We start from the raw sequence: 51,419 nt of genomic DNA, 5'->3' as shown, positions 1-51,419 counted from the left end.
TCGGTCAAGACACAGTTATTCAGGGTCGCCCCGCTCGGATTCGCCGGGTTCGTCGCGGTCACCGTGTAGATGAAGTCACCGGTGTCGGGATCCAGCTCCGCCGTGCACTCCTTGCTCACCTCCAGCGCCGGGGCCTGGCATTCGATGTCGGCCTCGTCAGTCCTCTGGATCGGGATGTTCTGCCCCACGTCGGCCGGGCAGATGCAGTCCAGCGTCGCCGTGTTCGGCTCGTTGAGCTCCAACGCCGCGTTGCACTCCAGCAGCTCGGTCTCGAATGAGAAGTCCACACCGCTGACCAACGTGCCGATGTCGATCGGTGCTCCGAGAACCGCCGGATTGCTATCAGAGAGACTGCACGACGTCAGGTCATTGCCTGATTCGAAATTGTTGGTGGAGAGATTCCGAGCAAAGTAACGAACCCTGACCTCGGGAGGACTATTCGGGTCGTCCCAGCCGATACAGCCCTCGGCCACACCGTCTGGGATTTCGTCGCCCAGGTTGGGATCGACATCGTGCCAGGTAAGGCCGCCATCGCACGAAACCTGCTTGTCCACCGAGGCGCCGCAAAACGGCAGGCCGAAGGTCGTCCCCGCCGTATCCTTGGACTGCGAGCCCAGCGGGCTGTCGACACAGGACCCGGCCTGTCCAGCAATTTGACGGACGATGAAATCGGCCGGGAAGTCCTCCGGAAAATTTGCGACCTCGAGCTGGAAGACGATCTGGCAGCTGCTTTGCGGACCCAGGGTCAGAACCCCTCCCGGCTGGCTCGGAAACGTGAATTCGATGCTCGCCGGTCCGGGTATCCCGCCCACCGCAAAGTCGGTCAACACGACCCCGGGGCAGGTGGTTTCTGGACGCAGTGATGAAGCGGTCACGTTGAACGGACGCTGGACGCCCCCGAAGCCATCCTCCAAGGGGTCGCAAGAGAGCGGGTCGTCCGGATCCTTGCTCGCATCCACCATCTCGCAGTTCGGCCGGTAGAAGACGGTCTCGAACTCCTGGGCAAGCTGGGGAGACTGGTTATCCACAATCAGCGTAACGGTCTCGACCTCGCCCACGATCAAGCCGATGTTGTTGCTCAGCACCAGCGTCAGATCCGAGTTGCACTGGGCCCACACGGCCGGAGCGCTGCCCAGCAAGAGCACGCCCAGCACCAGCCCCATGGCCGCCGTCCTGCCGGTCGTTTGCTCCGCGCGCATCGCTCGACTCAGAGGTCGGGAACTACAGCAACCTTTGCTTCTAGACATCACAGCCCTCACTGACTCCGGTTCACGGAAATATCCTTGTCTCCAAAGACTTCTACAGGAAGTCAATCCAATCACAACGACCGTCAGGAGACCGTCAGCAACCCATCGAAGAGCGTCTATATTGGAGAATGGCCCGCTTGCGGGAGGGCACTCGCTGACCCGGCGCCACGGGGGGTCTCCCTCGAGCCTGTTCCGCCCCACCGAACTCCTCTCCACCGCCGGGAGCCTCCATCCCCGACGGCTTACTTACAATACAAAACACCTTACGCCAAGTCCCTGGAGGGAGTCAAACAGCCGCCGATCGACGGATCGAGGGCTATACTTCCGGCTCGCAGCGGGAGAGGGCACACCCGCTCGAACGTCCCGGAGTCGAGCAAGAATGGGAGAATCAGCGTCCGGCGACTCGCGCACATCCGGGCCACTTCTCGGTCGGAACTCAGGCGTCGCGTTCGTATTCAGGGCTTCGCTCTGGGTGCTGGCACTCTTTGCGGTCGTCCGGATTCCCTGGGTTCAGGTCAACGTTCTGCTCCCTTTTTCCGGGCTTCAGGGCCGCATCGCGTGCACACTGGCCGGCACCGAGCCAAGCTCGGTGTTCGTCGGGCTCAGCTGCACGGGGGCGGATCCGATGGCGCTGGTCCTGGGCGCGATACTGGCCTTTCCGGTGCGTTGGCGAAGAAGGATCCTGGGCTGCGCGTTGGGCCTGGGGATCATTCTCCTCCTCAACCTGGTTCGAATCGGCTCGCTCTCGATGGTCGCCGATCAGGGCGATGTCTTCTCTTTCCTCCACATTTACCTTTGGCCGGCGCTCTTGATCGCAGTCGCCGCCGGATATGTGTTCATCTGGATGGGCTCTTCGCTCCGGTCGCAGGAGGGAACGTCGATTCCCCCGGAGGAGAGAAGCTCGTTTCCGCCGCAGAATACCTTGCAGTTCCTGGGCGTGCTTTGCCTCTTCGTACTTCTGTTCTTCCTCCTGGCTCCCTGGTTGATGAGGAGCACTGTGGTTCTGGAGATCGCTCGCTGGTCGACGCTTGTCGCCGCGGCGTTCATGAAGACCCTGGGAGTTGAGGTCGAGGTCGCAGACAATTTGCTGACGACCCCCCACGGAGCGTGGCTCGTGACTCCGGCCTGTGTCGTGACGCCGCTCCTGCCGGTCTACCTGGCCGCGGCTCTCTTCCTGCCAGTCTCCTCCGGCCAGAAAGCCCTAGCAAGTCTGGCAGCGCTACCGCTCTTTGTCTTCCTGGGAAGCGCCCGTTTGCTGATACTGGCGATCCCCGCCACGATCGTCGGTTCCTACGCAATCGCCATTCACGCCTTCTACCAGGTGCTTACGGCCGCCGCGATCGTCATCTGGACGGCCTACCGCCTTCCGGCTGAGCAGGGCTCGAGCTCAAAGAGCCTGCTCGCGATTCGAGCCCTTGTGACCGGCACGACCGCCGGAGTTGTTGTCGGTGTATTGGGGCGGGTTTGGCTCTGGCCCGCGGCCCAGCGGCTGGAGTCTTTCCACCTGGGGCATACTTACACCGATGTTCAAGGGGTTGTCTCTTTGATGCCGGCGTTTCAGTTCGCACTCTTCGCGGCAATGTGGGTTGCGTTGGTTCGGCCGTTTCGCGACCACCGTCTCGCGCTGGGAGTGGGCATACTCGCGCTGCTACAAGGAGGTGAAGTCATTCTTCTCGGCGAGTTGGCTATTCATACTGGCGTAGAACTTCCCATCGCGGCCATTCGCGCCATGTCGATCGCAGTGCCACTGCTGCTGATTTGGTTCACGGCCCGTCCCCGAATCGGCCGAGCGGTAGACAGCGCCGCCGAATCCGTCGCGGTACGCCAACAGGCTTCCGGAGAGAGCTCTTCGAAGTCCTCGTGATGTAGGGTAGGCGCCGCGTGGGTAACGTACGTATGCAAATGCCGAGACGCGTACCGCCCCCCTGGAATAGTCTGAGATGATCGCGCGTCAGCTGCCAGGAATTGGAATCGCGCTCCTCTTGGCAGGGGCGTGCCTGATCTCAGAGGCGGCTCTCTCGGCTTCGGTCGCACCGCAAGGAGAACCGATCGACCTGGTGATCTCGTTGGACACCAGCGGCACCATGAGGGGGTTGATCGACTCCACTCGGATCAAAATCTGGGAGATCATCAATGATCTGGCGGAGGCCGAGCCGACACCGAACTTGCGGGTCGCGATCCTCACCTACGGCAATCAGACGGGCAGCCCGGCCGACGGATGGGGACGTATCGAAACCGGCCTGACCGCCGACTTGGATCTGGTTTCGGAGCGGCTGTTCGCTCTCGAGAGCCGAGGCGCCAACGAATACGTCGGAAGGGCCATTCAGACCGCGCTGGAGCGGCTGGAATGGTCCGAATCCGAGAACGCTCTCAAGCTCCTCTTTGTTGCTGGCAACGAGTCGGCGGATCAAGAGCTCGACGTCGACTTCCGCGAGATGAGCGAGGCGGCCCGAGAGCGAAACATCCTGCTCAGCGCGATCTTCTGCGGACAGCCCGACCACGCCGACGCCGCCAGCTGGCGCGAGATGGCGCAGCTGGCCGATGGACAGTTCACCGCGATCGATCACACGACTCCGACGGTCGTGGTGCCGACCAGGTTCGACAACAGCCTGAGCGAGCTCGGAGCCCTGATGAACAAAACCTACATCCCCGTCGGCAAGGAGGGCAAGGCCTGGCGCAGGAGCCTCGCCAAGGAGGACGAAAACGCCTCCAGCCTCGGCGCCGCGGTGGCCGCGACCCGGGCCATGACCAAAGCGAGTCCGCTCTACTCGCCCGATTGGGACCTGGTCAACTCCGTGGATCAAGGCCGCGTCGACCTGGCCTCGATTGCGGTTCGCGAGCTCCCTCGAGAGATGAGCGGAATGACGACCGAGGAGCGTTTTCTCTACGTAGATGAGATGCGAGAGGCCCGGCTGGAGCTGCGGCAACGTATCGCCGAGCTGGGAATCGAGCGGCGGCGCGCGGTCGCGAACCGAACGGCCGCCTTCGGAGCCCGCAATCCGAGATCGTTCGACGAGGTGGTGCGCGGGACGATTCGCGAACAGGCCCGCGAGAATGGCTTCGACTTTCCCGAGGAGTGACTGGCAATGGCCAAGAACAAACCACAAACACCTAGACCGGCACCACCTCCCGCACCGCAATCCGGCGTTGACGCCATCGGTCTGGCGACGCTGGCGGGGATCGTGGTCGTACTCATGATCTCGTTTACGAACATGCGCTCTCTCGATGCGCTCCAGAACGAGCTCGGAGAGATCGACGATCGAGTCGCCGCGCTCAAGAGTTCGGGCCCGATACAGGCTCCGGCACAGGCGGCGCCGGCGGCACAACCCGCGCGACGAGGGCCCGATCCGAACCGGGTCTATCCGATCAAAACCTCGGGCTCCCCGGTAAAGGGGCCGTCCAGCGCACCCATCACGATTGCCGAGTTCTCGGATTTTCAGTGCCCGTTCTGCTCGCGCGTGAATCCGACGCTCGAACGAATCCAAGAGGTCTACGGCGGCAACGTACGAGTAGTCTGGAAGCATTTCCCGCTGCCGTCACTCCACCCGGCAGCGCCGGCGGCCCATGTGGCGTCGGAAGCCGCGCACAAGCAGAACAAGTTCTGGGAATACCACGACAAGCTCTTCGCCGACCAAAAGAACGTGAAGTACGACCAGCTGGTTCAACATGCTCGAGACCTCGGCCTCGACGTCGCCAAGTTCGAACAGGACTTCAAGGATCTCAGCAACAAGAAGACCGTGGACGAGGACACGGCAGAGGCTCGGTCGATGCAGCTGACCGGGACACCGGCCTTCTTCGTCAACGGCCGCTACCTGCGAGGGGCCCAGCCCTTCAGCGGTTTCGCCAAGCTCATTAACGAGGAGTTGACGCGTCTCAACCTGCCGATCCCCGAAGAGGCCAGGAGCTAGTATTCCGTTACGGTGGCCCGAGTGGCTGCGCGGAGCCGGTGGCATCTTCGTTGTCGCGACCGGTCTCACCCTGCTCATGGCCGCGCCGGTGTTGCGCGACCCTGGCTCGCGACTCTTCGGATCGGAGATCGTCGGACGGCACGCCGACCCTTTCATCGTCGCCTACCAGTTCGAGAATCCACGCGGGTGGAGCCTCTTCACCCAGCCGGCGACCGACTATCTGGGCGCCGCCGTTGCCGGGGTCACCGGAGACGGCATCCGAGCGCTCAACATCGTGGTGCTCGCGAGCTTTCCCCTGGCCGCTCTTCTTGCCTACCTGCTGGCGTTTCGTCTCGCCGCCTCCCGGCCGGCGGCCTGGCTGGCCGGTCTCCTATACGGCTTCGCTCCTTTTCACGTCGCCCAATCCGCTTACCACGCGCACGGTTCCCAGACCCAATGGCTGCCCCTCTATCTGCTGGCACTGTGGCTGTGCTTTGAACGGTGGAGCCTGCCGCGGGCGCTGCTGCTGGCCTTGGCGACAGCTCTCGTCGTGCTGTCCAGCTACTACTACGGCCTGATCGCGGCCGTGGTGACGCCATTCGTGCTCCTCGGGCTCTGCCTGGGACGCGCGCTTGAGCGGCGGCCGTGGGCTCGCAATCTCGCGACGACGCTAGCAACGCTGGCGGCGCTCGGTATTGCAGCAGTGACGCACCTCGCACTCACCGCGCCGACGGTGCTCGTGAACCCGAGTGCCCTCGGGTTTCCCCGTGAAGATCTCCTGCTCTACGGTGCACGCTGGTGGAGTTACCTGGTGCCGCCGGTCGAGCATCCGCTTTTCGGCTCCTGGACCCGCGACCTCTGGGCCGGGCAGGCGCTCGACGGACTGCTCGAGCAGCAGGTCACGGTCGGCGCCGGTCTTCTACTGCTCAGCACCGTGGCCTTGGTGGAGTACCTTCGAGGCAGCCGCGCTACTGGCCTCGCCGCCGCCCCGGCTCTGGTTCTCGCGGCGGGAGGCGCCTTCTGGTTCTCGCTGGCGCCATCGGCAAACGAGGGTTGGTCATCGTTGCTGGCACCCTCGGCTCTGATCTACGAGGTCTTGCCCATGTTCCGGGCCTACGCGCGGTTCGGGTTGGTGGTATTTCTAGCGCTGGCGATCCTGGGGGCGATTGGAGCCGCACGGCTGGCCCGCAGCCGTTCGCCCGCCGCCAGGCTCTCGGCGACCGCGCTGGTCGCGTTCACGCTGCTCGAGCTGACGCCGCTGCCGCCATTCCGCTGGCGAGAGGTACTGCCGACATCCGCCCACCGCTGGCTGGCGCACCAGACCGAGCCCGTGCGAGCCCTGGACTGCGTGCCGTCCGGAAGTGGCGCGGAGCTTACGTTCTTCCTTCGCTTCGCGCCCGATATCTCGACGCCCACGGGCATCGAAGACTGCGCCGATCCCGGATTCATCGCGGGGCTCGCGCAGCGGGGCTTCAGCCATCTGCTGGTGCGACGACCGAGTCCCTTCGGTCACTGGCTTTCGGGTCACGCTTCGCCCGAGGGGCTTACAGCGGTCGGTACCTTTGACGATGCCTTCCTGTTCGCGGTCGACGACCGGCCTGGGCTGCGGCTCTTGACAAGTCTTTCGGACGGTTTCCATTGGCGCGAGTACAAGGGGGACCGTACCTATCGCTGGATGAGCCAACACGGATCGCTGACCGTGACCAATACCACCACCGAAACTCTGAGCGTGGAGCTCGAGTTGGAGCTGCACGGCTTTGCCGAGCCCCGTACGCTGGACGTGAGCCTGGACAGAAACCCGATCGCGGTCATCGAAGTCGGTACCGCGCTCGGCACGCACTCGATAGGGCCGTTCGAGCTCGCTCCCGCCGCTCACGTCATCGAGCTCAGTGCGCGACAACCGGCGACCGTGGCCGATGAGGTGCTCGGCAACCTCGACCGGCGGGCACTAACCGTCGCCCTCTGGGACTTGCACTGGTCGTTCGACACCGACCGGGAGTAAGATGCGGCTTCGATGACATCACACCACTTCGTCGGCAAAGGGCCGGTCTCCCGAGGCTTCATCGAGGCGGTCGGTGACTCGAGCGGCTTGATAGGCGCGGTTGCGGCGCTGGTCCGTCGCGCCGAGCTCGAGGTTGTGGGACACCGACTGGTCGAGTTCGAAAACGGCGGCCTGACCGCCGTCTGGGTGCTGGCGGAGTCGCATCTGGTGCTCCACCACTGGGCTCAAGAGGGCTACGCCACGATCGACCTGCACGTTTGCGACTATCGGGACTCGAACGCCGCCAAGGCGGCGAAGCTGGTCGAGAGTCTCACCGCGTTCTGCTTTGCCGACGACTCTGCGACCTGGCGAGAGCTCCACCTGGAAGATCCGGTCTCGGCGGCAATCCGGTCCGCGTGAGTGCCCGCTAGTCATTTCCGGCCTCGACCTTCGTAGTGATCATCACGAGCAGGTAGCCATGCCGCCGCAGAGCCCTGAAGCGGCGATACAGCCACCTGAACGGCTTGACCAGTACCGCGGTGAGCCGTGAAAAGGATCGCAGCCAAGTGTGAACGGCGAGATCCAACATCCGTAGCCAGCCGGGAATGAGCAGGATCCCGGTTGTCGCGATCACCGTGAAGCCGACGCGCTCGAGCATCTGCCGTAGCCCGCGCGGCGAGTAGGACTTCTCGAAGCCGTAGCCGTAGAGCCCGAGGCGATACAGAACCGCAACCAACAACGGTCGTAGAAACGGATCCCATCGGTTGGGCACTCCGATGATCGCGCGGCCGCCGGGTTTGAGAACGCGGTAGATCTCGCCCAGGGCTTCTTCGGTCTCGGCAAAGTGCTCGACCGTGCCCATCGAATAGACGGCGTCGAAGCAGGCATCGCGAAACGGGATCGCTCGAACATCCGCGGTCGCGGCTGCAAGCCGGAGCCCGTGTCTATCGAACTCCCGCCGAGCCTGCTCGACGACGGGTGTGGACAGATCGATACCGAAGGCGTGGGCGCCTTCGGTGACGGCCCAGCGCAGGATCCTCGTGTTCTTGGCCTCGTCCCAAAGGTCTGTTTTGAAGACCGTCTTACCCTCGAGCTCGGGCAGATTCTCCTCGAAGAGGCGGATCTCGTTCTCCAGGTAGTACGCCGTGCTCTCGGCGCCACCGAGGTCCGGAAAGTTGGAACCGATATCGGACCAGAACCGATGGTAGTCGGCGCGATGCTGCGCGCGGCTCTCCTCCGCGCATGCTGCTGGTGACTCCGTTCGAGCGTCGCGCACGTTTCCAGTCGACTTCTCACCAACGCCGCCCGAGAAGGCTGAGCGTGTCGCTCCGACGACGCAGTAGCCTAGCATTGGAAAGATCAGACGCGTCGGGCCACCTATTCGGGTGGCGCCCGGGCGATTCGTCTAGCGCTAGGCTTGTCGCTGGTCGTCCGAGCCCAGAGAACATCTTCCGGGAATGAAACCCAGCGGCTCCGGGTTTAAGAATATGAGGGCTTCAGACTAAGATCTGGGGCCCTATCGGGCACAATAGGCCTCAAAACGGTCGCGGCTCGGCTGCGTCGGGCTGACCGGGGGAACTTCGCTTGAACTACCACGACTACTACAAGACCTTGGGAGTCGGAAAGAAGGCTTCGCAGGACGAGATCCAGAAGTCGTACCGGAAGCTCGCGCGCAAGTACCACCCGGACATCAACAAGGATCCCGAGACCGAGGCGAAGTTCAAGGAGATCAACGAGGCCTACGAAGTCCTGAAGGATCCCGAAAAGCGGCAGAAGTACGACCAGTTCGGCTCGGCCTGGAAGCAGGCCCAGCGAACCGGCTCGCCGCCACCCGGTTTCGAAGACATCTTCTCCCAGTTCGGCTTCGGCGGCGCGGGCTTTGGCGGCCCCGGAGGGCAGGGCCGAAGCGTCCGCTTCGACTTCGGCGATCTCGGGGGCCGAGGAGCCGGAGACGGCGGCTTCAGCTCGTTCTTCGAGACCCTGTTCGGCGGAGGGGCTCCGGGCGGCGCGGGAGCTGCCTGGAACGCCCGGCCCCAGGCGTCCCAAGGAAGCCGCGACTACGAGACCAAGATCTCGTTGTCGATCGAAGAAGCCGGGCGCGGCGGCAAGCGACAGATCAGGGTCACCGACCCGGCGACCGGCAAGCAGCGGACTCTGCGAGTTTCCATACCGAAGGGGATTCGCCCGGGGCAGAAGATCCGACTCGCCGGGCAGGGGGGCACCGGCGGCAGTGGCGCCGGCGGCGGGCGCGGCGATCTCTACCTGACCGTCGAGATCCTGCCCCATCCCGACTTTCGGCTCGACGACTCGAACCTGCACACGATCATCCCGATCACGCCCTGGGAGGCGGCGCTCGGCGGCCAGGCCAAGATCAGGACGCTCGACGGCGAAGTCACCGTCAAGATCCCCGCCGGCTCCTCCTCGGGGCGCAAGGTGCGACTGAAAGGCAAGGGCTTCCCGAAAAAGAACGGCGTCAATGGCGATCTCTTCGGCGAGATCAAGATCATGGTGCCCACCGAGCTCACCGATCGCGATCGCGAGCTCTTCGAGCAACTGGCGAAGGACTCCGAGTTCAACCCCAGAGGTCAAAGCTAGAGGTCTAGGCCATGGATATGAACAAGCTGACACTCAAGACTCAAGAAGCCATTCAGGATGGCCATGAGCTGGCAACCCGCTTCGGCCACCAGCAGGTCGACGGCGAGCACGTGCTGCTCGGGCTCTTGCGCCAGGACGGAGGCCTGGTGCCGCGGCTGCTCCAGAAAATGGACGTCGATCCCGCCAACCTGGCCGAGGAGCTCGAGCGAGAGCTCGCGCGGGGACCCAGCGTTGCGGGCGGTGGCGCCGAGGCCGGTAAGGTCTACGTCACTCCCCGCCTGCAACAGCTCCTGCTCAAGGCCGGTGATGAAGCCAAGCGCCTCAAGGACGAGTACGTCTCGGTCGAGCACGTCGTGCTCGCGCTGATCAAGGAGGGCAAGAGCACCCCGGCGGGCAAGATCCTCGTCAGCCATGGCGTTGAGCGCGACCGCTTTCTTTCAACGCTCCGAGAGGTGCGCGGCAATCAGCGCGTCACCAGCGCCACTCCCGAACAGGCCTACGAAGCGCTCGACAAATACGGTGTCGACTTGGTGGACGAGGCCCGGCGGGGCAAGCTCGATCCGGTCATCGGCCGCGACTCGGAGATTCGCAGAGCGATCCGTATCCTGTCGCGAAGGACCAAGAACAACCCGGTGCTGATCGGCGAGCCCGGCGTCGGCAAGACCGCGATCGTCGAGGGTTTGGCGCAGCGCATCGTCCGGGGCGACGTTCCCGAATGGCTCAAGGACCGGGCGATCTTTTCCCTGGACATGGGCTCCCTGCTGGCCGGCGCCAAGTATCGCGGCGAGTTCGAGGAGCGCTTGAAGGCGGTACTCAACGAGGTCAAGGAAAGCGACGGCAAGATCCTGCTGTTCATCGACGAGGTGCACAACATCGTCGGTGCCGGACGCACCGAAGGCTCGACCGACGCCGGCAACCTCTTGAAGCCCATGCTGGCCCGCGGAGAGCTTCACTGTCTGGGCGCGACCACTCTCGACGAGTACCGCAAGTACATCGAGAAGGACGCCGCCTTGGAGCGCCGCTTCCAACCGGTGTTGGTGGATCCACCGTCGGTCGAGGACACGATCTCGATTCTGCGCGGCCTGCGCGAGCGCTTCGAGGTGCACCACGGCGTCAAGATCCAGGACAACGCCCTGGTCGGAGCTGCCACGCTCTCGCACCGCTACATCACCGATCGCTTTCTCCCCGACAAGGCGATCGATCTCATCGACGAAGCCTCGGCGATGATTCGCACCGAGATCGACTCCCTGCCGGCCGATCTCGACGAAGCCACTCGGCGCGTGATGCAGCTCGAAATCGAAGAGGCCGCCCTCAAGAAGGAGAAGGACAAAGCCAGCAAGGAGCGATTGGCGGTCCTGCACGAGGAGCTGGCCAACCTGCGCGAGCAGACCGACACCATGAAGGCCCAGTGGCAAGCCGAGAAAGAGGCCATCGAGGACGTGCGCAGACTTCGCGAGGAGATCGAGCAGGTTCGCCACGAGATCGAGCAAGCCGAGCGCGACTACGATCTCAACCGCGCCGCCGAGCTCAAGCACGGCAGGTTGCCGCAGCTCGAGGAGGCCCTTCAAGCCAAAGAGCAGGGTCAAGCCGACGGCCACGGCGCCCGGCTCTTGCGCGAAGAGGTGACCGAAGACGAAGTCGCCGAGATCGTCTCGAGATGGACCGGCATCCCCGTGACCCGCCTCGTGGAAGGCGAGCGCGAGAAGCTCCTGCGGCTGGACGAGATTCTCCACCGGCGGGTTATCGGGCAGACCGAGGCCGTCCAGCTGGTCGCGGACGCGGTGATCCGGGCGCGCTCCGGCATCAAAGACCCCCGGCGACCGATCGGGTCGTTCGTGTTCCTGGGGCCCACCGGTGTGGGCAAGACCGAGCTCGCCAAGACCCTGGCGGAAGCGCTCTTCGATAGCGAGGACAATCTCATCCGCATCGACATGTCCGAGTACATGGAAAAGCACAACGTTTCTCGCCTGATCGGAGCGCCACCCGGTTACGTCGGCTACGAAGAGGGTGGACAGCTCACCGAGTCCGTCCGCCGCAAGCCCTATTCGGTGATCCTCTTCGACGAGATCGAAAAGGCGCATCACGACGTGTTCAACGTCCTGCTTCAGATACTCGATGACGGCCGGGTCACAGATGCGCAGGGTCACACGGTCGACTTCAAGAACACGGTCATCATCATGACTTCGAACATCGGGTCACCCCATCTGCTCGAGGGCATGGACGAGAGCGGCCGGATTCGAGACAGCGCGCGCGACGCGGTCCTCGCCGAGATGCGCTCGCATTTCAGACCCGAGTTCCTGAACCGAATCGATGACATCGTGCTGTTCAAGGCGCTGCAGCTCGAGGAGATCAAACAGATCGTGGGACTCCAGGTCGCCGAGCTGAGCCGAAGGCTGGCGGACCACGGTGCCCACCTCGAGCTCAGCGAGGCCGCCCAGGAATTCATCGCCCGAGCCGGATACGACCCGGTCTACGGCGCCCGTCCCCTCAAGCGCTACCTGCAGCACGAGCTCGAGACCAAGATCGGCCGGGCCATCGTGACCGGAGAGTTGGTCGACGGCACGCTCATCCAGGTCGACGTTCGCGACGGCGCCCTGGCGGTGGACCTGCGCGCGACCGGCCTGAGCGCGAGCGCGTAGCATCGGGGAAACTGCTCTGGAGGAGAGCCGGTTTCGGCCTTGCCGGCAAGGCCGAGACCGGCTCTTCTTATCGAGGGTCACTGGAGACGCGCTGAGGCCAGCCGATTCGGCGGGCAGCCGCCCAGGGGGCTCGCCGCAAGCGCTCGGCAATCCGGCACGAAGGCCACCATCGGCATGCGCGTAGCGGCGCGCAGCCGAGGGCCTGGCGCATGCAGGCTGAGAAGCCCGAGGCGGCCCCTGGCCGGCTGCTCTGCCGATCGGCGCCGAAGCGCGACCCGAGATACATCTTCCGATTTCCCTCAACGTAGTCCGCGGCGACCGGTTGAGGGCGCTGAGCATTTGCATCAAAGGACCATAATCTTAGTCCTAACGACTCAAATTGATGTGCTTTCCGGGAATAACCCTCAGAACCTTAGCGTTAAACACTAAGGAAAGCGCGGCAATCCGCGCCTGAAGAGCCCCAATCAACCCAAGGGAGGTATCAGAATGACCAAAGCCTATTTGACCCGCCGACCCACCGACTTCTTCGCCGACCCGTTCTTCCGTAGTCTGGATCAGTTCTTCGGCGACGAGCCCTTCCGGCGCAGCCTGCTGACCGGCCTCGGTGGTGCGCGCGACGGCTGGGTCCCCGCGGTCGACGTCCGCGAGACCGACGAGAGCTTCGTCTTCACGGCCGAGCTGCCGGGTCTCACCAAGGACGACGTATCGATCACCCTCGAAGACAACGTGCTCACTCTCACCGGCGAGCGCCGCTTCGAGAACGAGGAGAACAAGGCCGAGTTCCGCCGGATCGAGCGCTCCTACGGTCGCTTCACCCGCAGCTTTACGCTGCCTCACGAGGTCGACAACGACAAAGTCGGAGCGAAGTACGGTGATGGCGTCTTGACAGTCACGGTTCCGAAGACCGAAAAGACCAAGCCGCGCAAGATCGAGATCAGCTGAGTATCGACTGGTTTTCGAAGCCGGAGCCCGCCCAACATGGGCGGGCTTTTCTTAGCTTCGAGCGGACAGTCGCCAGCGCGGTTTCTGATCGATCAGCAGCTGCGCCTGCTCGCCGTCGAGCGGCCGCGAGAAGTAGTAGCCCTGGCCGTACTCGCACTCCAGCTGCCTGAGTTTGCGGAACTGGTGCGGTGTTTCGAGCCCTTCCGCCGCGACGTGCATGCCCAGACCTCGCGCCAGCGACACGATCGTCTCGATAATCTCGTCGCGACCTTCGGCTCCGCTCATGCGCTTCACGAAGGACCGGTCGATCTTGACCGTATGCGTCGGCAGCTTATGGAGATAGCTGAGCGATGAATAGCCGGTGCCAAAGTCATCGAGATGGAGCTGAAGACCGAGATCCCTCAGCTTTCCGAGCTTCGCGATCGCGCTCTCGGCGTCGTCCATGATCAGGCTCTCGATGATCTCGAGACGCAACTTCGAGGGGTCCATTCCGGTCTCTTGAAGAACCTCGAGCAACCGGTCGATCAGATCCGGCTGAGCGAACTGACGCGGCGACAGGTTGACGCTCAAAGCGAGGTCCTGCTCGGGCGCGCCCTCCCGCCACTTCGACATCTGCTTGCAGGCCTCGCGGATCACCGACCAGCCCAGCGGCACGATCATGCCGGTCTCCTCCGCCACCGAAATGAATTCCTTCGGATAGACCAGCCCGCGTTCAGGGTGGCGCCAACGAACCAGAGCTTCGAACCCTTTGATGCGGCCCCCGTTGAGATCGACGATCGGCTGGTAATGGGTAACGAATTCGCCTCCGGCCACCGCGCGTCGCAAGTCCGTCTCCAACTGCAGAAGCTCGACCGCTCGCTGATGCATGCTCAGATCGAAGACAGCATGGTGTTTGCCACCGTGCGACTTCGCCCGATACATGGCGATATCCGCGTCACGCAGAACCTCCTGGGGACTCTTGTATCCGCTGGAGCTCATGGCAATCCCGATGCTGGCTCCGGTGAATACCTCGTGGCCCCCGAGATCGAACGGCCGGCTGAGCTCCTCCTGAATGCGCTCGGCGATCCGCGTGGCATCGCTCGGGTCGTCGATGTCGTTGGCGAGAATCGCGAACTCGTCTCCCCCCAGCCGCGCCACGGTGTCGCCCGGTCGTAGAAAGGAAAGCAACCGGCGCGCGATCGCTACCAGCAGACGGTCGCCGACGGAGTGGCCGAGACTGTCGTTGATGACCTTGAAGCGATCGAGATCGAAGAACAGCACGGCGAACAGGTAGTTGGGGCGCCGCTCCGCCTGCGCGATCGCCACCTGCAGGCGGTCCTGAAACAGCGCCGAATTGGGCAACTGAGTCAATCCGTCGTGCATCGCGTCGTGGAGCAGCTGCTCTTCGGTCATTTTGCGATCGTGGATGTCGGTGAGCGACCCCGCTACCCGGGTGACTCGGCCGGAATCGTCAGAAACCGCCAGCCCGCGCGCCAGAACCCAGCGGTAGGTGCCGCCCTTCTCCAAGATCCGGTGCTCGCTCTCGAAGTGGGGCGTAGCGCCCGACAGATGATCGGACAGCCGCTGCTTGAGCGCCGGGAGATCTCCGGGATGGACCCGCGAGAGCCAGGCATCGATCTCCTCGCCGATGTCTTCCGGGTCCCAGCCCAGCATGCTCTTCCAGCGGTCTGAGAAGTAGATCGACTCGGTCCGCAGATCCCAATCCCAGACCCCATCTTTGGCGCCGGTTACGGCGAGCGAGTATCTCTCTTCACTGATGCGGAGCTGTTCTTCGACGCGCTTGCGCTCGATGGCGTAGCGGATCGAGCGCACCAGGATGTCGGCGTCAACCCGGTCCTTGACCAGATAGTCCTGCGCCCCTTCACGAACCGCTCGCAGAGCCTGATCGCTGTCATTCTGCCCGGTCATCACGACTACCGGCACAGTGCCTGCATCCGACAGTACGGTCTCGTAGGTTTCGGCGCCGTCGCTATCGGGCAACGAAAGGTCGAGCAGCACGAGGTCATGACCGCCCTGTCTCAGTCGATTCCGCCCATCGGCGACGCGATTCGCCCACTCGACTCTGAACTCCGATTCCTGCGAGCTCTGGCCGAGGTAGCGTTCGACGAGCGTGGCGTCGGCCGGGTTGTCTTCGATGAGTAGGATCCTGATCGGATCCGGAGTCATGCCTTCTTCACCGTCGTCCGTTTCACGAGATTCGTCTGACCGGGCTCATCCGACCGATCTCCATTAATGGGGATCGCAAAAGAAAAAACCGCTCCTCCACCGGGACTAGATTCTACCCAGATTCGGCCTCCGTGTCTCTCCACGATTCTTCGGCACAGAGCCAGGCCGATTCCGGAGCCCGGGCGGTCGGGGTGCAAGCGGGAAAAAACCTTGAAAATCCTCTCGCCATCCCGGGGATCGATACCGATGCCGTTGTCCTGAACCGAGAAAACGTAACTCTCCTCTTCCCGGTTGACCGAGATCGAAATCTCCGGGGTTTTCTCGCTCCGGAACTTCAGGGCGTTCGACAGCAGGTTCTGGAAGACGTGCTCGAGCTCGTCGGCGTCGCCCAGAATGGTCGGCAGGCCCTGCCTGCGCACCATCGCGCCGCTCTCCTCGATCAAAGGCTGCAGAGAGCGGAGCGCACGGTTGACGAGGGTATTGCAGTCGCAGGCCTGGAAACCCCGCCACTCGGCGCTCACCCGCGAGAACTCGAGGAGTCCATCGACCAGGCGCTGCATGTTTCGAGCCCCCTCGTGCACGAACTCCAAAGACTCCTTTGCCTTCTGTGGAAGATCGCCCGCCAGATCGGCCTTCAGAAGCTCGGTGTACTTGCCGACCGTCCTCAGAGGCGCCTTCAGCTCGTGCGCCGCCATCGAGGCAAAGCTCGAGAGATCTTCGTTCGATCGCTCGAGCTCCTGGAGTCGGACCTGGAGCCCACCCGCACCTTGCTGCAGATGCGAAATGTCATGAATCAGAACGTCGACCACGATGTCTCCGTCGACGTCGAGGAGCAGTACTTCGGTCAGGTTCAGCCAAACCTTGGTTCCGTCGGGACGTTCGAGCTCGACCACCCGCGCCTGCAGCTCGCCCTCGCTGTTCAGGCGCTGCAGCAGGTCCGCCCGGCCGCCTTCGGTTCCGAGAAAGTGTGTCGGCAGATCGACTTCAAGGGCTTCCTTGAGCGAACCGACGCCAAGCAGGCGGAGCACGGCCGGGTTGGCCTCGATCAGGCGCTCGTCGAGCGTCGAGCGAAAGACTCCGACGTTGGCCCGGTCCAGAAGCGTCTGCAACCATGGCTCGCTGCGCGCGATCTGGTGCTCGGTCTCGACCCGTTCCAGCGCCTCCCGCACGGCACTACCGAGTATCAGGAAACCCTTCGACGACTTGACGATGTACTCGAAGACGCCCGCGCGCATGGCGCGCACCGCCGTCTCGACCTCGGGCGTCTTGGTGAACACCAGAATCGGCACGTCCGAGCGGCTTTCGCGGAGCGTCTCGATAACGTCGATGTCTTCCGACCAGCTGAGGCTCTGCTCGGTGACGACGACGTCGTAGGCGCCTCGGGAAACCGCTACGGTGAACTCGTTGGCCGTGCCCACCTCGACGATCGCGGGCTTTTCCAGATCGCGCGCAAGCACCAAAACGGCCAGCGCGCGATCCTGACTGTCCTCGTCGATGAGGAGAATTCTCGGGCGGCTCACGGGCGAATCTCGGAAGGACCAGCCCGATACACCTCGGGCATTGGTTCAGTGAAGCGCTTCTTCAACTCCCAGATATCGTTGCGCTTACACTGTCGTTCGTGTCGGCCAAAGGTCGCACAAACGGCCGTTTTTGACAAATGCCCATGCGTCAATAGATCGCCGATCCGCTTCTCTCCACTGCTTGCATCTGGCCTCGAGATCGGTAAACCTCTGCCATGCTCGTTCGGCGTGAAATAGGCACCCCGGGCAAAGGTCTGGTCGAAATCACCTCCGTGGTTCAAGAAGCGGTGACCGAATCCGGACTCGACGAGGGGTTGTGCACGGTATTCGTCCAGCACACCTCCGCCAGCCTGGTGATCCAGGAAAACGCCGATCCCGCCGTCACCCGGGACCTCCAGGCCTGGATCGAGCGAGCCGTTCCCGAGAACGACCGGCTCTACACCCATACCCAAGAAGGTCCCGATGACATGCCATCGCACATCAAGGGCGTCCTGACGGCATCGTCACTGGCCATACCGGTCTCCGACAGCAGGCTCGTGTTGGGCACCTGGCAGGGCGTCTTCCTGTGGGAACACCGAACCACTCCCAAGCGCCGTCGCCTGGTGATCCATCTGTCGACCTGACCCGACCGGAGCTTCTTCGACAATGCCCAAGGTCCCCGCTCAGTACCTCGAAGCGAGGCGCCGGGGCATTCTGGCCGCGGCCCAGCGCTGCGTAAGCCGCAACGGAATCCAGGGCACGACCATGCGCGATATCTGCCGCGCGGCGAACCTCAGCCCGGGAGCTATTTATCGCTATTTCGACAGCAAGGAACAGATCCTCGGCGCACTTGCCGAACAGCGACAGGCTCAGATTCGGACATTCTTCGGCCGACTGGAATCGGCATCGAGCCGGAAGGCGCTGGCCGACGCCGTCACCCGGCTCGCAGCCGACCTAGACTCCGAGGCGGCTTCCGACGGCCTGCGTCTCGATCTCCATCTCTGGAGCCGAGCCTTGAAGTCGCCAGAGGTGGCGACGTCGCTCGGACCCGGACTCGAGAGCGCCGTTCGGGCGGTCGACGAAGCGCTCGGGACCGGGCGCCCCGAGGGCAGCGGCCGCCTGATCGTGGCCTTGCTTCAGGGCCTCGCGCTCCACAAAGCGCTCGATCCCGAGCTCGACCTCGGCGAGTTGGGACCTGCGATCCAGGATCTGCTCGGCACGTAGCCGCGGCTCACCCCATCGGGGAAGACGCACTCTCTGGCGCGGCACCACAACATCTGGCCGCTCCCGATCGACGATCGCGTATTCACAGGTGAGAGGAGACCCGGAAATGCCCAAACGCAATATCCCGATCCTGGCAATCGCTATTGGAGCCTTCTGGCCGTTCTCGCTCGCCGGTTCGGAAATGCCGATTCCGAGCGCGCCCCGCGCAATTGACAAGAGTGTCGCCAGAATCGCCGATCCGTGTCCCGAGAGAGCTCCGACGCCGGTCGACCCTCGGCTCGAACATCGCCAACCTTCAGCCTTGACACCCGTAGCTGGTCGGATAGAATTTGAACAATGGTTCAAATTGCTGCCGAGAGCTCTCCCACGACGCTTCGCGCCGCCGACCGCAAGCGCGAGATCCTCGCCGCGGCGTCGACGGTGTTCCGCAGCAAGGGCCTCCATGCCACCGGCATGCGCGACATTGCTTCCGAGCTGGGGATGCACGTCGGCAACCTCTACTACTACTTCAAGAACAAGGAAGAGCTCCTGGCCTTTTGCCAGGAAGACGCTCTCGCGGGCCTGCGGACCCTGGTCAAGAAAACACGCACGCTCGACGTCGGCGCCGACCAGCGCTTGCGACATCTCATCGTCGGCCATGTCGAGCTCCTGAACGAGACCACGCCCGGCTCCCTCGCCCACCTCGAGGTGGAAGCTCTCTCCGAAGAATGGCACGGCAGGATCGTCGAGCTTCGGGACGACTACGAGCACGCGATTCGACAGATCATCGATGAGGGCGTGGCTTCTGGTGTCTTTCGCGACGTCGATTCCGACTCCGCGACTCTGGCCATTCTCGGAGCTCTGAATTGGACGGTGAAGTGGTTCCGACGGGACGGCAAGAAGAGCGCGGCCGAGATCGGCTCAGAGTTCGCCGACCTCCTGGTCGGTGGGCTGATGCTGCCGTGCTCCGCGGGCTCTCCTGGCCCTCCTGGCCCTGAAACTCAGAGGGACGAATGCCCGAGCCACTAGACGGCCACACATCGCTGGTTCTCGAAATCAACGGCGAGCGGCGAGCCGTGGCGTTTCCGACCCATCACACACTCCTCGAAGTGTTGCGGGAAGAGTGCGGCCTGACCGGGACCAAGCATGGCTGCGAGTTGGGCGAATGCGGCACCTGCGCGGTTCTCGTCGACGGTCGGCCGGTGCTTTCGTGTCTGGTCCTGACCGCCGAGATGGAGGGCAAATCCATCGAAACGGTCGAAGGGCTCGCCGATGGCAACGAGCTCCATCCACTGCAAACCGCTCTGGCCGATCTGAACGCCGCTCAATGCGGCTACTGCACACCGGGCATCCTGATGGCCGCGAAGGCGCTCCTCGCCGAGCGACCGCACGCCGGGCGCCAGGACATCGAGCAGGCACTGGCCGGCAATCTCTGCCGATGCACTGGGTACCACAAGATCGTCGAAGGCGTCGAGTGGGCGGCCTCCAGAATGCGCGGCGAAGACGCCGTAGCGCCGCAACATGTGCTCTACGGGGAGCCGGAGCCGGGTTCGGCAGCGAAGAAAAGGTCGCACGGGTCGCCGCCCTCCCCGAAACCGAACCTCCCGCTTCGAGCTCGGGAGACCCACGATGGCTAGCGAGCCGGCGCGCACAGCGCCGCCTCCTCCGAGACCGAAACCGGATTTGAAACCGAGCTCGGAGCGCGACTCCAGCTACATCGGCCGGCCCTTCCGCCGGGTCGATGGCCGCGCCAAGGTCACCGGCGCAACGAGGTTCGCCGACGATCTGGCATTTCCGCGGATGTGTTTCATGAAGCTCGTGCGCTCGACCGTTCCGCACGCCTTCATTCGCGGCATCGACTTCACGAAAGCCCGCGAGGTCGAGGGCTTTCTCGGATCAATCACCGGCGCCGACATGCCGGAGCCGTTCGGCATTCTGCCGGTATCCCAGGACGAGCACGCACTCTGCCCGGACAAGGTTCGAATGGTAGGCGATCCGGTGGCTGCGGTGGCCGCCACGACCGAGGACGCCGCCGCCGACGCCGCCCTGGCGGTCGAGATCGACTACGAAGAGCTCGCGACGATCACCACCTTGAACGAGGCCCTGTCGACGCCGGAGCCCAGGATCCACGAATACCCGAAAGAGGGCGGCAACATTCACAAAGCCGTCTCGATGGAGTTCGGCCCGGTGGCCGACGCGCTGGAGGGCGCCGACCTGGTGCTCGACGACACCTTCTTCTACGAAGGCAACACGCATCTGCCGATGGAGCAGCACGCCGCGGTTGCCGTACCGGAAGACGAAGACCGGATCACGCTCTACTCGTCGACCCAGACTCCGCACTACGTCCATCGCGCCCTGGCGCGTGTTCTCGATCTACCGGCTTCACGAATCCGCGTGGTCGCATGCTCGAACGGAGGCGGTTTCGGTGGCAAGAGCGATCCCTTCAACCACGAGATCGCAGCCGCCAAGATGGCTCTCCAGCTCGGGCGGCCGGTCAAGATCGCGCTCACTCGCGAAGAGGTCTTCTACTGTCACCGCGGGCGACATCCGGTCCTGATGTCGATGAGAACGGGCTTCTCCGAGGACGGCCGAATCCTCGGCCAGCATCTCAAGACCGCGCTCGACGGTGGTGCCTACGGCAGCTACGGAGTCGCGTCGACCTACTACACCGGAGCGTTGCAGACGGTCACCTACAAGCTGCCCGCCTACCGATTCGACGGTGTTCGGGTCTTCACCAACAAGTCGCCCTGCGGACCGAAGCGCGGGCACGGCACGCCCCAGCCCCGCTTCGGCTGGGAGGTGCAACTCGACAAGGCCGCCGAGCGTCTGCGACTCGATCCAGCCGAGCTGCGGCTTCGGAACCTCGAGGAGCCCGGCCACATCACCGCCAACTGGCTCAAACTCGGCACCATCGGTCTTCGTCGCTGCATCGAAGCCGTGGTCGAGGGCAGCGAGTGGAAGAAGCGCTACGGCAAGCTGCCGGAAGGTCGCGGCCTGGGCCTGGCCTGCGGCTCCTATCTCTGCGGGGCCGGGCTTCCGATCTACTGGAACCACATGCCGCAATCGGGCGTTCAGCTGCTGCTCGACCGCTCGGGAAGCGTCGCCGTCTATTGCGGCCAGGCCGAGATCGGCCAGGGCTCGGACTCGGTGCTGGCGGCGATAACGGCCGAGACGCTGGGCGTCGAGCTGGCCGACATCCGGCTGTGCGTCGCGGACACCGGCTTCACCCCGGTCGATCTCGGCAGCTATTCCTCACGGGTGACCTTGATGGCCGGCAACGCGGCCCTGGAAGCCGCCGAGCGCGCGCGGGCTCTGCTCGCCGAAGCGGTTGCCGAGCATCTGGAGATCGCCTCGGAGCGCCTGGTGTTCTCGGAGGGCCGGGTGTTCGACAGCGCCAATCCGGACACCGGGATGAGCTTCCCCGAGGCCTGTGTCGCCGCCGAGGCCAAGTTCGGCACGCTCTCGACGGTCGGTTCCTACATCCCCCCCCGCTCTCCCGGGAAATACCGGGGCGCCGGCGTCGGCCCGTCGCCGACCTACTCCTATAGCGCCTGCGCGATCGAGGTCGAAGTCGATGCTCAGACCGGGCTCTACCGTCCGCTACACGTCTGGATCGCTCACGATATCGGACGCTCCCTGAACCCGGTTCTGGTTCTGGGGCAGGTCGAGGGCTCGGTCTACATGGGCCTGGGCGAGGCCATGATGGAAGAACAGGCCTACCGCCGACTGCCACCCAAGTACTCCTCGGCCCTGGTTCACAAACATCCGTCGATGCTCGAGTACAAGAGTCCTACCTTTCTCGAGATGCCACCGGTGACCAGCTATTTGATCGAGGATCCGGATCCGGAGGGCCCCTACGGCGCCAAGGAGGTAGGCCAAGGACCCCTGCTGCCGGTGATGCCGGCGCTCGCCAACGCCGTCTTTGATGCCGTCGGCGTGCGTGTGGATCAGGTTCCGATCCAGCCGCACATGATCCTGCGCGCGCTAGCCGCCAAGGCCCGCGGCAGAGCGCCTCGCTTCGGTCCCTCCGGGTTTCCCGAGATCGATTTCGGCGCCACCCTACACGTTCCGACGCCGGAGCAGGGCGGCGACGGCCGGGCCATCGACGACGTCAAGCACAAGCTGCGCTCAGGCATGCGCTCGGCGTCCGGCACGATGACCGAGCGCGAAGAAGCTCTCAAGAAACACGGCAAGCTGACCACCGACTAGGCCAAGTGCCCCCGATCACTCATGCTTCGACTACCACCCTTCCGCTTCCACCAACCGCCGACCCTCGACGAGGCGCTGGCAATAATCTCGGGCGAGGGGCCCTCGGTTCGCCTGGTGGCGGGAGGAACCGACCTGTGGCCGAACATGAAGCGACGGCACCAGCACGCCTCGGCCGTAATCTCGCTGATGAAGATCGCCGAGCTGCGCGGGGTCTCGGGCCTCAACGGCAACGGCGCCGGCCTTTCGATCGGCGCCACCAGCCTGCTCGACGATTTGACTCGAGCGCGCCCCGTAACCGAGCTCTATCCCGCACTGGCTCGCGCAACGGCGTCGATCTCCTCGCCGCCCCTGCGCAACATGGCCACCCTGGGGGGTAACCTCTGCCTGGATACGCGCTGCACCTACTACAACCAGACCGAGGAATGGCGCAGATCGATTGACTACTGCCTGAAGGAGGCGGGGACGGTTTGCTGGGTGGCCCCGGGCTCGCCGACCTGCTGGGCCCACTCCGCCTCCGACACCGCTCCAATGCTGACCGCCCTCGAAGCCACGGTGGTCCTACGCTCGGAGAACGGCGGACGCGAGATCCCTTTGAACGAGCTCTATGAAAACGACGGCATTCACTATCTGACGATTCGCCCGGGCGAGATCCTGACCGAGATCAAGGTCCCGGCGAAGAGCAGTGCCGAGAGCCCGGGCAACTGCCGGACCGCCTTCTGGAAGCTCCGCCGCCGAGGCTCGATCGATTTCGCCGTCCTGTCGGTCGCCGTGGCCCTGTGGCTTGGTGATGAGGACGTCGTTGAGAAAGCCAGAGTCGTCCTCGGGTCGGTCGCTTCGCGACCGCTCGATGTCCCCCTCGCCGCCGAGGCGCTCACCGGGCACAAACTCGACCTCGATCTGATTCGCGCCGCGGCGCGCGCGGCCCGCAAAGCCGCGACGCCGATGGACAACACCGACTTCAAGACGCAGTGGCGCGGCATCATGGTCGAGCGCTACGCGGAGGCGGCGCTGTGCGAAGCGGCGGCGCTTCCGCACGATCGCCCACCGCCACCGCACCTCTAGGTCGGGCGTCTTCCATGCAGTAGACTTCTTTCTTGCGTTCCCGCGGGCAGGCCAGCTCATGCAATCAGAATCCGACCGACAAAAAGCGCTGATCACCGGTATTACCGGGCAAGACGGCTCCTACCTGGCGGAGTTGCTGCTCGCCAAGGGCTATGAGGTCTGGGGTCTCATCCGCCGCGCTTCGATCAGCACTACGACTCGAATCGATCACATCTCAGAAACCGCGGATCAAACCGGCGGTCGCTTTCATCTGGTCGACGGAGACCTCGGCGACGCCTCGTCGCTGTACCGAGCTCTCCGCAACATCCGTCCCGATGAGATCTACAACCTCGCGGCCCAATCCCACGTCAAGGTGTCGTTCGACGTTCCGGAGTACACCGGAGACGTCACCGGCCTGGGTGTCGTCCGTTTGCTCGAGGCGATCCGGGATCTGGGCTCGGGCACGCGCTTCTATCAGGCCTCTTCGTCCGAGATGTTCGGCAAGGTCTTCGAGACCCCCCAGACGGAATCGACACCCCTTCGACCGCAGAGCCCCTACGCCGCGGCCAAAGTGTTTGGCCACCACATCGTGCGCAATTATCGCCAATCCTATGGATTGTTCGCTGTCAGCGGCATCCTCTTCAACCACGAGTCTCCACGACGCGGTGACACTTTCGTCACTCGCAAGATCACGCTGGCGGCCGCCCGCATTCGCCACGGCCTCCAGGAGTCCGTGTCGCTGGGCAATCTCGACGCTCGGCGTGATTGGGGGTACGCCGAGGACTACGTCAAGGCCATGTGGATGATGCTCCAGGCCGATGAGCCCCTGGACTACGTGATAGCGACCGGCGAGACTCACTCGGTGCGCGAGTTCTGCGAACACGCGTTCGCGCACGTTGGTCTGCCGCTCTCCTGGCGAGGCGAAGGCCTGGCCGAGGAGGGCGTTGCCGCCGACGGCAGGACTCTAGTGCGTATCGATCCGCGCTACTTCCGGCCCTCGGAGGTGGACCTGCTCCTGGGTGACGCCAGCCTCGCCAAGAACAATCTCGGCTGGGAGCCCAAGGTCACGTTCGAAGAGCTCGTGCGACTGATGGCGGATGCCGATCTGCGCGCCGCCAGCAACCGGCTCTCCCCCAGCGCCGCGCCGGCCTAGGCGCGCGCCGGGAGTCACCTGGCGCGCACCTCGAGGGTGACCTTGTCTTTCCCGGCCTGGACCTCTTCGACCTCGAACCCGCCGAGGTCGAACTCCAGGCTCGAGTACACCGCGTCGCCGAACAGCCCGAGCCTCTCGGCAACATCATCGACCGGCAGGGTCAGGAAGCCGAGAGCGACCTCCAGGTCCTCGACCAATGTGATCTTGCCATCGGCGGCCCCCGGCACGCCGCGAAACCCGATGTAGAGGTTTCTGCCGCGCAGAATCGGCAAGATGTCGAGTACTCGCTCGAGCATCTCGGCCTCGAGAAGACCGCTCCGCTCGAGAGCGCTCACGTCGACCGAGACACCCAGCTCGAGCGAGTTCACCTCGATGTCGGTGCGCAACTCTCGCACGACCTGGATGATCTCCTTGCCCCGCGGGTGCTCGGCAATCGCCGAGGTGGCCAGAGCCGCGAGATCGGTCTCGCTCAGGACGATATGTGAGACGCCGTCTCGCTGGCGCGCTCGATTTACCCGGGTGACCAGCTCTTCACGAGTCTTCCTGGCCGCCGAGACATCGAGTACCGATACCGCATCACGGCCCCGCGCCCGCGCTCTCTCCCGCCAGGCCAAGAAGCCCAGCGTCGCGCCAACGCCGAGCAAGAACACCAGAGAATAGCCAATGAGCTTTTTCATACCCTGCGAGGCCCTTCCCTGCATAGAATTCGACCCATCGGACCCATCGTACTCTCAATGCCTATGACCGAACCAGCCAGGCTCCGCCATCTCGTAGCGTGTGTCTCTTGTCTGCGCCAGTTCGACGCCTCGGGGCACGAAGGCGGGAGCCGCTTCCACTGTGTCTGCGGCGAGGTCATCGAAGTCCGGGAGCCCCGACCCCACGAATCGGCGGTGGTGAGATGCTCCGCGTGCGGAGCGCCGCGACTGCACGAGGCGCGCTCGTGCCAGTTCTGCGGTTCGCATTTCACTCTCCGCGAGCAGGATCTCGACACCATCTGCCCGGGTTGCGCCGCGCGGATCAGCCGCGAGGCCCGTTACTGCCATGCCTGCGCCCTGCCGATCGCACCGCAGGGCACGGCCGGAGAAACCGTCGAGGCCGGCTGCCCGGCCTGTGGCTCTGAGCACCGACTCAGCAGCCGTGCCCTGGGAGAAGAACGCCTCACCATCCTTGAATGCCCGCGTTGTGCCGGCCTCTGGCTAGGCGGACCCGCGTTCCAGCATTTGGAAGAAAAGGCGCGCGAGCGCGCCCTCGACTGGACGCCCGAGCGAACCTCGACTTCAAGGGACAGAGTCGAGTTGGGCAACGCCCTGAAGCCGCTGTACCGTCCCTGCCCGGACTGCAATAAGCTGATGAACCGCCGCAACTATGGCCAACGCAGCGGAGTCATCGTGGACGTCTGCACGAAGCATGGGGTTTGGTTCGACATGGGCGAGCTGGCGCGCATTCTGAGCTGGATCCGAGACGGCGGCCTCGCACAGGCTCAGAAGCAGGAGCTCATTCGCAACCAGGCGGAAGCCCGGCGCCCCGCTCAGACTTCCTGGCCCGCCTCGTCGTCGCCCTTCGATACTCCTCAAGCCGGCCTGGGCGGTCTGCTGAAGAAGGTCCTGGACGCGCTATTGACCTGAAGGGACCGGGCTAGACCGACGGTTCTTTCCCTGACTCGTCCGAGGCCGGCTTCGCCGCCTTCTTGTCGGCCTCGGAGGACTCCGCTTTCTGCTTGGTCTTGGCGGCCGCCTCCCGCTTGTCCTGCGCCACCGGTGCGATCACCATCACCATTCGCCGGGATTCCAGCTTGGTGCGGGACTCGACCACGCCCAGTCCCTCGACGGTCTGGGTCAGGAAGTCGAGAATCTCGGCGCCCAGCTCCGGCCTGCGCAGTTGGCGATAGCGGAAGAAAACGGTCACTTTGACTTTCTTGCCCTTGCGCAGGAAGCCCATGACACGGTCCGTCTTGCGCTCCATGTCGTGCTTGTCGATATTGGGCCGGTACTTGACCTCTTTGACTTCGATCGTGTGGGTCTTCTTGCGTGCCTCGCGAGCTTGCTTCTCGCGCTCGTACTTGAGCTTGCCCCAGTCGAGAATCTTGACGACGGGCGGATCCGCGTTGGCTCCCACCTCTACGAGATCCAGGCCCACCGCTTCGGCTCGTTTCCTGGCCTCTTCGACCGGGACTACGCCGACCTGAGTTCCATCATGGTCAATCAACCGAACCGGGCTCTTCCGAATATGGTGATTGACCCGAGTTCGATCCACCGGAACCGGTGGCCTTCGAAATCGTTTTCCTCTAGGTATGATCCTGCTCCTTTCGATCCGTCAGATGCACGTCAGACACCGCGATCGCGCGCGTCTGCCACGATTGCCCTCCGCCGATTCCAGAATCGGCGTCCCGTCTCTCAGACGGCTGCAGCCTCACGACAAGTTCAAAGCCGGTTGCTTCATGCGGGAGCGTTCGCCGGCACGGCCGGGAACGCATCGGCAAGAGGATAGGTCGATACCGGCACAGGGTGCGGGCCGGTGGAGGCGATGAAAGGCTGCAAACGCACCGCCTGAAAGATTAACACACAACCAGACAGCCAAACGCAACCGGCAGCTTGTGCTAGCCTGCTGGCCGCTCGATGGCGACCGGAATAGAACTCGCTCCTCTCGGACCCTTGCGGTTTCGACCGGTGCTCAAGGACTATGTCTGGGGAGGTCGCGATCTCGAGCGGCTGCTCGGACGCAACCTCCCCGAGGGGACCATCGCCGAGAGCTGGGAAATCTCCGATCATCCCAACGGAGAGACCGCCGTAACCGGGGGCGCCTGGGAGGGAGCGACGATTCGTGAGCTGTTGCGCGCCTACGGGCCCCGGCTGGTCGGAAGCCGCAATCGGTCCGCCGTAGACCGAGATCGCTTTCCACTTCTGATCAAGCTTCTGGACGCCAACGAATGGCTCTCGGTACAGGTGCATCCCGGCGATGCCTACGCCCGCAAACACGAAGACGATCTCGGCAAGACCGAAATGTGGGTGGTGTTGCACGCTGCTCCGGACGCCGAGATCATCCTGGGATTCGATCGACCCACCAACATCGGGGCTCTGGCCGAGGCTCTAGAGCGGGACGAGCTCGAGACACTGCTCCAGCGCGTGCCCGCCCGGCAAGGTGACGTCTTCTTCGTTCCGGCGGGCACCGTTCACGCAATCGGGCCAGGGCTGGTGCTGGCCGAAATCCAGCAGACCAGCGACGTCACCTACCGCGTATACGACTGGGGCCGACAGGACTCCTCGGACCAAGGTCGATCGCTTCGTCTCGAGCGAGCCCTCGAAGTCACGAACTTCGAGTCGGTACGGCCGGGCACGGTCGAGCCGGAGCAACTGGAGGCCGGCGCCGCCACCCGGGAGCTTCTGGTGGACTGCCCCTACTTCCGCACCGAGAGGCTGCGCCTGGACACCGCCGGCTACCGAGCCGAGTGCGACGGCTCGACCTTCGAGATCTGGGGAGCGCTTTCGGGAACCGCCACGATCTCCTCCCGACGCGGCGCGGTGGATCTAGAGTCGGTCTCGTGGGCGCTTCTGCCGGCAGATCTCGGCGCCTTCGAGGTTCGGAGCGAGGCCCGGGCCGAGCTTCTACGCGTCTCGACACCTCCCCGCTAGCCTGACCTTCTCACGCATTCCTGCTATATTGCGGCTTCATCGGACCGCCTCGCGCGGACCAACACTCCTCAAAAACAACTCAGGTTGGAAAGAAAGATGACATCTGTCGCAACACATGAACTTCGCCCATTGCTCGTCGACGACGATCGCATTACCGAACTCAAGAAGGAAGCAGTTCGCCTTCCCTCGTGGGATCTGAACTTCCGCCAGATCTGGGACAGCGAGCTGCTGCTCAACGGCGCCTTCTCCCCCCTATCCGGCTATCTCTCCAAGGCCGATTACGAGAGTGTTTGCAGTGACCTTCGGCTTGCCAACGGCGCCCTGTGGCCGATGCCGATCATGCTCGATGTCACCGAGGACTTCGCCACAACCCTCTCACCGGGAGATCGGGTCGCGCTGCGCCATCCCGAGGGCATGGTGCTGGCGATCCTGACCATCGAGGACATCTGGACACCCGACCGGCGAGCCGAAGCGGTAGCCGTATTCGGAACCGACAACGAAGATCACCCCGGCGTGTTCCAGCTCATGCAGGAGACTCACCCGATCTACGTCGGCGGCAAGCTGGAAGGTCTGGAGCTGCCACCACACCACACCTATCGCCATCATCGCCACACGCCGGAGCAACTGCGCGCGGAGTTCGAGCGACGCGGCTGGGACCGGATCGTGGCCTTCCAGACCCGCAATCCGATGCACCGAGCTCACGTCGAGCTCACCCGTCGAGCGGCCCTCGACAAGGGCGCCAAGATTCTCATTCATCCCGTGGTGGGTCGCACCAGCCCGGGAGACGTGGACTATTTCTCCCGGGTTCGCTGTTACGAGGCCGTTGTTGCCCAGCTGCCGCCCCAGATGGCGGCGCTGAGCCTGCTGCCCCTGGCCATGCGTATGGGTGGACCTCGCGAGGCGCTCTGGCACGCGCTGATCCGGCGCAATTACGGCTGTACTCATTTCATCGTCGGACGAGACCACGCCGGGCCGCGCGACCGCGACGGCAATTCCTTCTACGGGCCCTACGACGCCCAGGAGCTGGTTGCAAAGCACTCGGAGGAGTCCGGGATCGAGCTGGTTCCCTTCCAGGAGGTCGTCTATTCCGAGAACCGTGGAGAGTACTTGCCGCGACCCGAGGTGAAAGAGGACGAGAAGATCCTCGATCTTTCGGGTACCGAGCTGCGCCGTCGGCTCCGCGAGGGCGCCGACATTCCGGAGTGGTTCTCCTATCCCGAGGTGATCGACGCCCTGAGGCGCCGATTCCCACCCAGATTGCGGCAGGGCTACACCGTGTTTTTCACCGGGCTCTCGGGCTCGGGCAAGTCGACCGTGGCCCAGATCCTGATCGCGAAGTTGATGGAAATGGACGACCGCCCCGTGACCCTTCTCGACGGCGACATCGTCCGCAAGAACCTCTCGAGCGAGCTGGGTTTCTCAAAAGAGCATCGCGACCTCAACATCCAGCGCATCGGGTTCGTGGCCAGCGAGATCACCAAGAATCGCGGCGCGGCGGTATGCGCACCGATCGCTCCCTACTCGAGCACGCGGCGACGCGTTCGCGAGTTGATAGAGCACCACGGTGGCTTCATCGAGGTTCACGTCTCCACGCCTCTCGAAGTCTGCGAAACTCGCGACCGCAAGGGTCTCTATGCCAAAGCGCGAGCGGGCCTGATCAAGGAGTTCACGGGCATCGACGACCCGTACGAGGTGCCGGAATCTGCCGAGGTAGTGATCGATACCGGCGAGCTCACCGCCGAGCGCGCGGCGCAGAAGATCGTCGACCACCTTCGTCAGGAGGGTTTCCTGGACGGTCCTCACGAGGACCACGCTTGAGCTCGGAGATCCTGAATCGCATCAGCAGCGCCCTCGATGAGGCCGCGGGCGTGCTCGAGAACTTCACCGCCGGTCAGATAGAGGCGACACTCAAGGCAGGAAACGACCCCGTCACCGAAGCCGATCTGGCGGTGAACGAGGCGCTGCTTCGAGTTCTGCCCCGTGCCGGCGAGGCCTGGCTCTCCGAGGAGACCAAGGACGATCCGGCGCGAGTAACGAGCCGTCGTCTGTGGGTGGTCGATCCGATCGACGGAACTCGCGAGTTCGTTCAAGGGATTCCGGAATGGTGCGTGTCGGTGGGTTTCGTCGTCGACGGCCAGGCAGTGGCCGGCGGAATCCTGAGTCCGTCGAGGAAGCAGAAGATCATCGGGTCGCTCGAAACCGGGGTCACCCTGAACGGAGACCCGGTCTCGCCTCGGGGAACGACCGCGCCGGAAGACACGGTGGTCCTGGCCAGCCGGAGTGAAATCAGGCGGGGCGAGTGGGCTCAGTACGAGCAGCGCAGCTGGGAGCTCCGGCCGATGGGATCGGTCGCTCTCAAGATGGGGCTGGTCGCCGCCGGTCTGGTCGACGCGACATGGACCCTCGTACCCAAGCACGAGTGGGACGTCGCGGCCGGCACGGCGCTGGTCAACGCGGCCGGGGGACGGGTTTTCATTCCCGGGCAGGGTGAACCGACGTTCAACCGCGCCGATCTCAAGCTACCGGGTCTGGCGGCACTCGGCGCTGGCACCGACGGTCTCTTCGAGGATGAAACGTTTACTCTCGCTTGAGATCGCCGAGATACGGCTTCAGATGATCGGCGACGATCGCGGCCGCCAACCGATGGCCGTCGGCGGTGAAGTGTGACTCGTCGCTGAAGAACTCCGGGCGGCCCTTGAAGTAGCTGTAGAGGTCGACGACCATCGCCGCCTGCTGAGCGGCGATCTCTACCGTCGCCGCGTTGTAGTCGAAGGCGAAGTTCTTCCATACCAGCGGATCGTTGATCGATCCTGTGAACGGCCTGGTCAGGAAGACCGGCTCCGCGCCGGTCGACCTGATCATGACGGACATCTGTGTCAGGTTCTGGCGGTACTTGTCGAGCGGCACTCGGGGATTGAGCTCCCCGGTCGGGGAATCGCCGCGCACGCTCACGGCCGCCAGCTGGCCGAGCCGGAAGTGCGTGAGCCAGCGCGTGATGCGACGAAGCCACTGTGAGGCCTCGGCGAATTCCCGGTCCGAGCGGCTGACCCTGTGGGCATCGTTCGCTCCGAAGCTGACCAGCACGAGGTCCGGCTGATACGGCAAGACCTCTTCGAGCCGCTCGAGGCCCTGCGCCGAGGAGTAGCCCCAGACACCGGCGTTGACCACCGTGACCCTTGTACCCATCGACGTCAACCTCTGGCCAAGTGCTTCGGGCCAATTGGCGCCGTTTTCGCCCGCCCATCCCAGTGTGTTGGAATCACCGACCGTGACGATCCGGAGTTCCCCCTCCGACCGACGGCGCGAGACTTCGGGGCCGCGGAAGCCCTGCGAATTGAACACTCCAAAGCTCGCCTTGGGTCGCCAAAGCAGCCGCGGATCGTAGACGAAGTGGTCGTCGTCGAACAAATGGAAACCACGGGCATCCTCTCGATCCCGCACATGGACGCTCAGGGGCTTGTACTCCCAGCCCATGAGCCTCAGTCCATGCTCGGCCACGATCAGCGCGAGGGCGACGCCGGCCAGAAGCAGCAGGAGTTTGAAAAGACGTGCTCTCACCGCTTGGGCCCCCGCCATTCGAGCATCTGGGCAAGCTCGCTCCGGCCGAGAGACTTCGCCCAACCGAATGCATTGCGGCCGCCATAGAGCGGCCGGCGATCGGCACCGAAGACAAGCAGCTGCCGGAGAACCTCGGGGTCGCCTCCATGAACCGCCCGGATCAGGGGCGTGCCCACCGTTGGCGTTTTGAGATTCGGACTCGCGCCCCGGGCCAACAACTCGTGAACCACCGCCGGGTTTGCCTGGGCACTGGCGAGAAGCAGCGGCGTCCAGCCCAGACGGTCGACGTGGTCCGGATCCGCGCCGCGCGCGAGCAGCAGACGCATGATATCGATCGCCTCCATCCGTACAGCCCAAGACAGAGCCGTCCATCCGTCTCGATCTTCGGCCTCGATGTCGGCACCTGATCTGAGCAGCGTCTTCACCTTCCGGGGCCACCCACTGACGACCGCCGCCATCAGCGCGGTCGTGCCGACGTTGGATGTGGCGTTGACGTCGGCCCCCGCGGATGCGATGGCCTGGACCCGAGAAACGGGCTCCTCCTCAAGCGCCAGAATCAGCAGCGTCCTTCCATAGGGATCCCTACCCTCGAGATTCGCCCCCGCTTCGGTCAAGATCCGGGCCGTTCGATCGAGGCCCTGGCGCCGAGCCCGCAGCAAGGCCCGCGAAGCTTGCAGCCCCTTGGGATCCGCTCCGAGTTGCAGGACCAAACGCAGAGCGTCCTCGGAGTCGTGGCGCACGGCGGCCATGAGGCCGGCCTCCGGTGGCAGTCCCTCGTGGATGGTCTGTTGGAGCTCGTCCAACCGTCCTTCGCCAACCAGCGTGGCCACCGAAGGAGCGCCACCGGAACCATCTGCCGAGGGCCCCGTGCCGGCGGCGCCAGCCAGAACCAGGACGCCGGTCAGAATGAACGGAATGAGTTGCACTGCGATTGGCGACGCGCTAGGCCTGATTCGCGGTCTCGAGCTCGGCGTGGATCTCTTCGGCCTCGTCCAGAGCCCGCTCGGTGATCTCCCAGTGGCTCGCGTGCCAAACCGGGCGGCCGCTTCGAATCGCCAGAACCTGGGGCGACTGGTGGCGAAGGCCGGTACGCGCTTCGACCTCTCTCGAGACCTCCCGGGCCCGTTGGATCTCGATCACTCCGATCGTGGTCCGGTCCGCCTGCCTGGCGGCAAACTTCTCGAACTCACGCCAGGCGCCGGCCGAAGTACCGCAGATGAGACTGTGCTTGAAAATCCAGACGAGTCGCTCAGAAGAGGCGGCCAGAAGATCGTCAAGTTGTGCAAGCGTGGTGATGCGGCTGAGCTCCTGGGCGTCGGCCATGGCGGCTATCCTTCTTTGTAGGTGGCTTGAGTCAAGCCGGCGGCTCGACTCGGAGGCGTAATCATACAAAGGCCGGCCCCTCGGAACAACGGCCGGCATACAATGTCAGGCCAGAAATGAAAGTCGGGCTTTTCTACTTCCGTCCGTCCTGACAGAGCTGCGAGCGCACCCGTGAGGTGCTGAGAGCCTCAGGCTGCGAGCCTCGAATCGAGCGCTCGTCTCGCGTCGATCCTCTCGGCGCAGCCGACGTCGACGTCATTCTGAGCTCGGCGGCACGGGTCATCGTCTGCCGGGGCCGCAAGATCGTCGAGATTGCCGGTGGCCAAGCTCGCCCCGACGATCTCAAGGGGCCCACGGGCAAGTTCCGTGCACCTCTGCTCCAGGTCGACGACACTCTCCTGGTGGGATTCAACCAGCAAGCCCTGGCCGATCTCCTGGGCCAGCGCCCTAGTGCAGCTCGAACTCGGCGATGATCGGTAGATGGTCGCTCGCGACTTTCGAGGCTCGGAGCCGACATCTCCGGGCCATCAATCTCCTGATCGATCCACGAAAGTAGAGACGGTCCAGTGCTCCCCGGGGCGAGAACGACGGATAGGTACGAATCGGGCTCCGGCCGCGACGGGTCAAACCCTCGGTGGCGCAGTCAAAATCGAGGACGTCGACGAAGAACGGCCTGAGCAACGATCGCCAATCATTGAAATCGCCGCCCACGATGCACGCCGTGTCGTGACCGAGGACAGCGAACTCTTTCGAGCTTGCCAGCAAGCCGATCTGTTGCTGCCTCTCTCTTGCCGAAAGACCGAGGTGCAGGTTGAAGACCTCGAGCCTGTGCGGATGCCCACGGATCTTCTCGACTCGAAGCGTGGTGTGCTGGCAGCCGCGACGCTTCTTACGCCTGATGGTCAGGTCGATGTTGCGCTCACGCTCGATCGGGTATCTCGACAGGGTTGCATTGCCGTACCGGCCCTTGCGCAAACTGACATTGTGACCAACCGCCCGATGCGGGTAGCCGAGCTCCTCGGCCAGCTCGCGAGCCAGATCCATATTCCGGGATCTCGGAACGCCGTCGTCGACTTCCTGCAAGAGCACCAGGTCGGCATCATGGTGAGCCAGAATCTCGGCGATTCTCTGAGGTCGGAACGAGCGATCGACGCCAATCGCCCGGTGGATGTTGTACGTGAGTATTCTGAGCTTCACGGTAATCGATATCCCATCTCGGACGTGAGTCGGTCACCGCTTCTGATAAAAGTTCCCTGGCCCACGGCAAGCAGGTTCCCCGACTCGTCGTGGAGCTCACCCCGAACGATCTGGGACGATCTGCCCGAGTGCAGCACCCGCCCGGCGGCGATCAAGCGGCCCTCGGAGATCGGTCGAACCAATTGGATATTGAACTGACTCGTGAGGACGAAAACGTCTTCGACCACCGAGTTGGCGGCGAAGAAGCAGGCATCGTCAAGCGCCTTGAAGTAGACCGAGCCATGGACGCCGCCGGCGGCGTGGTGAAACTCGGACCGGACGTCGATGGTGACTCGAGCCGCAGCCTGGCTGATCTCGATTCCCGGTTGGTAGTGAGCGTTGGTGGGAGCCGAAAGGTACATCTGCTCGAGTTTTCGGTAGTGCTCGAGCCGTGCCGTGCCGGCCGCCGGCTCGAGGATCTCGGCTCTAATGCGCCCCTCGAGGTCGAGACGGGCGGAGCGAAACGCAGCCAGTCTCTCCTCCTCGGAACCTTGGATCCCCGCCGGATCCGGAATCGACCAGTGGAATCGCTCCCTGGCATTCGGAAAGTCCGGACACGCAGCGTTTGCCTGATCGCAGACCGTGACCACGAGGTCGAATGGCTCGTATAGGAACCGATCCAGAGTTTTCGATTCTTGGCCCGAGAGATCGATCCCGATCTCGCTCATGACTGTCCTCGCCTCTGGACGAACCGTGGTCGCAATCGTTCCAGCGCTGTGAGTCTCGAAACGATCGCCCGCCTCGTGACGCAACAGCCCCTCCGCCATCTGAGAGCGCGCGCTGTTGTGAGTGCAGAGGAAAAGTAGTCTTCGGCGCATCGAACAGGGGCCCTCGAGACCCGAAGTCGGGCCCGCCGGGCCCTGCTAAACTCCGGCGATCATTATGGAAGAGCGCCGATGGCAGGCGCAACCGGTTTCCGCAGAGAGCCGCATCCGTTGACCAAGAATCAGCCGTGAGCGACCGGATACTAGACGTCTTCCTGGCTGTCGTTGCGCTCGCGGCGCTCGGCCTCGCCGCAGCCCTGTGGCTGCAGGCGACCCGGTCGCTTCGACGCGGGGGCGCCCTCGAGCGAACCCTCGACGGCGCACTGGTGATCTGCTGGCTGAGTGTGGTGTTCTTTTTCCTGCTCGCCGGTCTGGGAGCCTTTCGAGTCTGGATCGCCGCCGGTGGAATGCTGATTACCGGGCTGACCGCAGCCGCTCTGGCGCCGAAGAGCAGGACCCCGCGGCAGGTCCTGAACGGAGTCTCTCTTCGCGGGCCCGAGCTGCGCGACCCGTGGCTCTGGGCCGCCCTGCCGGTCGCCGGTATTGCCCTGGCTCGCCTGATCAAGGGCATGGCGGCGCCGCCGATGGCCTGGGACGCGATGACCATGCACCTGCCCAAGGCGGCGTTTTGGATTCAGTCCGGATCCCTCGCCCTGCCGGATTTCCCGGACGCCTGGACCTACTACCGCTGGTTTCCCGCCGGCGGCGAGATCCTGTTCGCTTGGGTGATGCTGCCCTTTCGCGGCGACTTGCTGCTCGGCGTTTTCGGTTTTGCCGTCTGGCTGGCGGTCGGGATCGCCGGTGCGCGGCTGGCCCGGCTTCTCGGAGCGCCGAACCGGACTGCCTGGCTCGGAGGAGCGGCCCTCGCCGCTCTGCCCACCGTGCTCGTTTTCATGACCGCGAACTATGTCGACAACCTCGTAGTTCTCTTTATCCTGCTCGCGATCACCCACGCGCTGATGTTCCTGAGAGATCCGGCACCCGCCAACGGCGTTCTCGGCCTCGCCGCCTTGGGATTGGCTATCGCGACCAAGACGAGCAGCGTCTTGCTTGCCGCTCCGGTGATGCTAGCGATCGCCGCGACCGCTTGGCGCCATCGCGGGCGACTGGCCAGGACCGTCTACCCATCTTTCGGCGCGGCCCTCTTGCTGCCCTGTGTCGGGTATGTCTGGACCTGGATCCGGACCGGATCGCCGTTCTACCCGATCAAGGCTCCCCTGCTTCGGCTCCCGTTTCACCAGGAGCTCGCGGAGCTGTTTTCCGGACAGGTGTTTTCACCCGCGGTTCTTACCGGCGCCGGGTGGCCGGGTTTCTTGCGGTTGTTCTGGTCGGGAGCCCCCGGCGAAGGGCATATGAACTTCGGCGTTGGGGGAGCCATTCTCGGCGCCGCCGCGCTCCTCGGCGTCGGCCTTTCCCTGAACCGGAGTGATCGGCGCCTGCCCGTTTTGCTCTGCCTCGCCGGTGCCGTCATCACGATCCCCTTCGTCCTGTCGGCTGGCAACCTCGCACTCCGAACGGTCTGGATCGGTGTCCTCGGACGGCATATCCTGCCGGCCTTCGCTCCGATCGCTCTGTGCGCCACGCTGCTGCCCGGATGGAGCGCTCGACTCGCTCTGAGCGCGTCACTGCTGGCCGCGACGTTTCACTTCTTCCCCATCGGCTGGTCTGAAGCGATGGTCGAGCCATCGCTTCAGATCGCCGGCGTGGTCGTGGTCTGCGCCCTGGCCACCTTTGCGCTTCAGACCTTCGCCGCTCGGACCCTGCGCGCGCGCACACGCGTGGGCCTGCTTGTCCTGACAGGTGTTTTGTCTCTGAGCGCCTGGGACACCATTCGCGGACGGGCTCGCTATCCGATCTACCGGGAAACGGCGCCGGGGCTCGGTGCCTTCGATGCCCATCCCATACACCCGACCTTCGCCACCGCCGCATCGCTCTGGCAGATGCTCGACACACCGGAGGAGAAACGCATCGGCGTGACCGTCGGCAGAGACCAGGTTGGACACAACCAGTTCTTCTACCCGCTCTTGGGCTCGCGACTTCAGAACCGACTGATGCACCTCCCGACATCGACCGTTCCCAACGAGCTCGAGCTGAGCGCCCGCGAGCGCTACGCCCGAGCCGAGCCGGAGGCCTGGCTCGCCCACCTCGAAGCGTCTTCGGTCAGCTTGGTCGTGGGACTCTGGCAGCCGACGCCCGAGAGTGACTGGCTCCTGCGCGAAGGCTCATTCGAGGTCGCCGCTCTGACCGATCTGGGAGTGCCGTGGATCGGCCGCCGTCGAGCTCAGCAGCCCTCGGTACCACTGCCATGACTCGGCCGCTCGAGCTGAAGCTGCTTCGCGGCCGCTATGCGATCGTTCGGCTCGAGCCCGAGGCGACGGTTCCGGACTGGGTCAAGGGCGAGATCACCTGCATCGCCCGGACTCCGAGCGAGCTTTCCGTACTGTGCGACGAAGACAGGGTCCCCGATTCGGTGCGCTCCAACGGCCCCTGGAAGTGTCTGGAAGTAGCGGGACCCCTCGATTTCGCCGAGGTCGGGGTTCTGAGCTCACTCACCGCGCCCCTTTGTAGAGCCGGTGTCAGCGTGTTCGTTTTCTCGACCTTCGACACCGACTACCTGCTCGTTCGTGAGGACAAGCTGGCCACGGCGGCGGCCGGTCTGGAAGCCGCCGGCCACCGCATCCGACGAGAGAACCGAGAGCGCAACGTGAACAGGCTGGGCTCGGGCGGTGATTGAGGCGCTCTCTTCGCTGTAGTTGAGACGGTCGACACTTTTCGCTTCGCTCAAGGGCAAGCGGAGGTCGGCCTCTGCAATGGCTCCGCCGATCCGCGGCTGAAGGGAGCGCCGCGTGGATCTCGCAGGGAGCCTCTCTTCGCTCCCGGAGAGATCTCACCGGCGCGACTCAATCGGAGCCAGCCATCCCAGAGTAGCCAACCCGCTACTTTCGAGGGATCGCGCTCAGGGCCGAGGAGCCTCGGCTTCCTCCCGTTCCTCGTCCTTTTCGGCAACGTGGTGCTCGAGCATGTGATTCCCGATCCACTGGGCCATGACGTGACGCGGTAGGGCAACCAGGTGCACGTCCACCTCCTTCTTCTGTCCGGCCCGCTCGATCGTAAGAGTGATGGTCTTGCCGGGCACCAGGGATTTCTTGGCTTCGGCCCACACGGCCTCTTCACCCGCCGAAGTGCTGACCCCGTTGAATGCCAGCACCGTGTCGCCACGGCTGAGCCCGGCCGCCTCCGCGGGACTGCCCGCGACGACTTGCGTCAGCACAGGGATCTCATCCTCATCATTCCATTCGATTCCGATCCAGCCCTTCTGGCTGAGCTTCTCCACCATTCCACGAACGCAGACGCCCGCATCGGCCGTACATCTTTTCTTCTCGTGGTCGGGATCATCGTCCCCGGCCCAGGCAGGCACCACAACGAGCGCGGCGAGAAGGAACGGAGTGATTTTTCGGGTCGTACGCATTGTGTCAGCCTCCAGCGGAACCCATCACAGGCAGGTTCCGTACTCGTCTTCGAACGGGTCGCAAGCCGAGCTATGAGTTTGAAATCCTAATCCCGAGAAAGCCGGACCGATCGCGGCGAACGGATCGTCGACCTCGCCGACTTCACCGAAGGCGCTCTCTGACGACGCTGCCGACGCGGCTTCCTCGGCAACCAACCCCTGCTCCGCATCCTCGGCCTCGCTCGACTCGACCACAGTCGCATCTACGAACGTCTGCTCGATCGTAGCGACACCCGCGGAGTCTGCCGGAGCGTCGCAGCCGATCGCCATCAGAACCAGCAGAATGCCTGCAATCATGGTCGAAACTCGCCTCTTGAACCTCATCAGCCTTCCGGCCTTCTATTCTACGTGGCAGAGGCGGGCGAGGTTGCAGCGTTCAGAAACCGCGCCGTCTCGGACCAGATCCAATCCATGCGATCGATCAGCCGGTGATCGCCGTCTTCGAGAAGCTCGAGCCGCGTCAGCTCGGGAGTGGCCTGCGCAAACGCCGCCACCTCTCGCCAAGAGACCCGGTCGTCGAGCTTGCCCTGGAAGATCAAAGCCGGGGTGGTGTGAAGCGACGCGAGCCTCGAGCTCGGATAGCGCTCCAGATCGGCGACGAACTCCCAATCCAGCTCGAAAGTGCCCAACTCGTTGGTCACCTCGAGAACGCCGCCTCGCTGCCAGTCCGCCATGCCTTTGGGCCCGAGCGCATCGGCGAGCGTCCTCTCGAGGCCCAGAGCGGGCGCGATGAGTGCGAGCGATCGCACCGCCGCCGAAGCCGGAGATCGCGCGAGCGCCGCGTGCCAGAGCGCCACGAGGGCGCCCATCGAAGATCCGATCAGCGACACCTCCTGGCGAAGTGACGGTAGCTCTCGGCGAGCTCGCTCGACGTCACGTAGACAACGACTCAACGTCAGGCCGCGCATGGAGCCTCCGGAAACCCCGTGGCCCTGAAGATCCAACGAGACGAATCCGAATCCGGCGCTTTCGGCTCGCTGGCGAAAGAACTCGGCCTTCTCACCGTTTTGACTGGAGCCGAAGCCGTGAAGATAGAGGATCGTCGTCGCACCCTCTGCGCCGGAACCGACGCGAGCCACCAGCTCGGCATCTTGTCCGTTCGCAGGAATCTGATGCAGCTTATCCATCTCGGTGGAACTCGGCCCTCGCTTGTCAACGCCGTTCGACGCGAACCATACCCCCATCTCGAACCTGCTCCAAATGTGCCAGGATCCGCCTCATGCACCGAGGACCGGCCTGGACTCGAGCCGCCTTCAGAAACGCTGCAGCCTCTTGGCACCTTGCCCTCACGGCTTTGCTTGCCGCTGTTGCCCTGGGTGCCTGTGCTTCACTGCCGGCCTACGATGACCTCGTCGAACGGCTGGGCAGCGGCAGTTTCGTCGAAGTCGAAGGAGCCCGCATCTACGTCGAGACCCTCGGTGAACCCGGCACGGGGAGCCCCGTCGTCCTGGTGCACGGCTACGGTGCTTCCAGCTACTCCTGGCGCCACGTTCTCCCGGCTCTCGCCGAGCGCCATCAGGTCGTTGCGCTCGACCTGGTCGGCTTCGGTCTCACCGAGAGGCCCAAGGGCAAGAATCATTACTCGCGCACCGGCCAGGTCGATGTGCTCTCGGCCGTGGTTGACCATTTCGGCTGGCCGTCGGCTCACTTCGTCGGGCACTCCTATGGCGGCGGTCTGGTCATGAGCCTGGCTCATCTCGAGCCGGACAAGGTTCGCTCGATGGTGCTGGTAGGGAGCACGGTACCCGTGTACAGCGACAAGCGCCGGCACATCTTCGGCAGGCGACCGTTTGCTCCGCCACTGGTACGCGCGTTCCTCCGACCTTCGTTCGTGCGCCGCTCGCTACGGCGTTCTTTCTACGACGACCGGGCCGTGACCGACGAGCTCATCGCCTCCTACTTGGAGCGCGTGCGAGTCGAAGGGGTGACACGGGCCTACGTCGGTCTCACCGCTCCGGCCCCTTCGGATGAGAGGTTCGACGATCTTCGCTACGAGACCCTCGGACAGCCCACGCTCGCGATCTGGGGCTCGCATGACGTGCTCATCCCATCCGAGGGTGCCCGCAAGGCCATCGGCAGGTTCCCCGACGCGCGCTTCATCGAGATCACCGAATGCGGGCATATTCCGATGGAGGAGAAGCCCGACGAACTGGTCGCCGAAGTTCTGCCGTTTTTCGCCGAGGTCGACTCCGCCGTTTCCGGAGTGGACCCGGCCCGAACCCGTTGAGCCGGCGTTCCGCTAGAATGCCCGCGATGTTCACGGGTGGATTACCTCAAGACAACGTTGTCACTGCCGACAAGTCCTTCTCCGATCTCGGCTTGAGCCTCCGGCTTACCGACGCCCTGCGCGAGATCGCCTTCTACAATCCCACGCCGATTCAAGCCGAAGTTCTGCCGCGTGCTCTCGAGGGCGCCGACCTGATCGGGCTGGCGCAGACGGGCTCCGGGAAGACCGCGGCGTTCTGTCTTCCCATGGTCGAGCGTCTCGCGCCAAACCGGGGCACGCGGGCTCTGGTGCTGTGCCCGACACGCGAGATCGCCATGCAGACCAAGTCCTTTCTCGACGTCCTGGAGCCGACCACCGGCTTCACCTCGGTGTGTCTGATCGGCGGTGTCCGGATGGACCCCCAGATCAGCAAGCTGAGGACCAAGCCGGACGTCATCGTGGCCACGCCGGGGCGTCTGCTCGATCACGTCGGGCGCCGCACCGCCTACATCGACCGGGTCGAGTACCTGGTGCTGGACGAAGCCGACCACATGCTGGATCTCGGGTTCTTGCCCCAGATCCTGAGAGTACTCGAACTCCTGCCGGCGCAGCGTCAGACCATGATGTTCTCCGCCACCATGCCGGCCCAGATCGACCGAATCGCCCGGCGCTTCATGCGCGAGCCGGAGCAGGTCGACTTCCGCCCCGACGGCCGCACCGCCGAAGGCATCGAGCATCGCCTCTATCTGGTGCAGCCCGAGAACATGCGGGCATGCCTGATGGGCCTCCTGGAGCAGGAGCAGGGCAGCACTCTCGTCTTCCTGCGCCGCAAGGTCGACGCCGAGTGGGCCTACAAGCAGCTCAAACAGGAAGGTCACAGAGTCGACCGCATGCACTCGGACCGCAGTCAAGGTCAGCGCGTCGAGGCCCTGGCCAGCCTGCGCTCGGGCAAGAACCGGATCCTGCTTGCCACCAACGTCGCAGCCCGTGGAATCGACATTCCGGTAATCGAGCACATCATCAACTACGGCATTCCGGAGAACGTCGAGGAGTACGTGCACCGCGCGGGCCGGACGGCGCGAGGTGACGCCGAGGGCATCGCATCGACGATCGCGACGTGGAAGCACAAGGAAGAGATCGCCATGATCGAGCGCGCACTAGGCAGACCGCTGCCGCGCTGCGCGGCGCCCGGGGTCGAGCCGTACGTCGAGCGCAAGACCACGATCCGCGGCCGCAAAATCCGCCGCCGGAGGCTGCTGTAAGGCTTTCTGGCCTTTGCCCGCGCAGAGACGCCGATTGCCAGAGCAGCGGCCAGGGGACGCCTCGGGCAAGGAGACCTGCGGCGGTCAGGCCCTCGGCTGCGCGCCGCTACGCGCAAACCGACCGATGCCTCCGATTCGATCTCGCGTGCGCTTGCGGCGAGCCCCCTGGCCTGCTGCTCTGCCGAATCGGCTGTCTCCAGCGCCTCCCGAGTGACTGTCGAAGAAGAAGCCGGTCTCGGCCTTGCCGGGCGCAAAGCCGTTTGAGGCGATGCGAGGATCCGGCGTGGCGACTGGAGGGGGAGGCGAGGTCAAGCGATTTGCCCGCACCGCAGCGGGGGACTCGGCATCTCGAAGGCAATCAACGGTTTGCGCGCAGCCATCGCCGATGGCGCAGGCAAAGGCCCGACCGCCGCCCACGCGCCCAGCCGAACGGCTGCTAGGTGCAGAGACCGTTAGACGTGCGGACCACCGACGAAATAGGGCTGCAGTTGCCGTGTATACTCCGCTGCGGTCGCACGGGGTGCAACGTCATTGTCCGGCGAAGCTGAGACGGACCCGTCGAACCTGATCCGGTTCGCACCGGCGGAGGGACTGCGACTCACACTCCGAGGTCGGTCGAGCCTGGCACCCAGAAGGAGGGGCCATGACATCGAACCGACGTGAAAGTCAGATCCAACTCCCGCTCTTCGGCGCCCCCAACCCTTCCAGCACCGCCGAGGGCACCACGCCCGGTTCGTTTGCGCTCGCGCCCGACATCGGGGGGCCGCTCACGTTCGCCTCCCCGGACACCCCCGGGATGCCGCCACCGTCGACCAGGACCGCCTGGGACTTCCTCCCCGAGGGCTGGAGCGTCGAGCGACGGGGCGGCTCGATTCGAGCTACGGCTCCCGAGGGCTTCGAGCCCATCACGCAGCTCGAGCACGCCCGACTCGGCATCGTCACAGCCGGGATGGCGCGAGTCGCCGAGCGCGAGGGGCACCTGACGCCGGACCAGGTTCGCAACGAAGTCGCGGCGGGTCGGATGATCATCCCCGCGAACAAGGTGCACCTCGGCCACCGGCTCGACGCCATGGCGATCGGGCGCGCCAGCCGTACCAAGATCAACGCCAACATGGGCGCTTCTCCGGTTTCGTCGGGCACCGAGGATGAGGTCGAAAAACTCCGCTGGGCCGAGCGGTGGGGCGCGGATACGGTAATGGATCTCTCGACCGGAGGCGATCTAGATGCTTGCCGGGACGCGATTCTCCGCAACTCGACGGTGCCGATCGGCACCGTTCCGATCTACTCGATGATCATCGGCCGCCGCCTCGAAGACCTGTCGCCCGAGATCATCCTGGAGACTCTCGAACACCAGGCTCGCCAGGGCGTCGACTACTTCACCATTCATGCGGGCGTCGTTAAGCGTCACCTGCCGTTGGTCAAGAATCGCCTGATCGGCATCGTCTCGCGCGGCGGCTCACTACTTGCCAAGTGGATGCTCGTGCACGGCCGAGAGAACCCCCCGTATGCTCCCTGGGCCGAGATCTGCGAGATCATGCGCCGGTACGACGTGTCATTCTCGATCGGTGACGGCTTGAGGCCGGGTGGCCTGGCCGATGCCACCGACGCGGCCCAGCTGGCCGAGCTGGAGATTCTGGGTGAGCTCACCGAGCGCGCGTGGAGCCACGGCGTCCAGGTGATGATCGAGGGTCCCGGGCACGTCCCCTTCGATCAGATCGAGTACAACATGAAGCTCGAGCGTACGCTTTGCCACGGTGCGCCGTTCTACGTGCTCGGCCCCCTGGTCACCGACGTTTTCCCCGGCTACGACCACATCACGTCGGCGATCGGGGCAACCGCGGCCGCCTATCATGGCGCCGCGATGCTCTGCTATGTCACGCCCAAGGAGCATCTGGGACTGCCGAAGAAGAACGACGTCAAACAAGGCTGCGTTGCCTACAAGATCGCGGCCCACGCCGCGGACGTGGCATTGGGAATCCCCGGCAGCCGCGACTGGGACGACGAGCTCACCAAAGCGCGCGCGGCTCTCAACTGGGACCGCCATTTCGAGCTGGCCTTCGATACCGATACCGCCCGCGCTTTACACGACGAGGACTTGGCCGTCGACACCGACTTCTGCGCCATGTGCGGTCACGACTGGTGCAGTGTTCGGATCTCGAAGGAGATCCAGGAGTTCGCCTCAGGCAAGGACGACGAGTATGCCTGGGAAGAAGCCCGGCAAAGCGCACCGCTCACTCCCGAGCAGCGGCAGATCCTCGAGCAGCGAGGCGTGCTCTCGCCCGAGGAGATCCACGCCATGGCCGGCCGGACACAGGAAGTCATGATCGGCGACAGTGCCTCCGAGGGCAGGGCCTCTTGCCACAGCGACTACGTCGACGCGGATACAGCCAGGTCTCTCCAAGAGGATCGGCTCGTCCAGTTGGGCTCGCGGTAGCGACAATCTCGGGGTCTGGACTCTTCGACAACCGGCTGTTAGAAACTGCCGGGAGACGACCCGAATCGAAATGAGGAGATTCTCGATGAAACGAGTGCTGACAGCTCTGGCAATCTTGACGACGATAGCGTGCGCAAAACCCGCCGAGGAGCCCGCGGTGGGGCCGACCACCGAGAAACCAACCGCCGTCGCCAAGGCCCTCGCCCCGGATGTTCGCGGCGAGGTCATCAAATACGAAGTCGACGGCGTGACTTTCACCGGCTATTTGGCCTACGACGACCAGCTCGAAGGACCGAGACCCGGCGTCCTGGTGGTTCACGAGTGGTGGGGACACAACGAATACGCCAGAAAGCGCGCCGAGATGCTGGCCGACATGGGATACACCGCCTTGGCCCTGGACATGTACGGCGAAGGCAAGCTCGCCGAGCACCCCGAAGACGCCGAGAAGTTCATGATGGAGATTCTCGGCAGCTTGGAGACCGGAGTCGCGCGTTTCGAGGCGGCCCGGAAGCTCCTCGAGGACCACCCCACGACCGACCCGGACAAGACCGCCGCGATCGGCTACTGCTTCGGCGGCGGCGTGGTTCTGCACATGGCCCGCATCGGAGCCGGGCTCGACGCCGTCGCGAGTTTCCACGGCGGTCTGGCGCCGCTCGCGCCCGCCCAGCCCGGAATAACCGAAACGCGGATTCTGGTCGCCCACGGCGCCGACGACCCCATGGTGCCGGCGGAACAGATCGACGCGTTTCAACAGGAAATGGCCGATGCCGGAGCCGACATGAAGTTCATCTCCTATCCGGGAGCCCAGCACTCGTTCACCAACCCAGGAGCGACCTCGGTTGGAGAGGAGTTTGGCATGCCGCTCGCCTACAACGAGGACGCCGATATCGAAAGCTGGGGTGAGCTCGAGGTGTTCCTGGGCGAGACCTTCGCCGGCGAGTAGAGCCTCTTCAGAGGCAGGTGCGAGCTCTCAGGCGCGAGCGCCTAGGAATCCTCTGCGGCGACGAGGACAACGCCATCATCGATGGCCGCTGTGCGCCATCGCTGCGCGTGCTCCTTGCCCCGCAACCCGGCTAGTTCGCCCGAAGCATAGATCGCCTCGTAGAACTGATACTGGTCCGGCGCGCCGGTTTCGGGGCGCTCGGGATCACTCGAGCGAGCCCCGTGACGCTCGACTCGCCCGCGAATCCCCAGCAGCTGGCGTCGCGCCATGATGCTGTCAATCACCCGGAACGCCAGCAGGGCGAGCGGAGCCGTCAGCCCTTTGGCGTCTGCGGACATCCGGATCACGAGCCGCGAGGTTCCACCATCGGGCGTCAGCTGAATGTCCACCACCAATCGGGTCGTGGCGCCGGCGAACCGCGCCCCCTCGGCCCACCAAACGAGAGAGCGGCCGGGCTCGATATGGCGCAGGTAGCCGGTGGGCGTGGCATCGCCTATTGCGGGAGCGGGGATCCAGGAGACGATGTGCTCGGCCGAGGTCCGGCCGCCGTTGTCCAATCGATCGTAGCTGTACCAGCCCGCGCCGCGACCGAGCTGGGCCAGCCAGGGCCACACGATCTCGGGCTCGGCCTCGATCGCGATCGCGCGCGTCATCACGACCCGAGCCGCTGGCCCACCGCCGAGATACTCGTCGCCCGGCATCTCGAGTTCATGCTCCGCCCGAGCCGAACCCCAGTTCATCCCCCAGCGCAAGAACAGTAGGAGACCGACGATGAGCAGAAATGCTAGCAGCGCGATCAGCGTTACCGGCGCCATCAGCTCCTCAGTTCGACCGGATGACAGTCGCCGCACTCTTCGCCGCGCCAGGCGCGACAGCCCTCCCAGGCGATGATCGGCACCATCGAAAGACCCGCCACCGGATCGGCCCACCACCAACCCAACAAGGCGTTGAGCGCCAACCCCACCAGCAGGATCGCCGAGAGAACCGCGCACAGATCGGTCTGGCGGGAATCGGAGACCAGGGCCGAGCTCGAAATCCGCAGGGCGACCGCGCGCTTGGCTCGCGCCAACACCGGCATGACAATGAGCGAAAGGGCGGCTATGACGATTCCCAAAACACTCGCATCGGGCGGCCGGTTGGTGATCAGAGCCCTGGCCGAGCCGATGCCGACGTACGCGGCGAGGAGAAAGAACGTGACCGCCACGAGTCTGCGAGCGTGGCCTTCGTGCCGGTCGTCATCGTGGCCCAGCCGCCAGAGAAGCACCGCTCCGGAGAGGCTCTCGATCACCGAATCAATGCCGAAGCCGATCAGCGAAACGCTGCCGGCCAGAAGGCCGGCGCCTACCGATACGATCGCCTCGATGAAGTTCCAGCCGATGGTCAGAAACTCCAGCCGCCGGCCGCGCCGGAGCAAAGCCGGCCGGTCTTCGAGTGCTGGAGCGCCCACGACCATGGCCGCAGCTAGCGTAGCAGGACCGAGAGGCCCGCTCACCGGATGGCTCTCGCTCGGCGTGAGCACTAGGTCCAGCCAAACAGCAGGCCCCCCCACCCATCTCGGTTAGAATGGAGTTCTTCGAGCGTCGCATCGCGCCCAGGCACCGAGGGCTGAAAGCCATGGCCGAGCCACATGAATCCACGATTCCTGTCGATTCACCCAGGGCCTTCTTCGATCGCGAGCTGAGCTGGCTCGCCTTTGCGCGTCGGGTTCTGGCGCTGGCCGAGGACCGCGAGCTGCCGCTTTTCGAGCGCATCAAGTTCGCCGGCATCATGGGCATGCTGCACGACGAGTTCTTCATGAAGCGCATGAGCGGAATCAAGCGCAAGATGCGAATGTGGCCGGAGAAGCGCTCGCTGGACGGCCGTCTTGCCGAGGAGGAGCTCGTCGCCTGCCGTGCCGAGATCCTCGATCAAAGCGACATCCTGGAACGCGTCCTCGAACAGAACGTCCGGCCGGCGCTGGCTCGGGAGGATCTTCCGATTCTCGCGTGGGCGGAGCTCGACGAGACGGCGAGGGCGCCGTTGCGCGAGTACTTCGAGCACTCCGTGCTGCCGATTCTCACGCCGCTCGCGGTCGACGCCGAGCATCCCTTTCCGTTCATCAGCAACGACGCCCTGAACCTTGCGGCAAGACTACCCCTCGAAGAAGGCAGAGGCCTGCGGTTCGTGCGCATCAAGGTCCCCGACAATCGGCCCCGGTGGGTGCCGCTCGAGGGCGGAGTGGGCTACACGCCCCTCGAGGAGATCATCGCCGCCAATCTCGATCTGCTCTTTCCAACCACGCCTCCGGAATCGGTCTATCGGTTCCGGGTGACGCGCGGCGCCCAGGGCGAGCCGGATGCGTCGCGCGATCTGACCTCGGAAGAGGCCCTCCGAGAGCCCGGCAGCATCATTCGGCTGGTGTCGAAGGAGCTCAAGGCGCGACGCTTCGCGGGCACCGTCCGGCTCGAGGTCGACTCCGAAACGCCCCCCGACCTTTGTCAGTGGCTGGTCAGCCAGCTCGGGATCGACGACGACGATCTCTATCGCTCGCGAACCCTGCTGCGGCTGAGCAATCTGCTGGACCTCGAATGCGGCAATCGGCCGCACTTGAAGCTCCCTCCCCACAAACCCAGAACCCATGCACGCCTCAAAGCCCTGCCGCAAGCGCCGCAAGCCATCTTCGACGAGATCCGGCGGGGCGACATCTTGTGCCATCACCCCTACCATAGCTTCGACACCTCGGTTCTGCGCTTCATCGAGTCGGCCGCGGTGGACGCCGCGACCCTGGCTATCAAGCTGACTATCTACCGAACGAGCAAGGACTCGCCCATCGTGCAAGCGCTGGCCGAAGCCGCGCGGCGTGGCAAGCAGGTGGCGGTGCTCGTCGAGATCACGGCTCGCTTCGACGAAGCGCCGAATATCGCCTGGGGGCGGTTTCTGGAGGACGAAGGCGTTCACGTCGCTTACGGAGTCGAGAAACTCAACACCCACGTCAAGGGCCCACTGGTTGTTCGCGAGGAGGGTGGCCAGATACGACGCTGCGCGCACGTCGGTACCGGCAATTACCACACCGGCACGGCGAGAATCTACGAGGATCTCGGCATCCTGACTTGCGAGCCCGAGATCTGTGCCGACATGGCGGAGGTTTTCAACGAGCTCACCGGCGCGACACACCGTGTCGAGTACCAGCGGCTCTTGGTGGCGCCGGTGACGATGCGCCGTCGCTTCGTGGAGCTCATCCGGCAGGAGGCCGAGCACGCTCGCACCGGGCGCGAGGCCGGGATTCGCGCCAAGGTCAACCAGCTTCAGGACAAGGAAACGATTCAGGAGCTGTATCGCGCCAGCCAAGCGGGGGTTCCCATCGAGATCAACGTCCGGGGCCTGTGCTGTCTGCGCCCGGGGGTGCCGGGCCTGTCGGAGAACATCCGCGTTTTCAGCGTGATCGGTCGCTTCCTGGAGCACAGCAGGATCTACCGCTTCGCCAATGGTGGGGATCCAGCCTACTTCATAGGCTCGGCCGACTGGATGAAGCGCAACTTGAGCCGCAGGGTCGAGACCATCACGCCGGTCGTGGATCCGACCATCCGGCGCGAGCTGCTGGAGATCCTCGACGTGTACGCGAGCGACAACGCCTCGGCGTGGGACGCCGATCCCGACGGCAAGTACCGGCGCCGGCAGCCGCCCTCCGGTGAGCCCCGGCGAGCCGCCCAGGAGATCTTCATCGAACGGGCGCGCTCGCGACCGCCAAGCCCCGCGGAGCCGGAAAAGGATATGGCTCGAGTCGACGAGCCCGCCGCGCTTGAGGTCTAGGAAATCGAGGACACCATCCGTTGGTGTCCCCTCCCGACTGGTTTTGCGTGAGCACCAAGGACTGGTGTCCCCGACAAGAAAAGCGCCGCCGGTTCCCCCGGCGGCGCTCGTGTTTGTAAGGCGCCGGGCTTCGCTCCTCCGAAGCCCGGCGTTGGGATGGAGAGACTAGAACAACACTCTCACGCCGACCTGGAACTTCCGCGGCTCGCCGGCGCCACTGCGCACGGTGCCATCGAAGTTGAAGATGAGTGAGGTGGTCTCGGGAATCAGGAAGTTCGCCTCGTCGAGGAGGTTGAAGATCTCGAAGATCGGCTGCACGGTGGTGTTGCCGACCTCGAAGTCCTTCGACAGCCGAACGTCGACGGTCGAGAACTCGTTGTCCTTCTCGCCCTGATTGCGCCGGAACACCTCGCCGCCGACGGTGCAGTCGCCGATACAACGACTCGCGCTCGGCGGAGAGCCGTTGACCGGCGTGCCGTCCGGGTTGATGTCCGCCGGCTGCGCGTCGAGAAAGGTCGCGCGCACGTTGACGTCGACCGGTCCCTGCCAGAGCAGCCAGGCGTTGAAACGGTTGCGCTGGTGGCGGTCGGAGAGACTGAACTCGGCGTCCAGATCCGAGATGTTGGCGTAGCGGATGGTGAACGGATCGCGCTCGTTGTCGTCGTCCGACTTGTCCTCGGAGTTGGTGTAATAGGCCTGGAACGCCAGCTTGTTGGACATACGCTTGTTGATGCCTACCGTGACGCCGTAGTAGCGGCTCTTGGCGGTCGACGAGACCGTCCAAAGGCCTTCACTCTGGGCACAGTTGATGCCGTTCGAGCCATCGGCTCCCAGACCGGAAGACCAGGGGCAGCCGAGGACCGGGTCGTTGTTGTTGATCCAGCGGGTGATGTGATCGGTCTTGGCGTAGTTGGCCTTGACCAGCAGGGCGTAGGACGGTTTGATCTCCTTCTCCCAGGAAAGGGCGGTCGACCAGGTGCGCGGCGTCTGCCAGTCCTTGTCGAAGACGTAGACATTGGGGAAGAAGGGGTCTCCGGCCTCACCTTCGGGTAGCAGATTGGGCCAGGTCGGCGGCCGGAAGGAGCTGTTCGCGAAGAGCGTCTGTCCCCGCGAACCATCGGTGGACCGCGTCGAGGCCAGGGCCAGCGCCGGAATCCGGGCGTGGTAGATCCCCGAGTTGAAGCGAATGACCGAGTCGGTGCTGCCCTTGGGCGTCCAGGCCATGGCGAAACGGGGCTGGATCTGCTCGTTGTCGTCGGGAATGGTGCCGTCCGAAGGGAACTCCAGCGGCCCTAACAGCGAGTCCCGGGTCTGGCCGAAGAAGGGCGCGAAAAAGACCTCGCTCGCCGGCGTGATCGGACTGGGATTGTCGAGCATCTCCCAGCGCAGGCCCAGATCGAAGGTCATGTTCGCGTTGGGCTTCCAGGTGTCTTGAAAAAACAACGCGGTTTCGGTCTGACCGATGTCCTGGGTGCCGGCCTCTTCCACCGTCAAGCCGCCGACGCCGGCCTGCTGGAGGAAGAGCAGGAGCGGACCGGAGAAGGTTTCGCCGTCCGGGCATGTCCCGGTGACGGTCGTACCGCCGCCTGAGCAATCCCCATAGCCGGGACCGAGCTCGACGTAGTTTCTGAATCCGTCAAACGAGCTGAACTTGTAGAGACCGTTGGCAAAGCCAATAAAGGTCTGCGACGAGACCACGTCGTTGTACTCGAGGCCGGCCTTGTAGGCATGGTTGCCCTTCAGGAACGAGACGTTCTCGTTGAGCTGCTGGCGCTCGTCGTCGTAGATGACCGGAATAAAGAACGGCATGCCGATGCGGTAGCCGCCAACGAAGTCGAAGGCGGTGTCCGGGAAGGGCCGGTCCTGACCCGGGATGTTCGGACCCTCGTAGGGCCGCGGCCGCCACTCCTTGGCGTACTGGACGCGGACTTCGTTGAGCATTGTATCCGAGATCGTGCTGATGAACGAGCCGGTGTAGCCGTGGGCATAGTCAAGCTCCACCGCATTGGAGCTCACGCCCCAGGAAGGCACGTCGAAGGTGCCGTTCTCCTGCCGCGAGTAGTGATAGGCCCAACGCAGGGTCAAGAGATTCCGGTCCGAGGCCTGGAAGTCGACCTTGGCGAGGTAAGCATCGCCGTCGTTGGTGCGGTCGATCGGGGCGTTCTCGTTGGGAAGCCCCTGATCGGCCAGGAACTGCACGACCTC

The 51,419-nt window shown here is 64.3% G+C and carries 44 protein-coding genes, 1 pseudogene and 1 riboswitch; of the genes and pseudogenes, 27 read left to right on the top strand and 18 right to left on the bottom strand.

The annotated features are described in order from the left end of the window. A partial coding sequence (locus GY769_03920; GenBank protein ID MCP4201061.1) for a hypothetical protein occupies positions 1–1,199 on the bottom strand: 1,199 nt, incomplete at its 3' end. A 427-nt stretch (positions 1,200–1,626) separates the two neighbouring features. Here GY769_03920 and GY769_03915 point away from each other — a divergent pair. The 5 genes from GY769_03915 to GY769_03895 all read left to right on the top strand — a co-directional run bounded on the left by GY769_03915 (position 1,627) and on the right by GY769_03895 (position 7,535). After that, positions 1,627–3,111: a hypothetical protein gene (locus GY769_03915; GenBank protein MCP4201060.1), complete on the top strand. Its 1,485-nt coding sequence runs from the start codon at positions 1,627–1,629 to the stop codon at positions 3,109–3,111. A gap of 76 nt (positions 3,112–3,187) precedes the next feature. Next, positions 3,188–4,327 (top strand): VWA domain-containing protein, encoded by a 1,140-nt coding sequence (locus tag GY769_03910; protein ID MCP4201059.1) that lies wholly within the window; start codon positions 3,188–3,190, stop codon positions 4,325–4,327. Between the two features lie 6 nt (positions 4,328–4,333). After that, positions 4,334–5,155 carry a thioredoxin domain-containing protein gene (locus GY769_03905; protein ID MCP4201058.1) on the top strand — a complete coding sequence of 274 codons (822 nt, stop codon included), beginning with the start codon at positions 4,334–4,336 and terminating at the stop codon, positions 5,153–5,155. 88 nt (positions 5,156–5,243) lie between these two features. Beyond that, positions 5,244–7,136 carry a hypothetical protein gene (locus GY769_03900; GenBank protein MCP4201057.1) on the top strand — a complete coding sequence of 631 codons (1,893 nt, stop codon included), beginning with the start codon at positions 5,244–5,246 and terminating at the stop codon, positions 7,134–7,136. A 12-nt stretch (positions 7,137–7,148) separates the two neighbouring features. Next, a complete protein-coding gene (locus tag GY769_03895; GenBank protein MCP4201056.1) occupies positions 7,149–7,535 on the top strand; it encodes a hypothetical protein in 387 nt (128 codons plus the stop codon). Between the two features lie 7 nt (positions 7,536–7,542). Here GY769_03895 and GY769_03890 read toward each other — a convergent pair whose 3' ends face one another. Beyond that, on the bottom strand, positions 7,543–8,391 hold the full coding sequence (locus tag GY769_03890; GenBank protein ID MCP4201055.1) for a class I SAM-dependent methyltransferase: 849 nt from the start codon (positions 8,389–8,391) through the stop codon (positions 7,543–7,545). Positions 8,392–8,699: 308 nt separating this feature from the next. On the opposite strand from GY769_03890, the gene GY769_03885 reads away from it, so the two are divergent. From GY769_03885 to GY769_03875, 3 genes are all read left to right on the top strand, one after another. Beyond that, a complete protein-coding gene (locus GY769_03885) occupies positions 8,700–9,710 on the top strand; it encodes a DnaJ domain-containing protein (GenBank protein ID MCP4201054.1) in 1,011 nt (336 codons plus the stop codon). Between the two features lie 11 nt (positions 9,711–9,721). Next, positions 9,722–12,349 (top strand): ATP-dependent chaperone ClpB, encoded by a 2,628-nt coding sequence (clpB, locus tag GY769_03880; GenBank protein MCP4201053.1) that lies wholly within the window; start codon positions 9,722–9,724, stop codon positions 12,347–12,349. Between the two features lie 486 nt (positions 12,350–12,835). Next, positions 12,836–13,291 carry an Hsp20/alpha crystallin family protein gene (locus tag GY769_03875; protein ID MCP4201052.1) on the top strand — a complete coding sequence of 152 codons (456 nt, stop codon included), beginning with the start codon at positions 12,836–12,838 and terminating at the stop codon, positions 13,289–13,291. A gap of 51 nt (positions 13,292–13,342) precedes the next feature. Here GY769_03875 and GY769_03870 read toward each other — a convergent pair whose 3' ends face one another. Together GY769_03870 and GY769_03865 are read right to left on the bottom strand one after the other, a co-directional pair. Further along, positions 13,343–15,457 carry an EAL domain-containing protein gene (locus GY769_03870; protein ID MCP4201051.1) on the bottom strand — a complete coding sequence of 705 codons (2,115 nt, stop codon included), beginning with the start codon at positions 15,455–15,457 and terminating at the stop codon, positions 13,343–13,345. Beyond that, the gene (locus tag GY769_03865) at positions 15,454–16,977 is read right to left on the bottom strand and encodes a response regulator (protein MCP4201050.1); all 1,524 of its coding nucleotides are present in this window, start codon (positions 16,975–16,977) and stop codon (positions 15,454–15,456) included. The genes GY769_03870 and GY769_03865 overlap by 4 nt, the downstream gene beginning before the upstream one ends. A 215-nt stretch (positions 16,978–17,192) precedes the next feature. On the opposite strand from GY769_03865, the gene GY769_03860 reads away from it, so the two are divergent. The 7 genes from GY769_03860 to gmd all read left to right on the top strand — a co-directional run bounded on the left by GY769_03860 (position 17,193) and on the right by gmd (position 24,562). Then, on the top strand, positions 17,193–17,600 hold the full coding sequence (locus GY769_03860) for a YjbQ family protein (protein ID MCP4201049.1): 408 nt from the start codon (positions 17,193–17,195) through the stop codon (positions 17,598–17,600). 22 nt (positions 17,601–17,622) lie between these two features. Further along, on the top strand, positions 17,623–18,180 hold the full coding sequence (locus GY769_03855; protein ID MCP4201048.1) for a TetR/AcrR family transcriptional regulator: 558 nt from the start codon (positions 17,623–17,625) through the stop codon (positions 18,178–18,180). A 336-nt stretch (positions 18,181–18,516) separates the two neighbouring features. Next, positions 18,517–19,188, top strand: a complete 672-nt coding sequence (locus GY769_03850; protein ID MCP4201047.1) for a TetR/AcrR family transcriptional regulator — start codon at positions 18,517–18,519, stop codon at positions 19,186–19,188. Continuing rightward, the gene (locus GY769_03845; protein MCP4201046.1) at positions 19,173–19,796 is read left to right on the top strand and encodes a (2Fe-2S)-binding protein; all 624 of its coding nucleotides are present in this window, start codon (positions 19,173–19,175) and stop codon (positions 19,794–19,796) included. The genes GY769_03850 and GY769_03845 overlap by 16 nt, the downstream gene beginning before the upstream one ends. Next, positions 19,789–22,368, top strand: coding sequence for a molybdopterin-dependent oxidoreductase (locus GY769_03840; GenBank protein ID MCP4201045.1), 2,580 nt, complete (start codon positions 19,789–19,791; stop codon positions 22,366–22,368). Before GY769_03845 ends, GY769_03840 begins: the two co-directional genes overlap by 8 nt. A gap of 21 nt (positions 22,369–22,389) precedes the next feature. Continuing rightward, positions 22,390–23,430, top strand: a complete 1,041-nt coding sequence (locus GY769_03835) for a 4-hydroxybenzoyl-CoA reductase (protein MCP4201044.1) — start codon at positions 22,390–22,392, stop codon at positions 23,428–23,430. Between the two features lie 58 nt (positions 23,431–23,488). Next, the gene (gene gmd, locus GY769_03830) at positions 23,489–24,562 is read left to right on the top strand and encodes a GDP-mannose 4,6-dehydratase (protein MCP4201043.1); all 1,074 of its coding nucleotides are present in this window, start codon (positions 23,489–23,491) and stop codon (positions 24,560–24,562) included. Positions 24,563–24,576: 14 nt separating this feature from the next. Here the strand turns inward: gmd and GY769_03825 are convergent, their stop codons facing one another. After that, positions 24,577–25,239 carry a hypothetical protein gene (locus GY769_03825; protein MCP4201042.1) on the bottom strand — a complete coding sequence of 221 codons (663 nt, stop codon included), beginning with the start codon at positions 25,237–25,239 and terminating at the stop codon, positions 24,577–24,579. Positions 25,240–25,302: 63 nt separating this feature from the next. Here GY769_03825 and GY769_03820 point away from each other — a divergent pair, with 63 nt between their 5' ends. Beyond that, complete coding sequence (locus tag GY769_03820; protein MCP4201041.1) at positions 25,303–26,187, top strand: hypothetical protein; 885 nt, start codon at positions 25,303–25,305, stop codon at positions 26,185–26,187. A 10-nt stretch (positions 26,188–26,197) separates the two neighbouring features. On the opposite strand, the gene GY769_03815 is transcribed toward GY769_03820, so the two are convergent. Then, a complete protein-coding gene (locus tag GY769_03815; protein ID MCP4201040.1) occupies positions 26,198–26,767 on the bottom strand; it encodes a translation initiation factor IF-3 in 570 nt (189 codons plus the stop codon). Positions 26,768–27,228: 461 nt separating this feature from the next. Between GY769_03815 and GY769_03810 the strand changes: the two genes are divergently transcribed. The 3 genes from GY769_03810 to GY769_03800 all read left to right on the top strand — a co-directional run bounded on the left by GY769_03810 (position 27,229) and on the right by GY769_03800 (position 30,782). Then, positions 27,229–28,191: a mannose-6-phosphate isomerase gene (locus GY769_03810; GenBank protein ID MCP4201039.1), complete on the top strand. Its 963-nt coding sequence runs from the start codon at positions 27,229–27,231 to the stop codon at positions 28,189–28,191. A gap of 96 nt (positions 28,192–28,287) precedes the next feature. Next, on the top strand, positions 28,288–30,009 hold the full coding sequence (locus tag GY769_03805) for a bifunctional sulfate adenylyltransferase/adenylylsulfate kinase (GenBank protein ID MCP4201038.1): 1,722 nt from the start codon (positions 28,288–28,290) through the stop codon (positions 30,007–30,009). Beyond that, positions 30,006–30,782, top strand: a complete 777-nt coding sequence (locus tag GY769_03800; GenBank protein ID MCP4201037.1) for a 3'(2'),5'-bisphosphate nucleotidase CysQ — start codon at positions 30,006–30,008, stop codon at positions 30,780–30,782. The genes GY769_03805 and GY769_03800 overlap by 4 nt, the downstream gene beginning before the upstream one ends. On the opposite strand, the gene GY769_03795 is transcribed toward GY769_03800, so the two are convergent. From GY769_03795 to ytxJ, 3 genes are read right to left on the bottom strand one after another with little or no spacing between them, the layout of a single operon-like run. Next, a complete protein-coding gene (locus GY769_03795) occupies positions 30,769–31,749 on the bottom strand; it encodes a hypothetical protein (GenBank protein ID MCP4201036.1) in 981 nt (326 codons plus the stop codon). The genes GY769_03800 and GY769_03795 overlap by 14 nt on opposite strands. After that, positions 31,746–32,675 (bottom strand): ankyrin repeat domain-containing protein, encoded by a 930-nt coding sequence (locus GY769_03790; protein MCP4201035.1) that lies wholly within the window; start codon positions 32,673–32,675, stop codon positions 31,746–31,748. Before GY769_03790 ends, GY769_03795 begins: the two co-directional genes overlap by 4 nt. Before the next feature lie 16 nt (positions 32,676–32,691). Further along, positions 32,692–33,072: a bacillithiol system redox-active protein YtxJ gene (gene ytxJ, locus GY769_03785; protein MCP4201034.1), complete on the bottom strand. Its 381-nt coding sequence runs from the start codon at positions 33,070–33,072 to the stop codon at positions 32,692–32,694. A 176-nt stretch (positions 33,073–33,248) separates the two neighbouring features. On the opposite strand from ytxJ, the gene GY769_03780 reads away from it, so the two are divergent. Then, entirely contained in the window at positions 33,249–33,545 is a 297-nt protein-coding gene (locus tag GY769_03780) for a hypothetical protein (protein ID MCP4201033.1), read from the top strand. On the opposite strand, the gene GY769_03775 is transcribed toward GY769_03780, so the two are convergent. From GY769_03775 to GY769_03765, 3 genes and pseudogenes are all read right to left on the bottom strand, one after another. Beyond that, entirely contained in the window at positions 33,520–34,269 is a 750-nt protein-coding gene (locus GY769_03775) for an endonuclease (GenBank protein MCP4201032.1), read from the bottom strand. The genes GY769_03780 and GY769_03775 overlap by 26 nt on opposite strands. Beyond that, positions 34,266–34,670, bottom strand: coding sequence for a PaaI family thioesterase (locus GY769_03770; protein ID MCP4201031.1), 405 nt, complete (start codon positions 34,668–34,670; stop codon positions 34,266–34,268). Before GY769_03770 ends, GY769_03775 begins: the two co-directional genes overlap by 4 nt. Positions 34,671–34,736: 66 nt before the next feature. Further along, positions 34,737–35,126 (bottom strand): annotated as a pseudogene (locus tag GY769_03765) (arsenate reductase ArsC). A gap of 134 nt (positions 35,127–35,260) precedes the next feature. Between GY769_03765 and GY769_03760 the strand changes: the two are divergent. Beyond that, complete coding sequence (locus GY769_03760; GenBank protein ID MCP4201030.1) at positions 35,261–37,381, top strand: hypothetical protein; 2,121 nt, start codon at positions 35,261–35,263, stop codon at positions 37,379–37,381. Further along, a complete protein-coding gene (locus tag GY769_03755; protein ID MCP4201029.1) occupies positions 37,378–37,806 on the top strand; it encodes an ACT domain-containing protein in 429 nt (142 codons plus the stop codon). Before GY769_03760 ends, GY769_03755 begins: the two co-directional genes overlap by 4 nt. 222 nt (positions 37,807–38,028) lie before the next feature. On the opposite strand, the gene GY769_03750 is transcribed toward GY769_03755, so the two are convergent. From GY769_03750 to GY769_03740, 3 genes are read right to left on the bottom strand one after another with little or no spacing between them, the layout of a single operon-like run. Next, positions 38,029–38,541, bottom strand: coding sequence for a PDZ domain-containing protein (locus GY769_03750; GenBank protein MCP4201028.1), 513 nt, complete (start codon positions 38,539–38,541; stop codon positions 38,029–38,031). A 24-nt stretch (positions 38,542–38,565) separates the two neighbouring features. Beyond that, positions 38,566–38,904 (bottom strand): hypothetical protein, encoded by a 339-nt coding sequence (locus tag GY769_03745; protein MCP4201027.1) that lies wholly within the window; start codon positions 38,902–38,904, stop codon positions 38,566–38,568. A gap of 20 nt (positions 38,905–38,924) precedes the next feature. Next, positions 38,925–39,707, bottom strand: coding sequence for an alpha/beta fold hydrolase (locus GY769_03740; protein MCP4201026.1), 783 nt, complete (start codon positions 39,705–39,707; stop codon positions 38,925–38,927). 92 nt (positions 39,708–39,799) lie between these two features. On the opposite strand from GY769_03740, the gene GY769_03735 reads away from it, so the two are divergent. The 4 genes from GY769_03735 to GY769_03720 all read left to right on the top strand — a co-directional run bounded on the left by GY769_03735 (position 39,800) and on the right by GY769_03720 (position 45,425). Further along, entirely contained in the window at positions 39,800–40,807 is a 1,008-nt protein-coding gene (locus GY769_03735) for an alpha/beta hydrolase (protein MCP4201025.1), read from the top strand. 26 nt (positions 40,808–40,833) lie between these two features. Beyond that, positions 40,834–42,048 (top strand): DEAD/DEAH box helicase, encoded by a 1,215-nt coding sequence (locus GY769_03730; protein ID MCP4201024.1) that lies wholly within the window; start codon positions 40,834–40,836, stop codon positions 42,046–42,048. 506 nt (positions 42,049–42,554) lie between these two features. Then, positions 42,555–42,657, top strand: a riboswitch (TPP riboswitch). A 34-nt stretch (positions 42,658–42,691) separates the two neighbouring features. Further along, entirely contained in the window at positions 42,692–44,482 is a 1,791-nt protein-coding gene (gene thiC, locus GY769_03725; GenBank protein ID MCP4201023.1) for a phosphomethylpyrimidine synthase ThiC, read from the top strand. Between the two features lie 85 nt (positions 44,483–44,567). After that, the gene (locus GY769_03720; GenBank protein ID MCP4201022.1) at positions 44,568–45,425 is read left to right on the top strand and encodes a dienelactone hydrolase family protein; all 858 of its coding nucleotides are present in this window, start codon (positions 44,568–44,570) and stop codon (positions 45,423–45,425) included. 41 nt (positions 45,426–45,466) lie between these two features. Here GY769_03720 and GY769_03715 read toward each other — a convergent pair whose 3' ends face one another. Together GY769_03715 and GY769_03710 are read right to left on the bottom strand one after the other, a co-directional pair. After that, the gene (locus tag GY769_03715) at positions 45,467–46,240 is read right to left on the bottom strand and encodes a hypothetical protein (protein ID MCP4201021.1); all 774 of its coding nucleotides are present in this window, start codon (positions 46,238–46,240) and stop codon (positions 45,467–45,469) included. Beyond that, positions 46,240–46,878 (bottom strand): cation transporter, encoded by a 639-nt coding sequence (locus GY769_03710; GenBank protein MCP4201020.1) that lies wholly within the window; start codon positions 46,876–46,878, stop codon positions 46,240–46,242. The genes GY769_03715 and GY769_03710 overlap by 1 nt, the downstream gene beginning before the upstream one ends. Before the next feature lie 161 nt (positions 46,879–47,039). Here GY769_03710 and ppk1 point away from each other — a divergent pair, with 161 nt between their 5' ends. Then, positions 47,040–49,214: a polyphosphate kinase 1 gene (gene ppk1, locus GY769_03705; protein MCP4201019.1), complete on the top strand. Its 2,175-nt coding sequence runs from the start codon at positions 47,040–47,042 to the stop codon at positions 49,212–49,214. Between the two features lie 165 nt (positions 49,215–49,379). Here the strand turns inward: ppk1 and GY769_03700 are convergent. After that, positions 49,380–51,419, bottom strand: a 2,040-nt coding sequence (locus GY769_03700; protein MCP4201018.1) for a hypothetical protein, incomplete at its 5' end; no start/stop codon positions are given.

The organism is bacterium (genome assembly GCA_024224155.1).
Lineage (GTDB): Bacteria > Acidobacteriota > Thermoanaerobaculia > Multivoradales > JAHEKO01 > CALZIK01.
The sequence above is the reverse complement of the archived record's forward strand: the minus strand, read 5'-3'. Positions and strand labels throughout refer to the sequence as shown.

Excerpts from the sequence above, each read along its gene's own strand:
- GY769_03915 (MCP4201060.1), top strand. The coding sequence starts at position 1,627 with ATGGGAGAATCAGCGTCCGGCGACTCGCGCACATCCGGGCCACTTCTC.
- GY769_03910 (MCP4201059.1), top strand. The coding sequence starts at position 3,188 with ATGATCGCGCGTCAGCTGCCAGGAATTGGAATCGCGCTCCTCTTGGCA.
- GY769_03905 (MCP4201058.1), top strand. The coding sequence starts at position 4,334 with ATGGCCAAGAACAAACCACAAACACCTAGACCGGCACCACCTCCCGCA.
- GY769_03895 (MCP4201056.1), top strand. The coding sequence starts at position 7,149 with ATGACATCACACCACTTCGTCGGCAAAGGGCCGGTCTCCCGAGGCTTC.
- clpB (MCP4201053.1), top strand. The coding sequence starts at position 9,722 with ATGGATATGAACAAGCTGACACTCAAGACTCAAGAAGCCATTCAGGAT.
- GY769_03875 (MCP4201052.1), top strand. The coding sequence starts at position 12,836 with ATGACCAAAGCCTATTTGACCCGCCGACCCACCGACTTCTTCGCCGAC.
- GY769_03870 (MCP4201051.1), bottom strand. The coding sequence starts at position 15,457 with ATGACTCCGGATCCGATCAGGATCCTACTCATCGAAGACAACCCGGCC.
- GY769_03860 (MCP4201049.1), top strand. The coding sequence starts at position 17,193 with ATGCTCGTTCGGCGTGAAATAGGCACCCCGGGCAAAGGTCTGGTCGAA.
- GY769_03855 (MCP4201048.1), top strand. The coding sequence starts at position 17,623 with ATGCCCAAGGTCCCCGCTCAGTACCTCGAAGCGAGGCGCCGGGGCATT.
- GY769_03850 (MCP4201047.1), top strand. The coding sequence starts at position 18,517 with ATGGTTCAAATTGCTGCCGAGAGCTCTCCCACGACGCTTCGCGCCGCC.
- GY769_03845 (MCP4201046.1), top strand. The coding sequence starts at position 19,173 with ATGCCCGAGCCACTAGACGGCCACACATCGCTGGTTCTCGAAATCAAC.
- GY769_03840 (MCP4201045.1), top strand. The coding sequence starts at position 19,789 with ATGGCTAGCGAGCCGGCGCGCACAGCGCCGCCTCCTCCGAGACCGAAA.
- GY769_03835 (MCP4201044.1), top strand. The coding sequence starts at position 22,390 with ATGCTTCGACTACCACCCTTCCGCTTCCACCAACCGCCGACCCTCGAC.
- gmd (MCP4201043.1), top strand. The coding sequence starts at position 23,489 with ATGCAATCAGAATCCGACCGACAAAAAGCGCTGATCACCGGTATTACC.
- GY769_03825 (MCP4201042.1), bottom strand. The coding sequence starts at position 25,239 with ATGAAAAAGCTCATTGGCTATTCTCTGGTGTTCTTGCTCGGCGTTGGC.
- GY769_03820 (MCP4201041.1), top strand. The coding sequence starts at position 25,303 with ATGACCGAACCAGCCAGGCTCCGCCATCTCGTAGCGTGTGTCTCTTGT.
- GY769_03805 (MCP4201038.1), top strand. The coding sequence starts at position 28,288 with ATGACATCTGTCGCAACACATGAACTTCGCCCATTGCTCGTCGACGAC.
- ytxJ (MCP4201034.1), bottom strand. The coding sequence starts at position 33,072 with ATGGCCGACGCCCAGGAGCTCAGCCGCATCACCACGCTTGCACAACTT.
- GY769_03770 (MCP4201031.1), bottom strand. The coding sequence starts at position 34,670 with ATGTACCTTTCGGCTCCCACCAACGCTCACTACCAACCGGGAATCGAG.
- GY769_03755 (MCP4201029.1), top strand. The coding sequence starts at position 37,378 with ATGACTCGGCCGCTCGAGCTGAAGCTGCTTCGCGGCCGCTATGCGATC.
- GY769_03750 (MCP4201028.1), bottom strand. The coding sequence starts at position 38,541 with ATGCGTACGACCCGAAAAATCACTCCGTTCCTTCTCGCCGCGCTCGTT.
- GY769_03745 (MCP4201027.1), bottom strand. The coding sequence starts at position 38,904 with ATGAGGTTCAAGAGGCGAGTTTCGACCATGATTGCAGGCATTCTGCTG.
- GY769_03740 (MCP4201026.1), bottom strand. The coding sequence starts at position 39,707 with ATGGATAAGCTGCATCAGATTCCTGCGAACGGACAAGATGCCGAGCTG.
- GY769_03735 (MCP4201025.1), top strand. The coding sequence starts at position 39,800 with ATGCACCGAGGACCGGCCTGGACTCGAGCCGCCTTCAGAAACGCTGCA.
- GY769_03730 (MCP4201024.1), top strand. The coding sequence starts at position 40,834 with ATGTTCACGGGTGGATTACCTCAAGACAACGTTGTCACTGCCGACAAG.
- thiC (MCP4201023.1), top strand. The coding sequence starts at position 42,692 with ATGACATCGAACCGACGTGAAAGTCAGATCCAACTCCCGCTCTTCGGC.
- GY769_03720 (MCP4201022.1), top strand. The coding sequence starts at position 44,568 with ATGAAACGAGTGCTGACAGCTCTGGCAATCTTGACGACGATAGCGTGC.
- GY769_03715 (MCP4201021.1), bottom strand. The coding sequence starts at position 46,240 with ATGGCGCCGGTAACGCTGATCGCGCTGCTAGCATTTCTGCTCATCGTC.
- GY769_03710 (MCP4201020.1), bottom strand. The coding sequence starts at position 46,878 with ATGGTCGTGGGCGCTCCAGCACTCGAAGACCGGCCGGCTTTGCTCCGG.
- ppk1 (MCP4201019.1), top strand. The coding sequence starts at position 47,040 with ATGGCCGAGCCACATGAATCCACGATTCCTGTCGATTCACCCAGGGCC.